Annotated in this window: 54 protein-coding genes and 3 riboswitches (2 of these 57 cut by a window edge); of the genes, 24 read left to right on the top strand and 30 right to left on the bottom strand. The window is 72.2% G+C overall.

Annotated features, from left to right (window positions below; genetic code table 11):
- On the bottom strand, positions 1-83 hold the 5' portion of the coding sequence (locus AB3M34_RS20095) for a lytic murein transglycosylase (RefSeq protein ID WP_370616608.1). 703 nt of this gene lie to the left of the window's left edge; only the first 83 of its 786 coding nucleotides appear in the window; the start codon lies at positions 81-83; its stop codon lies beyond the left edge, outside the window.
- 331 nt (positions 84-414) lie between these two features.
- Here AB3M34_RS20095 and AB3M34_RS20090 point away from each other — a divergent pair, with 331 nt between their 5' ends.
- The gene (locus AB3M34_RS20090; protein ID WP_370616607.1) at positions 415-1,233 is read left to right on the top strand and encodes an NAD-dependent protein deacetylase; all 819 of its coding nucleotides are present in this window, start codon (positions 415-417) and stop codon (positions 1,231-1,233) included.
- Positions 1,234-1,552: 319 nt separating this feature from the next.
- Positions 1,553-2,086, top strand: a complete 534-nt coding sequence (locus AB3M34_RS20085; protein ID WP_370616606.1) for a bifunctional adenosylcobinamide kinase/adenosylcobinamide-phosphate guanylyltransferase — start codon at positions 1,553-1,555, stop codon at positions 2,084-2,086.
- A gap of 10 nt (positions 2,087-2,096) precedes the next feature.
- Here AB3M34_RS20085 and AB3M34_RS20080 read toward each other — a convergent pair whose 3' ends face one another.
- The 3 genes from AB3M34_RS20080 to cobA form a co-directional block, all read right to left on the bottom strand.
- Positions 2,097-2,909, bottom strand: a complete 813-nt coding sequence (locus tag AB3M34_RS20080; RefSeq protein WP_370616605.1) for an adenosylcobinamide-GDP ribazoletransferase — start codon at positions 2,907-2,909, stop codon at positions 2,097-2,099.
- Positions 2,910-2,914: 5 nt separating this feature from the next.
- A complete protein-coding gene (cobT, locus tag AB3M34_RS20075; RefSeq protein ID WP_370616604.1) occupies positions 2,915-3,976 on the bottom strand; it encodes a nicotinate-nucleotide--dimethylbenzimidazole phosphoribosyltransferase in 1,062 nt (353 codons plus the stop codon).
- A 371-nt stretch (positions 3,977-4,347) separates the two neighbouring features.
- Positions 4,348-5,424, bottom strand: a complete 1,077-nt coding sequence (gene cobA / locus AB3M34_RS20070; RefSeq protein ID WP_370616603.1) for a uroporphyrinogen-III C-methyltransferase — start codon at positions 5,422-5,424, stop codon at positions 4,348-4,350.
- Positions 5,425-5,594: 170 nt separating this feature from the next.
- Here cobA and cbiE (AB3M34_RS20065) point away from each other — a divergent pair, with 170 nt between their 5' ends.
- Complete coding sequence (gene cbiE, locus AB3M34_RS20065; RefSeq protein WP_370616602.1) at positions 5,595-6,803, top strand: precorrin-6y C5,15-methyltransferase (decarboxylating) subunit CbiE; 1,209 nt, start codon at positions 5,595-5,597, stop codon at positions 6,801-6,803.
- Between the two features lie 18 nt (positions 6,804-6,821).
- Here cbiE (AB3M34_RS20065) and AB3M34_RS20060 read toward each other — a convergent pair whose 3' ends face one another.
- Complete coding sequence (locus AB3M34_RS20060; RefSeq protein ID WP_370616601.1) at positions 6,822-8,681, bottom strand: endonuclease/exonuclease/phosphatase family protein; 1,860 nt, start codon at positions 8,679-8,681, stop codon at positions 6,822-6,824.
- A 32-nt stretch (positions 8,682-8,713) separates the two neighbouring features.
- Complete coding sequence (locus AB3M34_RS20055; RefSeq protein WP_370616600.1) at positions 8,714-9,316, bottom strand: hypothetical protein; 603 nt, start codon at positions 9,314-9,316, stop codon at positions 8,714-8,716.
- Positions 9,317-9,372: 56 nt separating this feature from the next.
- Here AB3M34_RS20055 and AB3M34_RS20050 point away from each other — a divergent pair, with 56 nt between their 5' ends.
- Complete coding sequence (locus AB3M34_RS20050; RefSeq protein ID WP_370616599.1) at positions 9,373-9,648, top strand: pyridoxamine 5'-phosphate oxidase family protein; 276 nt, start codon at positions 9,373-9,375, stop codon at positions 9,646-9,648.
- Between the two features lie 9 nt (positions 9,649-9,657).
- Complete coding sequence (locus AB3M34_RS20045; RefSeq protein WP_370616598.1) at positions 9,658-9,972, top strand: hypothetical protein; 315 nt, start codon at positions 9,658-9,660, stop codon at positions 9,970-9,972.
- 6 nt (positions 9,973-9,978) lie between these two features.
- On the opposite strand, the gene AB3M34_RS20040 is transcribed toward AB3M34_RS20045, so the two are convergent.
- Entirely contained in the window at positions 9,979-10,851 is an 873-nt protein-coding gene (locus AB3M34_RS20040) for an alpha/beta fold hydrolase (RefSeq protein WP_370616597.1), read from the bottom strand.
- Between the two features lie 165 nt (positions 10,852-11,016).
- Here AB3M34_RS20040 and AB3M34_RS20035 point away from each other — a divergent pair, with 165 nt between their 5' ends.
- The 4 genes from AB3M34_RS20035 to AB3M34_RS20020 are packed head-to-tail and all read left to right on the top strand — an operon-like array spanning position 11,017 to position 15,319.
- Complete coding sequence (locus tag AB3M34_RS20035) at positions 11,017-11,766, top strand: hypothetical protein (RefSeq protein ID WP_370616596.1); 750 nt, start codon at positions 11,017-11,019, stop codon at positions 11,764-11,766.
- A 3-nt stretch (positions 11,767-11,769) separates the two neighbouring features.
- Positions 11,770-12,852, top strand: a complete 1,083-nt coding sequence (locus tag AB3M34_RS20030) for an energy-coupling factor transporter transmembrane component T (RefSeq protein WP_370616595.1) — start codon at positions 11,770-11,772, stop codon at positions 12,850-12,852.
- Positions 12,849-14,513 carry an ABC transporter ATP-binding protein gene (locus AB3M34_RS20025; RefSeq protein WP_370616594.1) on the top strand — a complete coding sequence of 555 codons (1,665 nt, stop codon included), beginning with the start codon at positions 12,849-12,851 and terminating at the stop codon, positions 14,511-14,513. The genes AB3M34_RS20030 and AB3M34_RS20025 overlap by 4 nt, the downstream gene beginning before the upstream one ends.
- Positions 14,510-15,319 (top strand): ECF transporter S component, encoded by an 810-nt coding sequence (locus tag AB3M34_RS20020; protein ID WP_370616593.1) that lies wholly within the window; start codon positions 14,510-14,512, stop codon positions 15,317-15,319. Before AB3M34_RS20025 ends, AB3M34_RS20020 begins: the two co-directional genes overlap by 4 nt.
- On the opposite strand, the gene AB3M34_RS20015 is transcribed toward AB3M34_RS20020, so the two are convergent.
- The gene (locus tag AB3M34_RS20015) at positions 15,316-15,672 is read right to left on the bottom strand and encodes a MerR family transcriptional regulator (RefSeq protein WP_370616592.1); all 357 of its coding nucleotides are present in this window, start codon (positions 15,670-15,672) and stop codon (positions 15,316-15,318) included. The genes AB3M34_RS20020 and AB3M34_RS20015 overlap by 4 nt on opposite strands.
- A 50-nt stretch (positions 15,673-15,722) precedes the next feature.
- On the opposite strand from AB3M34_RS20015, the gene AB3M34_RS20010 reads away from it, so the two are divergent.
- Complete coding sequence (locus AB3M34_RS20010) at positions 15,723-16,700, top strand: NAD(P)-dependent oxidoreductase (RefSeq protein WP_370616591.1); 978 nt, start codon at positions 15,723-15,725, stop codon at positions 16,698-16,700.
- Here AB3M34_RS20010 and AB3M34_RS20005 read toward each other — a convergent pair.
- The 5 genes from AB3M34_RS20005 to AB3M34_RS19985 are packed head-to-tail and all read right to left on the bottom strand — an operon-like array spanning position 16,615 to position 21,659.
- Positions 16,615-17,352 (bottom strand): FadR/GntR family transcriptional regulator, encoded by a 738-nt coding sequence (locus AB3M34_RS20005; protein ID WP_370616589.1) that lies wholly within the window; start codon positions 17,350-17,352, stop codon positions 16,615-16,617. The genes AB3M34_RS20010 and AB3M34_RS20005 overlap by 86 nt on opposite strands.
- A 24-nt stretch (positions 17,353-17,376) precedes the next feature.
- Positions 17,377-18,144 (bottom strand): 3-oxoacyl-ACP reductase, encoded by a 768-nt coding sequence (locus tag AB3M34_RS20000; RefSeq protein WP_370620082.1) that lies wholly within the window; start codon positions 18,142-18,144, stop codon positions 17,377-17,379.
- 11 nt (positions 18,145-18,155) lie between these two features.
- Positions 18,156-19,580: an aldehyde dehydrogenase family protein gene (locus tag AB3M34_RS19995; protein ID WP_370616587.1), complete on the bottom strand. Its 1,425-nt coding sequence runs from the start codon at positions 19,578-19,580 to the stop codon at positions 18,156-18,158.
- A complete protein-coding gene (locus tag AB3M34_RS19990) occupies positions 19,577-20,308 on the bottom strand; it encodes a gamma-glutamyl-gamma-aminobutyrate hydrolase family protein (protein WP_370616586.1) in 732 nt (243 codons plus the stop codon). Before AB3M34_RS19990 ends, AB3M34_RS19995 begins: the two co-directional genes overlap by 4 nt.
- The gene (locus tag AB3M34_RS19985; protein WP_370616584.1) at positions 20,295-21,659 is read right to left on the bottom strand and encodes a glutamine synthetase family protein; all 1,365 of its coding nucleotides are present in this window, start codon (positions 21,657-21,659) and stop codon (positions 20,295-20,297) included. Before AB3M34_RS19985 ends, AB3M34_RS19990 begins: the two co-directional genes overlap by 14 nt.
- 156 nt (positions 21,660-21,815) lie before the next feature.
- On the opposite strand from AB3M34_RS19985, the gene AB3M34_RS19980 reads away from it, so the two are divergent.
- On the top strand, positions 21,816-23,345 hold the full coding sequence (locus AB3M34_RS19980; RefSeq protein ID WP_370616583.1) for an amino acid permease: 1,530 nt from the start codon (positions 21,816-21,818) through the stop codon (positions 23,343-23,345).
- 74 nt (positions 23,346-23,419) lie between these two features.
- On the opposite strand, the gene AB3M34_RS19975 is transcribed toward AB3M34_RS19980, so the two are convergent.
- From AB3M34_RS19975 to AB3M34_RS19965, 3 genes are read right to left on the bottom strand one after another with little or no spacing between them, the layout of a single operon-like run.
- Entirely contained in the window at positions 23,420-24,388 is a 969-nt protein-coding gene (locus AB3M34_RS19975; RefSeq protein ID WP_370616582.1) for an NADPH:quinone oxidoreductase family protein, read from the bottom strand.
- Positions 24,389-24,433: 45 nt separating this feature from the next.
- Positions 24,434-25,723, bottom strand: coding sequence for a cytochrome P450 (locus AB3M34_RS19970; RefSeq protein WP_370616580.1), 1,290 nt, complete (start codon positions 25,721-25,723; stop codon positions 24,434-24,436).
- Between the two features lie 10 nt (positions 25,724-25,733).
- Entirely contained in the window at positions 25,734-27,224 is a 1,491-nt protein-coding gene (locus tag AB3M34_RS19965) for a flavin-containing monooxygenase (RefSeq protein ID WP_370616579.1), read from the bottom strand.
- 71 nt (positions 27,225-27,295) lie between these two features.
- Here AB3M34_RS19965 and AB3M34_RS19960 point away from each other — a divergent pair, with 71 nt between their 5' ends.
- A complete protein-coding gene (locus AB3M34_RS19960; RefSeq protein ID WP_370616577.1) occupies positions 27,296-27,883 on the top strand; it encodes a TetR/AcrR family transcriptional regulator in 588 nt (195 codons plus the stop codon).
- 183 nt (positions 27,884-28,066) lie between these two features.
- On the opposite strand, the gene AB3M34_RS19955 is transcribed toward AB3M34_RS19960, so the two are convergent.
- Entirely contained in the window at positions 28,067-28,447 is a 381-nt protein-coding gene (locus AB3M34_RS19955) for a DoxX family protein (protein WP_370616575.1), read from the bottom strand.
- A gap of 79 nt (positions 28,448-28,526) precedes the next feature.
- Between AB3M34_RS19955 and AB3M34_RS19950 the strand changes: the two genes are divergently transcribed.
- Genes AB3M34_RS19950 through AB3M34_RS19940 form a run of 3 tightly spaced genes read left to right on the top strand, consistent with a single transcriptional unit; the run spans position 28,527 to position 31,715 of the window.
- Positions 28,527-29,399, top strand: a complete 873-nt coding sequence (locus AB3M34_RS19950) for a sigma-70 family RNA polymerase sigma factor (protein WP_370616574.1) — start codon at positions 28,527-28,529, stop codon at positions 29,397-29,399.
- Between the two features lie 46 nt (positions 29,400-29,445).
- On the top strand, positions 29,446-30,975 hold the full coding sequence (locus AB3M34_RS19945) for a cobyric acid synthase (protein WP_370616572.1): 1,530 nt from the start codon (positions 29,446-29,448) through the stop codon (positions 30,973-30,975).
- On the top strand, positions 30,972-31,715 hold the full coding sequence (locus AB3M34_RS19940; protein ID WP_370616571.1) for a cobalt-precorrin-6A reductase: 744 nt from the start codon (positions 30,972-30,974) through the stop codon (positions 31,713-31,715). The genes AB3M34_RS19945 and AB3M34_RS19940 overlap by 4 nt, the downstream gene beginning before the upstream one ends.
- A 60-nt stretch (positions 31,716-31,775) precedes the next feature.
- Here the strand turns inward: AB3M34_RS19940 and AB3M34_RS19935 are convergent, their stop codons facing one another.
- From AB3M34_RS19935 to AB3M34_RS19910, 6 genes are all read right to left on the bottom strand, one after another.
- The gene (locus AB3M34_RS19935) at positions 31,776-32,717 is read right to left on the bottom strand and encodes a cobalamin biosynthesis protein (protein WP_370616569.1); all 942 of its coding nucleotides are present in this window, start codon (positions 32,715-32,717) and stop codon (positions 31,776-31,778) included.
- Entirely contained in the window at positions 32,714-33,517 is an 804-nt protein-coding gene (locus tag AB3M34_RS19930; protein ID WP_370616568.1) for a CbtA family protein, read from the bottom strand. Before AB3M34_RS19930 ends, AB3M34_RS19935 begins: the two co-directional genes overlap by 4 nt.
- 75 nt (positions 33,518-33,592) lie before the next feature.
- Positions 33,593-33,805: a CbtB domain-containing protein gene (locus AB3M34_RS19925; protein ID WP_370616566.1), complete on the bottom strand. Its 213-nt coding sequence runs from the start codon at positions 33,803-33,805 to the stop codon at positions 33,593-33,595.
- A gap of 138 nt (positions 33,806-33,943) precedes the next feature.
- On the bottom strand, positions 33,944-36,325 hold the full coding sequence (locus AB3M34_RS19920) for a cobyrinate a,c-diamide synthase (RefSeq protein ID WP_370620081.1): 2,382 nt from the start codon (positions 36,323-36,325) through the stop codon (positions 33,944-33,946).
- 17 nt (positions 36,326-36,342) lie between these two features.
- The gene (gene cobO / locus AB3M34_RS19915) at positions 36,343-36,957 is read right to left on the bottom strand and encodes a cob(I)yrinic acid a,c-diamide adenosyltransferase (protein WP_370616565.1); all 615 of its coding nucleotides are present in this window, start codon (positions 36,955-36,957) and stop codon (positions 36,343-36,345) included.
- Complete coding sequence (locus tag AB3M34_RS19910) at positions 36,957-39,038, bottom strand: VWA domain-containing protein (protein ID WP_370616564.1); 2,082 nt, start codon at positions 39,036-39,038, stop codon at positions 36,957-36,959. Before AB3M34_RS19910 ends, cobO begins: the two co-directional genes overlap by 1 nt.
- Positions 39,039-39,087: 49 nt before the next feature.
- Positions 39,088-39,221, bottom strand: a riboswitch (cobalamin riboswitch).
- Positions 39,222-39,273: 52 nt separating this feature from the next.
- On the opposite strand from AB3M34_RS19910, the gene AB3M34_RS19905 reads away from it, so the two are divergent.
- The 3 genes from AB3M34_RS19905 to cobM all read left to right on the top strand — a co-directional run bounded on the left by AB3M34_RS19905 (position 39,274) and on the right by cobM (position 41,920).
- Positions 39,274-39,768, top strand: a complete 495-nt coding sequence (locus AB3M34_RS19905; protein ID WP_370616562.1) for a GNAT family N-acetyltransferase — start codon at positions 39,274-39,276, stop codon at positions 39,766-39,768.
- Between the two features lie 62 nt (positions 39,769-39,830).
- A complete protein-coding gene (cbiE, locus tag AB3M34_RS19900) occupies positions 39,831-41,162 on the top strand; it encodes a precorrin-6y C5,15-methyltransferase (decarboxylating) subunit CbiE (RefSeq protein WP_370616560.1) in 1,332 nt (443 codons plus the stop codon).
- Positions 41,159-41,920 carry a precorrin-4 C(11)-methyltransferase gene (cobM, locus tag AB3M34_RS19895; RefSeq protein ID WP_370616558.1) on the top strand — a complete coding sequence of 254 codons (762 nt, stop codon included), beginning with the start codon at positions 41,159-41,161 and terminating at the stop codon, positions 41,918-41,920. The genes cbiE (AB3M34_RS19900) and cobM overlap by 4 nt, the downstream gene beginning before the upstream one ends.
- Here the strand turns inward: cobM and AB3M34_RS19890 are convergent, their stop codons facing one another.
- Positions 41,921-42,163 (bottom strand): hypothetical protein, encoded by a 243-nt coding sequence (locus AB3M34_RS19890; RefSeq protein WP_370616557.1) that lies wholly within the window; start codon positions 42,161-42,163, stop codon positions 41,921-41,923.
- An 87-nt stretch (positions 42,164-42,250) separates the two neighbouring features.
- On the opposite strand from AB3M34_RS19890, the gene AB3M34_RS19885 reads away from it, so the two are divergent.
- The gene (locus AB3M34_RS19885) at positions 42,251-42,841 is read left to right on the top strand and encodes a class I SAM-dependent methyltransferase (protein WP_370616555.1); all 591 of its coding nucleotides are present in this window, start codon (positions 42,251-42,253) and stop codon (positions 42,839-42,841) included.
- Positions 42,842-42,844: 3 nt separating this feature from the next.
- Here the strand turns inward: AB3M34_RS19885 and AB3M34_RS19880 are convergent, their stop codons facing one another.
- The 3 genes from AB3M34_RS19880 to AB3M34_RS19870 are packed head-to-tail and all read right to left on the bottom strand — an operon-like array spanning position 42,845 to position 45,902.
- Complete coding sequence (locus AB3M34_RS19880; protein ID WP_370616553.1) at positions 42,845-44,356, bottom strand: precorrin-2 C(20)-methyltransferase; 1,512 nt, start codon at positions 44,354-44,356, stop codon at positions 42,845-42,847.
- A complete protein-coding gene (locus tag AB3M34_RS19875; RefSeq protein WP_370616552.1) occupies positions 44,353-45,015 on the bottom strand; it encodes a precorrin-8X methylmutase in 663 nt (220 codons plus the stop codon). The genes AB3M34_RS19880 and AB3M34_RS19875 overlap by 4 nt, the downstream gene beginning before the upstream one ends.
- Positions 45,012-45,902: a nitrite reductase gene (locus AB3M34_RS19870; protein WP_370616551.1), complete on the bottom strand. Its 891-nt coding sequence runs from the start codon at positions 45,900-45,902 to the stop codon at positions 45,012-45,014. The genes AB3M34_RS19875 and AB3M34_RS19870 overlap by 4 nt, the downstream gene beginning before the upstream one ends.
- Before the next feature lie 55 nt (positions 45,903-45,957).
- Positions 45,958-46,149, bottom strand: a riboswitch (cobalamin riboswitch).
- Positions 46,150-46,159: 10 nt separating this feature from the next.
- Between AB3M34_RS19870 and AB3M34_RS19865 the strand changes: the two genes are divergently transcribed.
- Together AB3M34_RS19865 and AB3M34_RS19860 are read left to right on the top strand one after the other, a co-directional pair.
- Positions 46,160-46,564 carry a DUF2809 domain-containing protein gene (locus tag AB3M34_RS19865; protein WP_370616549.1) on the top strand — a complete coding sequence of 135 codons (405 nt, stop codon included), beginning with the start codon at positions 46,160-46,162 and terminating at the stop codon, positions 46,562-46,564.
- Entirely contained in the window at positions 46,561-47,247 is a 687-nt protein-coding gene (locus AB3M34_RS19860) for a (2Fe-2S)-binding protein (RefSeq protein ID WP_370616548.1), read from the top strand. The genes AB3M34_RS19865 and AB3M34_RS19860 overlap by 4 nt, the downstream gene beginning before the upstream one ends.
- Positions 47,248-47,319: 72 nt before the next feature.
- On the opposite strand, the gene AB3M34_RS19855 is transcribed toward AB3M34_RS19860, so the two are convergent.
- Positions 47,320-48,318 (bottom strand): type IV toxin-antitoxin system AbiEi family antitoxin domain-containing protein, encoded by a 999-nt coding sequence (locus AB3M34_RS19855; protein WP_370620079.1) that lies wholly within the window; start codon positions 48,316-48,318, stop codon positions 47,320-47,322.
- A gap of 181 nt (positions 48,319-48,499) precedes the next feature.
- A riboswitch (cobalamin riboswitch) is annotated at positions 48,500-48,613 on the top strand.
- Positions 48,614-48,644: 31 nt separating this feature from the next.
- On the opposite strand from AB3M34_RS19855, the gene cobN reads away from it, so the two are divergent.
- Together cobN and cobF are read left to right on the top strand one after the other, a co-directional pair.
- The gene (gene cobN, locus AB3M34_RS19850; protein ID WP_370616546.1) at positions 48,645-52,286 is read left to right on the top strand and encodes a cobaltochelatase subunit CobN; all 3,642 of its coding nucleotides are present in this window, start codon (positions 48,645-48,647) and stop codon (positions 52,284-52,286) included.
- Positions 52,283-53,122 carry a precorrin-6A synthase (deacetylating) gene (cobF, locus tag AB3M34_RS19845; protein ID WP_370616545.1) on the top strand — a complete coding sequence of 280 codons (840 nt, stop codon included), beginning with the start codon at positions 52,283-52,285 and terminating at the stop codon, positions 53,120-53,122. The genes cobN and cobF overlap by 4 nt, the downstream gene beginning before the upstream one ends.
- Here the strand turns inward: cobF and AB3M34_RS19840 are convergent.
- Positions 53,108-54,385, bottom strand: coding sequence for a Fic family protein (locus AB3M34_RS19840; protein WP_370616543.1), 1,278 nt, complete (start codon positions 54,383-54,385; stop codon positions 53,108-53,110). The two genes, cobF and AB3M34_RS19840, sit on opposite strands and share 15 nt — an antisense overlap.
- Positions 54,386-54,443: 58 nt before the next feature.
- Positions 54,444-55,052: a hypothetical protein gene (locus AB3M34_RS19835; protein WP_370616542.1), complete on the bottom strand. Its 609-nt coding sequence runs from the start codon at positions 55,050-55,052 to the stop codon at positions 54,444-54,446.
- 91 nt (positions 55,053-55,143) lie between these two features.
- Here AB3M34_RS19835 and AB3M34_RS19830 point away from each other — a divergent pair, with 91 nt between their 5' ends.
- Positions 55,144-55,519: the 5' end (the start) of a DUF885 domain-containing protein gene (locus AB3M34_RS19830; protein WP_370616540.1), read on the top strand. The gene runs 1,316 nt beyond the window's last position; only the first 376 of its 1,692 coding nucleotides appear in the window; its start codon is at positions 55,144-55,146; the stop codon falls past the right edge of the window.

Raw genomic sequence — 55,519 nt, 5'->3', positions numbered from 1 at the left:
AGGAGTGCAGCCGTCACGGCGAACATCCCGGCAGTGCCGACGAGGGCTGCCAGGACGGGGCCGCGGGCGAGGTGGCGGCTCACCCGAACCGGCCGCTCACGCACGGCGGCTCGAGACACGAGCCGCGTGCTGCACGATGACGGTGACGATGATGACCTCCTCGGCCGGCTCCAGCATCGCCTCCCGCGGTTCTCGTGTCGACGTCGGGTGGGGTCTCGATCGCTTCGCGCCTCGACCAGCGAAACCCTCGCTGGTCGAGGCCGGAGCGCTAGCGGAGGATCGAGACCGGGTCTCGATCGCTTCGCGCCTCGACCGGCGAGACTTCCGTTGGTCGAGGCCGGAGCGCTAGCGGAGGATCGAGACCGGGGTCGCGCCTCGAGCAGCGAGGGTGGGGCCGGAACGTAATCTTGACGAGTGGACACCGTCACCGAGCAGCCGACCGTCGCCGACGCGCGTACGCTCCTGGCCGGGCGCCGCGTCGTGGTCCTGACCGGTGCCGGGATCAGCACGGACTCGGGCATCCCGGACTACCGCGGCCCGGGGTCCGTGCCGCGCCAGCCCATGACGTACCAGGAGTTCGTGGCGACGCCGCAGGCCCGCCAGCGCTACTGGGCGCGGGCGCACGTCGGCTGGCGGCACATGTCGGGCGCCCAGCCGAACGCGGGTCACCGCGCGCTCGTCGCGCTCGAGCAGACGAGGGCCGTCTCCGCGGTGATCACGCAGAACGTCGATGGTCTGCACGAGGCCGCCGGCCAGCGCGCGCTCACGGCTCTGCACGGCCGGATCGCGGACGTCGCCTGCCTCGGCTGCGGCGGTCGTACGCCGCGCGCCGCGCTGCACGAACGGCTGGACGTGCTCAACCCTGGCTACGGCGAGGGGGCGTACGCGATCGCGCCGGACGGCGACGCGGTGCTCGAGGAGACGAGCACGTTCCGCGTGGCTCCGTGCCTGGGGTGCGGCGGGATCCTCAAGCCCGACGTCGTGTTCTTCGGTGAGAGCGTCCCGAAGCCGCGCGTGGAGCACTGCCGCTCTCTCGTCGACGCGGCCGACGCGCTGCTCGTCGTCGGATCGTCCTTGCAGGTGATGTCCGGCTTGAGGTTCGTCCGGCAGGCCGCGAAGGCGGGTACGCCGGTGGTGATCGTGAACCGTGGATCGACTCGCGGCGACGAGCTCGCGACGATCAAGCTCGACGCCGGATGCAGCGAGGTGCTGGAGGCCCTCGGCGACGGCTGAGCGGCGCCTGCGCCGCCGTGAGCCCCAACGGCCAGTGGTGAGCGCCTGTTGTGGCGCGGGCTCACCACTGGCCGTTGGGGCTCACCGAGTCAGCTGGCGCTGCGCAGGCCCGTCCGGGTCTCGATCGCTACGCGCCTCTACCAGTGGAGGGTGGGGTGCCTCGACCGCCCGAAATCCTGGCGTACGGCAAGTGAACGCGTGATTTCGGGCGGCTGTCGTACGAGTGCTGAGACCCGGGTGTGCATTACTCCCGATGTCGTGCGAGGCTGCCCGAGAGCGCACAAGCAGGACGACCTTCGCGGGGCCGAGAGGGGCGGACATGAGCCACAGGGTGCTGGTCACGGGGGGCGTACGCTCCGGCAAGTCCGCGTACGCGGAGTCCCTGTTCGGGGACGGGCAGGGCGTCACCTACATCGCACCAGGACCGCTTCCGGACGGGAGCGATCCCGAGTGGCGGGCCCGGATCCTCGCGCACCAGCAGCACCGCCCGGCCACCTGGACGACCGTGGAGACCACGGACGTCGCGAGCGCGCTCCGCGGCACGGAGTCACCGGCGATCGTCGACTGCATCGGCACCTGGGTGACCGCCATGCTCGACGAGCTCGACGCCTGGGACGCGCCCGACGCGCAGTGGCGCCCCGAGATCGGCAAGCGCATCGAGAGCCTGGCCGAGGCGTGGTGCGCGCGCGACCGGATGAGTGTCGCCGTCACGAACGAGGTCGGGTTCGGCGTCGTCCCAGAGCACCGCTCGGGCCGGATCTTCCGAGACGTCCTCGGCATCACGAACCAGCGGCTGGCCGAGGCCTCCGAGGAGGTCGCGCTCGTCGTGGCAGGGCGCGTGCTCCACCTCTGAGGCCCCACGGTCAGGACGCGGCGGAGGCGACGACGCAGAGGGCGAGGAGCCCGAGCTCGATCGACGCGCCGACGACGTCCCCGGTGATCCCGCCGATCAACGAGACCGCGCGGCGTACGAGCAGAGCGACCACGACCACGAGCGCGGCGACCGAGGCGACGCCGTACCACCAGGCGGCACCGGTGACGGCGAACGCGCCGGCCAGGACCCCCGCGTACGCGGCTCCCGCGGCGACGGCGAGGACGACCGGGACCGTCCCGGCGACCGCCGCGCCCAACCCCGTCGGGCTCGCGGCGGGTACGGGAGCGACGCACGCGACGAGCACGGCCGCGCGTGACACGCAGACGAGGACGCCGACCAGCAGCCATCCGTGCTCGCGTCCGACGACGGACCCCAGCGCCGCCGACTGGACGAGGACGACGAGCGCGAGCGCGACCGCTCCGGCAGGGCCGACGTCACCGGACTTCATGATCGCGAGCCGACGCTCACGGTCGTACGGCGCGCTGAGTCCGTCGACCGAGTCGGCGAGCCCGTCGAGGTGCAGGGCTCGCGTGCCGAGGGCCACGACGGCGACCGCCAGCGCGCCCGTCACCAGCAGCGGGAGCGAGAGCCGTTCTCCGAGCGCCGCGACGAGGCCTGCCGCAACGCCCAGGGGCGCTGCCGCGACGGGCGCGACGACCATCGCCACCCGCGCGCGCGACCGGTCGACCGTCGACGGCGCCGGGAACCGGACCGTGCTGAAGGTGCCCGCCGCGAGAAGGAGCCCGTCGGCGAACGCGCCGCGCGCGGGCGGCTGCGCCGTCCCCGGCTGCCCGTCCGTCACAGGCGTCAGGCGCCCTGGTCGCCGAGGACGTCGGCAAGCAGCGAGACGTCGGCGAGCAGAGCAGCCGCCGAGCGGACGACCGGGACGGCGGCGACCGCGCCGCTGCCCTCGCCGAGCCGCATCCCCAGGTCGAGCAACGGCTCGAGCCCGAGCTTCGACAACGCGAGCGACTGTGCGGGCTCCGGCGAACGGTGACCGGCGGAGAACCACGCGGAGGATCCGGGTGCGTAGTCCTCGGCGACGAGCGCGCACGCGACCGAGATGACGCCGTCCAGCAGCACCGGCACGCCGCGGCGGGCCGCCTCGGCGAGGAAGCCGACCTGCGCCGCCAGGTCCGCCGACCCGAGCGCGGTCAGCCGGTCGACCGGGTCGGTGACCCGCTCGCCGGCACGGACGAGCGCCTCGTCGACCACGGTCTGCTTGTGCATGAGGGCGTCACCGTCGATGCCGGACCCGCGTCCCGTGACCTCCTCGGCACCGAGGCCGAGTGTCGCCGCGATCAACGCCGCCGACGGCGTCGTGTTGCCGATCCCCATGTCGCCCGCGACCAGCAGGTCGGCGCCGGCGGCGATCTCCTCAGCCGCCACCGACGCACCCGCGGCGAGCGCCTGAAGGGTCTCCTCGGCGGTCAGGGCGTCCTCGACGTGGATCGCTCCCGAGCCACGGCGCACCTTGTAGCTGCTGACCTCGGCGGGGAACGTACCCGCCTCGACATCGACGCCAAGGTCGAGCACGCGCAGCTCGGCGCCGTGGAGACGAGCGAGCACGGCGACACCGGCGCCGCCCGAGAGGAACTGGTGCACCATCAGCGCGGTGATCTCCGACGGGTACGCGGACACGCCGTGCGCCGTCACGCCGTGGTCGCCGGCGAAGACGACAACCCGCACGTTCGACGGTGGCGACGGCGGGCACTGCCCCTGCACGGCAGCCCACCACACGGCCGCCTCACCGAGCCGCCCGAGCGCTCCGGCAGGCGTCGCGAGCCCGGCCAGGCGGTCCGCGGCCTCGCGTCGTACGGCTTCCGGTGGCGGCGCGATGCGGGATGCGGCAGCGGCGGCGTCAGACATCGAGGAGGCCTTCCGGGCAGGGTGCGAGGACTCCTCAGCCTAGCCGCGAGGCGTTCCCGACCGCCCGAGGCTCGGGACGGCGCAACCGTTCGTCGCGGCGTACGACCGTTCGCCGACCGTGCGGCCGACTCGCATGGCGGCGGGATGCGCACGCTGCGACGCTTGAGGCGTGCCGCCCGCCGCGGGCGACGCCGCGATTCCCTCCAGACTTCGCGGCCACCCACGGATCACGGTGCGGCCCATCCCGGCACGATGCCGATCGGGAACGTCGGCATCCGCCAGGGCGGAGGATCGGGGGACCTTCCGCCGGGGATGCAGATCCGCCCTCGTGCGCCAGCGGCGTGCGAGGGCGGGTTCCGTCCGGCCGGCAGTCAGCCGCGCGGGTCGAACCCGGCGACCAGCCCGATCACGGTGATCGCGGGAGCGCCGATACCTGCCTCGTCGACCCGGGCGGCGATCGACGACACGTCGCCTCGCACCACCCGTTGCGTCGGCAGGGCAGCATCGGCGACCGTGGCGGCGGGAGTCGTCGGATCGAGACCCTCGGCGATCAGCGCTTCCGTGATCGCGGGAAGGGTGGCCACCGCCATCAAAAGGACGAGATCGGTCCCCGACCGCGCCAGAGCCGCCCAGTCGAGCGTCGAGCGCGGGTCGCCCGGGGGCACGTGGCCGGAGAGCACGGTGAAACCCTGGCTGAGACCCCGGTGCGTCACGGGGATGCCGGCGAGCGCGGGCCCGGCGATCGCCGAGGTCACCCCCGGGACCACCTCCACGGGGATCCCGGCAGCCGTGCACGCCTCGACCTCCTCGCCGCCGCGGCCGAACACGAAGTTGTCGCCGCCCTTGAGGCGTACGACGCGTCGTCCGGCCTGCGCCTGCTCGACCAGGATCCGGTTGATCTCCTCCTGCGGCGTGAAGCGGCCGCGGGGGATCTTGCCGACGTCGATGACCTCGACGTCGAGGTCCTTGAGGACGCCGAGCGGCGCGAGCCTGTCGGTGACCACCACGTCGGCGGCGCGGACAGCCTCCATCCCCGCGACCGTGATCAGTCCCGGGTCCCCGGGCCCGCCTCCCACGAGGACGACGCTCCCGCCCGTCGCCTCCGCCTTCCGTGCCTGCACCTCGGGTACGACGCACCAGCGGCCGACGGCTGCCGCGTCAGCGGCGACGCGGGCGTCCAGGTCGCGCTCGCCGGTCGCGGCCACCACGAGCTCGGCCTCGAGGCCGGCGACGTCGGCGGCCTCGTACGCCCGGGAGTGCCACTGCAGCACGCCCCGCTCGGCGAGGTCGGCGATCGACTGGACGGCCTCCGGGGCCACGACGGTCACGGCTGCTCCCGCGTCGCGCAGCGCGACGACCTGCCCGAGAGCATCCGCGCCGGCACCGACCACCAGGACGCGGCGGCCGGACACGGGCAGGGTTGCTCCGAACCCGGTAGAACGTGCCATCAACAGGCGTCCTCTCCTTGGTGCGCGTCGCACGACGTCCGCGGATGCGCGTCATGATGGTAGGCATGGCCGGCTGCCGGCCGACGAAACCGCCGCATCGCGGACATGGTGTGCATCACATCCGGATCGGGGTTGGGCCTGACCCGCCGACCCGGATAACGTCTTCACCCATGCAGCGGATCACGGTCGTAGGCATCGGTGCGGACGGCTGGGACGGGCTCGCGATGGACTCGCGGCGGATCGTCCGCGAGGCCGAGGTCGTGATGGGTGGCAAGCGCCACCTCGACTCCGTCCCGTGGGCCTGGTGGCAGGTCAGGATCGAGTGGCCGGCGGAGGTCGCAGAAGCGCTGCCGCCGCTGCTCGAGGAGTACGAGGGCAAGCGGATCGTCGTCCTCTCCTCCGGTGACCCGCTCGTGGCCGGGATCGCGTCGCTGCTGGTGACGCTCGTGGATCCCGACGACGTCGAGGTCATCCCGACGGTCTCGTCGGAGTCGCTCGCCCGCGCCCGCATGCGGTGGTCCTTCGAGGAGACCGCGCTGGTCCCGCTCAGCGGCCACGACGTACGCCGGCTGCTCCCTCACCTGGCGCCCGGCCGCAAGCTCGTCCTCCTGTCGGCCGACGGCGGGACGCCCTCGTCGGTCGCGACCCTGCTCACGGCACAGGGCTACGGGGAGTCGACGATGACGGTGTTCGGCGACCTCGGTGGACTGGCCGAGTCGCGGACGGAGTCGACTGCCGCCGGGTGGCGCGAGCGCGTCTCGCCCGACCTCAACGTCATCTGCCTCAGCTGTGTCGCAGACTCGTCCCGCCGCTCGGCGATGTCACGCGTCCCAGGACTGCCGGACACGGCGTTCGGCGACGCGGTCCCCGTCGTGCCTCGGGACGTCCGTACGGCGGCGCTGGCGCGTCTCGCCCCGGCGGCCGGCGATCTCCTCTGGGGGCTCGGACCGGGAGCGGTGTCGATCGGCGTCGAGTGGCTGCGTGCGGAGCCGCTCGCCTCGGCGCTCGTGGTCGTGCCGTCCGCGGCCGACGTGTCCCGGACGAGGGAGGCGGCGACCGACCTCGGTGTTCGTGAGCTGCGTGCCGTCGAGGGCACGCTGCCCGACGCGCTGGACGACCTCGGCGCTCCGGACGCGGTCTTCCTCGGGGCGCACGGCTCGGACGCCGGCATCGTCGAGGCGGCCTGGTCGGCGCTCCGGACCGGTGGCCGCCTCGTCGTCCAGGCCGTCACGCTGGACGACGAGGCCGCCCTCGTCGACCGCTACCGCAAGCAGGGTGGCGAGCTCGTCCGTATCGGCGTCGACGTCGTGACGGCGTCGGGTGACGCGACGGCCTGGGAGTCTGCGCGGCCGGTCGTGCAGTGGAGTGCGGTGCGCTGACCTGACGTGGGCGCGCCGTCAGCGCGGCGGCCTGATGGTCACGAGGACGGGCAGGTGGTCCGAGGCCTGGCTGGTGCCGACCACGGGGTACGACGGGGCGAGGTCGGGCGTCACCAACAGGTGGTCGATCTGCCGGGCGGGGGCGTCGGCGGGCGAGGTGGGTCCCTCCCCGTCGAGAGCGTCCACCAGCCCGAGGTCGAGGAGCACCTCGTACGAGGGACTGCCGGGCACCGTGTTGAGATCACCGCCGAGCACGAGCGGGATGTTGTCGTCGAGGCGCGCACGAACGGCGGCGGCCAGGTCGTCGGTCTGCTCGCGCACACCCTCGTCGCTGTCGTTCGGCTGCAGGTGGGTCGACACGAACCACGTGGGGACGCCCTCCACGGGGATCCGAGCCGCCAACGCCTGCGCCCCCGTCACGGCGCCGTGGGACGGGAGGGGAGTGCCGACGGTCTCCTCGACCGGGATCCTCGAGAGGACGGCGTCGCCCCACACCGGGTCGGCGGCCGGTGCGAACACGGCGTCGCGCTCGAGCAGGCGCTCGAGGATCGCGAGGTGGTCCTGACCTCCGTTGAGGTACCAGCCGCGGTCCACCTCGCTGAGCAGCGCCACGTCGGTGCGGAGCAGGACCTCGGCGACGTCGGCGGGGCGGAAAGTGCCGTCCATGCCGTAACCCATCCGCACGTTGTACGCCACGACCTGGGTCGACTCCTGCACGTCGGAGATCTCGGTGACGAGCGGGCGAACCGTCAGGGTGGGGCCGGCCCAGGCCGCGGCGATCGCGAGCGCGCCCGCGACGGCAGTGGCGCGCAGCCCGACGGCGGCGACCGGGCCGTCGTCGGACCGTGATCCCACACCTGCTGCCGCGACCACGGCGACCACGGCGCCGGCGCCGACGGCCACGACGTCGGCGCGGTAGCCCAGGTCGTACCCGGCGTAGTAGACGAAAAGCAGCGCGACCCACACGAGCCCGCCCAGCGCCACGGCGACCGGCGACGCGCCCGTGCCACGGGCCGAGGCGGCCCAGACGGTCGCGAGTGCCGGCGGGCCGACGGCGTACGCGACGACGGCCCAGGGCGGGGTCACGGCGGGGATGCCGTCCAGCTCGACGGTGACGACGAGGGCGAGCGCGACCGACCCGACCAGGGCCGCAGCCCCGAGCCAGGCGACCACGGGCCGAGGGCGCGTGCCGGCGAGCGCCACCGCGACGACCGACGCCGCAGCGATCGCGACCAGGCCGAGGGTGCCGGCGACCGCGCTGGCGCGACTCGCGTTGCCGACCACGACGCCGGCGACCAGGAGACCGGGCATCAGCAGCCACGCGAACCGGCGACCCGGAGCAGGGACTGTCTCACGGCCCCTCGACTTGGAGGTCGCGGCGACGAGGACGGCGACCTGGACGACGAGCAGCGCCCACCCCCAGAAGTCGTGCCGCCAGACCGCGCCCCACGTGCCGAGCGCCGCGTGCGTCGTCACCGAGACCGCCACCCCGGTCACCGTGCCGACAGCGGCCACGTCGCCGTACCGGACGACGGCGAGCGCGAGCCACACGATCGAGGCGGCGACGCCGACGGACGCGAGGACCAGCTGAGGGCGGCCGCCGTCGCTCAGCTGCAGGCCGACCCGACACACGACCATCACGCCGACCGCGAGGCCGAGCGTCGTGCCGGGAGCACGTCGGGCTGTCAGCGCGACGACGACCACCGCGACCGCCACGCACCCCAGCGCGTACGCGCCCATCAGCTCGGGCGGGGTCGAGGCGGCCTGGCCGAAGATCGTGATCAGCGACGGGGCCCAGACGCGGACGACGTCCACGAGGACCCACACGCCGGCGGCGAGGGCGAGCAGAGCGGTCGTGCGCGTGCGGGGCAGCGGCATGGACGAGTTCTATCGGAGCCCGAGGTGCCGCGCTAGTGCCGCGGGGGATCCCAGGGAGCCGGTGGCGGAGGCTGCTGGGACTGCTGCCACTGCCACTGCTGCCACTGCCACTGGCGCTGCTGCTGCTCGACTTCGGCGGCGCGTCGTCGCCGGGCGTCACGGCCGCTGACGAGGAGCTCGACGAGCAGCCAGACCCAGGCGGCACCCGCGACGACGGCAGCGACGAGGGCGATCACCGTCGACACGTCCTGCACGGAGTCCGACGGGCCGACGAGGAGCGTCAGCACCGAGTGGGAGCTGTCCTCGGCGTCGCCGACGTCGACCACGCAGAAGCCGAACACGAACAGAGCGACCCACAGCACCACGTGCGCCCAGGCCTGCCGCGGCGTGATCCGGCCGACCGACGGAGGGCGACGCTGCGAGAAGGCGATCGCGGTGGTGAGGGCCAGCGCCCCGAAGAGGACCGGGACGACCGTCATCGCGAACAGGAGGATGAGCCAGCCTCCAGCGCCGAGGAACGCCCGTCCTATCCACACCCATCCCAGCAGGAACAGCCCGGCAGGGACGATGACGGCGTAGACGGTGTTCTCGAACGCGAACGACCGTTGCGGTGCCGTGGTCGGCGGGGGATGCATGACGCCATTCTCCCGGTCGTCCGGGTCACCGGAGCTCCTGGTCGTACGGTGGGCCGGTGAACGCCTTCGGACATGACATCGCACCGGACGTCGATGCGACCGATCCCTTCGAGCTCCTCACGCACTGGCTCGACCGCCCGACCGGAAGCGCTCCGCTGCTGATGACCCTGGCGACCGTCGGCGACGACGGCGCTCCCGCAGCGCGCACCGTGATGCTCAACGGGTTCGACGGACGTCGGCTCTCGTTCCACTCCGACGCTCGCTCGGAGAAGGTCGACCAGCTCGCGACCGACCCTCGCGCGGCGATCGTGCTGGCGTGGCCGGAGGACTAACGGCAGCTCGTGGCCGTCGGCGACGTCGTGCGCGCGAGCACCGAGGAGGAGGCGGAGCTGTACGCGGCGTGCTCACGCGACCTCCAGCTGCTGGCCTGGCTCAATGATCCCGAGGTCGCACGCCTGCCCCGGCCGGAGCGGGTCGCGCGGTGGCGCGCGTTCGATGCGGCGCACCCCGACCTGGCTCCGCCGACGACGTGGCTGTGCTTCCACCTCGTCCCTCGGCAGCTGACCTTCTGGCGCGGCGACGACGAGGCACCGAGCACGCGGGACGAGTACGCGCGCGCCGCCGAGGGATGGTCGTTCCGCCGCCTGCCCGGGTGACGTTCTCTAGCCGGTGGGGTCGCCGAAGAACGCGGCGAGCGCGTCGGTGAGCTCGTCCGGCCCTTCCTCGGCCATGTGATGGTCGCCGGGGATGACGGCCGGTCCCCGGACGTCGTCCGCCCATGCCTCCCAGACCGCCACCGGGTCCCCGCCCATGTCGTCGAGGTTCTCGCCGGCGGACCAGGCGACGAGCAGCGGACGCTCGATCCGTCGGCCGGCCGCCCGGTCCGCCTCCTCGTCGGCGAGGTCGACAGTCAGGCCCGCGCGGTAGTCCTCGAGCATCGCCCGGACGACGTCCGGGTCGCGGGTCGCGGCCCGGAACTCGGCGTGGTTCTCCTCGCCCAGCCTGTCGGGCGTTCCCGCGTACCAGGCGTCCGGATCGGCGTTGATCACCCGTTCGGGGGTGTCCGGCTGCGCGAAGAAGAACCAGTGGAACCACCGTGTCGCGAAACCGGGCGTGATCCGCCGAAGGTGCTCGCTGATCGGGATGCAGTCGAGCAGCGCCAGCCTGTCGACGTTCTCCGGATGATCCATCGCGATCCGGAACGCCACATAGCTGCCCCGGTCGTGACCGGCCAGGTGGAACCGCTCGATCCCGAGCCGCCGCAGCGCCTCGCGCACGTCGCCGGCCATCGCACGCTTGGAGTGTGCGGCATGGTCAGGACTCGGTGCGGGCCCCCGGGATCGCCCGTACCCGCGAAGGTCCGGGCAGACCACGGTGAAGCCGCGATCGACCAGCGCCGGCGCCACGCGGTACCAGGTCGAGGACGTCCTCGGATGGCCGTGGAGGAGCACCACCACGGGTCCGGAGCCGCCGTACCGTACGAAGACGTCGCTGTCGTCGAGCCGGATAGTGTCGGTCTGGAAACCGTCGAACACCGCAGCATCGTCTCGCGGATCCCCGGCGGCGGCAGGGAGCGGGGCGCACCTCGGATACCCTGAGGGCGGCACCAGGGGAAGCCGGTCCGAGTCCGGCGCTGACCCGCAACCGTAGGCCTCTTCGGAGGCGAGCCGGAGCACCTGCTGCCACTCCAGGTCCGACCCGTGACCCGGAGCCGCCTCCGTACGCTGCCGAGGACGACGGGCTGGATCCCGTCCGCAGCAGGAAGGACGTGCGCGATGCGTACGCTCGCCGCCGCCGCCGCACTTCTCATCGGTGCCGCACTCCCGATGGCCACCGCGTCGACCGCGTCGGCCCACGCGGAGGGTGAGGCCTGCACCGACACCACGGGCACGACGGTCGTGGTGGACTTCGTCGACCTCGGCGGGCACGTCCAGGTCGGGTGCGCCGAGGACTCCGACGGGATGACCGGCATGCAGGCGCTCGAGGCCGCCGGCTTCGACGTCGAGCCCGTCACCGCGAGCGGCTTGACTGGTCCGTGCCGCATCGACGACCAGCCCGCAGCGGACCAGGCGCTCGAGGTCGACGGCCGCGACTACGTCGAGGAGTGCCAGCAGTTCCCGCCCGGCGCGGCGTACTGGTCGTACTACGTCGCACCGGCCGAGGGCGCTTGGGCGTACGCGGAGGCCGGGGCGGACACCAACAAGGTCGTCCCCGGTGGGTACGAGGGCTGGCGCTTCCAGCTCAACCAGTCGATGGACTCCACGCCGATGCCCGACTTCGACCCCGCGGACCCGCCGACCCTGGAGCCCGCGTCGGCCGACTCCGACGCCAGCGACTCGGAGCCGGACGACGGCACCTCGATCGTGTGGATCGGCATCGCCGTCGCCGTGCTGCTCGCGGTCGCCGTCGCCTTCTCGCTCGTCCGTCGTCGTCGCAGCGAGGACGCCTGACCCGTGCCCGAGCGTCGTGCCCGGCGCGACCTGCACCCCGGAGCGTGGTGGGTGTGGGCGATCGGGCTCGCCGTCGCTGCCAGCCGGACGTACGAGGTCGTCCTGCTCGGCCTGATCATCGGGGTCGCGAGCCTGGTCGTGGTCGCTCGTCGTCCGGTGGCTCCGTGGGCGATGTCGTTCCGGCTCTACCTGTGGCTCGGTGCTCTCGTGATCGTGATCCGGGTGCTGTTCGGCGTGCTCCTCGGGGGGTCGTCGACCGGCACCGTGATCCTCGACCTGCCCGAGATCCCGCTGCCGTCGTGGGCCGACGGCATCCGGATCCTCGGACCGGTCACGTGGGAGACGCTGCAGCGCTCGTTCGCGGTCGGCCTGCAGCTGGCGGCGCTGATCATCTGCGTCGGAGCCGCGAACTCCCTCGCCAACCCGCGCCGGCTGCTCAAGTCGTTGCCGCCGGCCCTGTACGAGGTGGGCGCGGCCGTGGTCGTCGCGCTCACGCTGTTCCCTCAGCTGGCCGAGAGCATCGGCCGTGTCCGCCGGGCCAGGCGGCTCCGCGGTGACTCCGGACGCAACATCCGGGCGCTGCGGTCGATCGTGATCCCGGTGATGGAGGATGCGCTCGACCGCTCGATGCAGCTGGCCGCGTCGATGGACGCCCGCGGCTACGGGCGCCGCGGCGGTGTGGACCGGCGGACCCGCGCCGCGACCGGTGCGCTGCTGCTCGTCGGGCTCCTCGGGGTATGCGTCGGTGTGTACGCGACCGCCGACCTGACCGCGCCGCGTCTCCTGGCGGCCCCGATGCTCGTCGCCGGCTTCTCGGTCGCCGGCGTCGGGTTCTGGCTCTCGGGGCGCAAGGTCGGACACACCCGCTACCGACCCGACCCGTGGCTGGGGTGGGAGTGGTTCACCGCGCTCTGCGGTGTCGTCGTCGCCGCAGGGTTCTCCGTCTCGTACGTGCTCGACCCGGTGACGCTCGTCGTGCTGGTCGTGGCTGCGCTGCCGGCGCTGCTCACGCCCGAGCCTGTGTCGCCGTACGCCGCGCTGCGCACGCCCGCCCCCACCCGTACGGGGCAGGAGGTGGCCGCGTGATCGCGATCGAGGGCGTGACGTTCACCTACGACGGGGTGGCGGAGCCGGTGCTGCGCGACGTCGACCTGCACGTCGAGGAGGGTGAGCTCGTCGTCGTCACCGGCCCGACCGGCGCCGGCAAGTCGAGCCTGCTCGGCCTCGTGAACGGCCTCGTCCCGCACTTCACCGGCGGCCACCTCGACGGCACGGTGACGGTCGCCGGGCTGCGGACGCAGGACCACCCGCCGCGCGAGCTGGCGGCCACGGTCGGCTGGGTGGGCCAGGACCCGCTCGCCGGGTTCGTGACGGACACGGTCGAGGAGGAGCTCGCGTACGGGATGGAGCAGCTGGGCGTCGACCCGCAGGCGATGCGGCGACGGGTCGAGGAGACGCTCGACCTGCTCGGCATCGCCGACCTGCGGGCGCGGTCGTTGCGCTCGCTGTCGGGCGGGCAGCAGCAGCGGGTCGCGATCGGCTCGGTGCTCACGATGAACCCGCCGGTCCTCGTGCTCGACGAGCCGACGTCCGCGCTCGACCCGACGTCGGCGGAGGACGTGCTCGCGACGCTGGCGCGGCTCGTCCACGACCTCGGGACCACGGTCGTCCTCGCGGAGCACCGGCTGGAGCGCGTGGTGCCGTTCGCGGACGTGCTCGTCTACGTCGGGACGGACGGCACCGTCGCTGCCGGAGGGCCGGCGAGCATGCTGGCGACGAGCCCGGTCGCCCCGCCGATCGTGAGCCTCGGCCGGCTCGCCGGGTGGGAGCCGCTGCCGCTGACCGTCCGCGAGGCCCGCCGCGCGTCGAAGACCTTGCGCAAGTCCCTGGAGCCGTCCCGTCCGCGATTTGGGACCTTGGAGAAGGAATCCGGGTCACAGAACCTTGTCGAAGGTCCCAAATCGGGGACGGGGCAGGACGTGCTGCTGACCGCGCGCGACGTCGAGGTGCGGTACGGCCCCCTGTACGCCGTGCGTGGGGTCGACCTCGATCTCCGCGCCGGCACCGTCACGGCGTTGATGGGGCGGAACGGTTCCGGCAAGTCGACGCTGATGTGGGCCCTGCAGGGATCCGGTCCGCGGCACGGCGGCGACGTCCGGGTCGGCGGTGACGATCCGGGAGACCTTTCCCGCAAGGAGGCCCGCGCGAGGATCGGGCTCGTACCCCAGACCGCCAGCGACCTGCTCTACCTCGAGACCGTCGCGGTCGAGTGCGCCGCCGCCGACGCGGAGGCCGGCGCCGAGCCCGGCACGTGCCGCGCGCTCCTCGCCCGTCTCGCCGGCACCATCGATCCGGTCATGAACCCGCGAGACCTGTCCGAGGGGCAGAAGCTCGCCCTCGTCCTCGCGGTCCAGCTGACCGCCGCGCCGAAGGTCGTCCTGCTCGACGAACCGACGCGCGGTCTCGACTACACCGCCAAGTCCGAGCTCGCCGCGATGCTGCACGACCTCGCCCGCCACGGGAGCGCCGTCCTCGTCGCGACCCACGACGTCGAGTTCGTGGCGGAGGTCGCCGACTGCGCCGTCGTGATGGCGCAGGGCGAGGTCATCGCCGCCGGCGACGTGCACCACGTCCTGGCCGCCTCACCCGCCTTCGCCCCGCAGGTCGCCAAGGTGCTCGGCCCGGAGTGGCTCACGGTCCGCGACGTACGCCTCGCGCTGGAGCGCGCCGAGGAGGGGGAGGCGTGAGCACCCCTCGTACGGCGATCGCGCTGCGGCCACGCTCGGCGGCGGTGCTGGTGGTCGCGTCCGTCGCCGGACTGGCGATGTTCGGGTGGCCCCTGCTGTTCGAGCCGGCGTCCGGACAGCAGGACGCGCAGGCACCGATCTACTTCGTCCTGCTCCTCCCGCTCCTGCTCCTCGTCGTCCTCGCCGAGCTGTCGGAGGGCGGGATGGATGCGAAGGCGCTCGCGATGCTCGGCGTGCTGTCGGCGATCCAGTGCGGGCTGCGTGCCCTCAGTGCGGGTACGGCCGGGCTCGACCTCGTCTTCTTCCTGCTGATCCTGGGTGGGCGGGTCTTCGGTGCAGGCTTCGGCTTCCTGCTCGGGTGCACGTCGTTGTTCGCGTCGGCACTCCTGACCGCCGGCGTCGGGCCGTGGCTCCCGTTCCAGATGATGTGCGCTGCGTGGCTCGGACTGGGCGCTGGTCTGCTCCCGAAGCGGGTCACCGGGAAGAAGGAGATCGCGATGCTCGCGGCGTACGGGGTCTTCGCGGCCTACTTCTACGGTGCTCTGCTCAACCTCTGGTTCTGGCCGTTCCTCGCGGGCATCGACCCGAGCGGCGACCAGGGTCTCGCGTTCGTGCCGGGCGCGTCGCTGGCAGAGAACCTGCAACGGTTCTTCTGGTTCATCCTCCTGACCTCGCTCGGGTGGGACACCGGGCGCGCGATCACCAACGCCGTCGCGATCATCGTGCTCGGGCCGGCGGTGCTCCTCACGCTGCGGCGGGCAGCGCGCAAGGCGTCGTTCGGTCGGGCGGCCACGTTCGGCGTCTAACCTGTCCGCTCGGCCGTCTCGATGTAGTCGAGCAGGGCCTCGCGGGACCGGCCGAGCCGTGTGATCTCGCCGTCCAGCCGCTCGAGCCGCGACCGCATGGCACTGAGCAGCTCGGGACAACCGACCAGCTCGGGCGCCTCCCCGGTCGCGCAGGGCAACAGGTACGCGATGTCGTCGGACGAGAGGCCGGCACCGAGCAGATGACGGATCTGCCTCACCCGTAGCACCGCGTTCGCCCCGAACTCGCGATAGCCGTTCACGCCACGATCGGCTTCGAGCAGGCCCTGTGCCTCGTAGTACCGCAGCTGGTGGGTGTTGACCCCCGTCCGACGGCTGAGCTCTCCGATCAGCACTCCACACCTCGCTTGACCTTCACACCGGTATGAACGTTGACGATGTTGCCATGGAAGACACGAGCAGAGCACCAGTGACAGTCATCGGACTCGGGCTGATGGGCCAGGCGCTCGCGGAGGCGTTCCTGGCTGCGGGCCATCCGACGACCGTGTGGAACCGCACCGCCTCGAAGGTCGACCGCCTGGTGGCCAAGGGCGCACGACGAGCACCCTCGGAGGGGCACGCTCTCAGGGCAAGCCCACTGACGATCGTCTGCGTGACGGACTACCGGGCCGTCCGCAGCATCCTCGGAGCCGGTGAACGCGCGCTGGACGGAGCGACGCTCGTCAATGTCACGTCCGGCAGCTCGGACCAGGCGCGGGAGACCGCGCACTGGGCACAGCAGCGCGGCGCGCGCTACCTCGACGGCGCCATCATGGCGGTACCGCCGGCCATCGGCACGCCCGAGGCGGTGATCCTCCAGGCCGGGCGGGCCGAGGACCTCCAGGCCCACGAACCGACGTTGCGGGCGCTCGGCACCATCACCCACCTCGGCACGGACCACGGTCTCGCGGCGCTGTACGACGCCGCCGGCCTGGCGATGATGTGGAGCGTGCTCAACGCGTGGCTGCAGGGGACGGCTCTGCTCCGGACGGTGGGTGTCGACGCCGCGACGTACGCGCCCTTCGCGCAGCAGGTCGCGGCCGAGGTGGCCGGGTGGCTACCGGGCTATGCCGAGCAGGTCGACGCCGACCGCTTCCCAGCCGAGGTGTCGGCACTCGAGACCGACGTCCGGGCGATGGAGCACCTGATCGAGGAGAGCGAGGCCGCCGGCGTCAGCACCCAGCTGCCCAGGATGATCAAGGCGATGGCCGACCGAGCGATCGCCGCGGGGCACGGCGGCGAGCAGTATCCCGTGATGATCGAGGAGTTCAGCACACCCTCGTCGACCGGCGGCGGCCTCAGCTCAAGAACCCACGCAGCAGCGCCGCCGACCCCGCGAGATGCTCCTCCATCGCCGCCGCAGCGCGATCGGGATCGCCGGTGAGGACGGCGACGACGAGCGTCTCGTGCTGCTCGTCGGAGTGGCCGATGTTGCGCGGCAGCAGCGGGATGTCGTCCAGGAAGACGTTGAGCTTCATCCGGACGTCGGCCACCAGCGGCAGCAGCGACGGCGAACCGGCCATCTCGGCGAGCGTGAGGTGGAGCCGCGAGTCGAGCCTGCGGTAGTCGACCGGCTCGGCGGTGGTGAGCTCCTGGAGCCGCGTCCAGAGGGTGTCGCGCTCGCCGGCGGTGAGGGACCGCGCTGCCGCCATCCGGACCGCGCCGACCTCGAGGATCTCGCGGAGCCGGAGCACGTCGTCGAGGTCGAAGTCGGGTGCGCGTGCCGGACCGTGGTGCACCGGCGCGGGCAGGTCGTCGACCACGAACGTGCCGCCGTACCGCCCCCGTCGTGTCTCCACGTAGCCGGCGTCGTTCAGCGTCCGGATCGCCTCCCGCACCGTGTCGCGGCTGACCCCGAGCCGCAGCGCGAGGTCGCGCTCCGACGGCAGCGACTCGCCGGGGGCGATCACGCCGAGGCGCACCGTCTGCAGCAGACGGGAGACGGTGTCCTCGAAGGCGTTGCCGGTCCGGACGGGGCGCAGGAGCGCGTCCTCCACCCTGCCGTCCTCGATCCCGTCGGATGGTGCGGTGCTCATCGCGGTGACCCTACCTCCCGCCGTCTACAGCGGCGTGACGTACGCCGAGCTGATGCCGCCGTCGACCAGGAACGACGAGCCGGTGATGAACGACGCGTCGTCGCTGGCGAGGAAGGCGACGGCGGCGGCCATCTCCTCCGGCTCGCCGAACCGGCCGACCGGCACGTGGACCAGGCGCCTCGCGGCACGCTCGGGGTCCTTCGCGAACAGCTCTTGGAGCAGGGGGGTGTTCACCGGCCCCGGGCACAGAGCGTTGACGCGGATGCCCTGGCGGGCGTACTGGACGCCGAGCTCGCGCGACATGGCGAGCACCCCGCCCTTGGACGCCGTGTAGGAGATCTGCGACGTCGCCGACCCCATGACGGCCACGAACGACGCCGTGTTGATGATCGAGCCGCGCCCCGCGGGCACCATGTGGCGCAGTGCGGCGCGGCAGGAGAAGTAGACCGACGTGAGGTTGACGTCCTGCACGCGCTGCCACGCCTCGATGCCGGTCACCTCGATCAGGTCGTCCTCCGGCGGCGAGATGCCGGCGTTGTTGAAGGCGACGTCGACCGACCCGTACGCCTCCGCAGCGGCGTCGAACAGCGCATCGACCTGCGCCTCGACGGCGACGTCGACGGGCACGAACAGCCCACCGACGGACTCGGCGGCTCCCTTGCCGGACTCCTGGTCGACGTCGCCGACGACGATCGACGCGCCCTCGGCCGCCATCCGGCGTGCGGCGGCGAGGCCGATGCCGCTGGCCCCTCCGGTGACGACGGCGACGCGACCGGCGAGCCGCTGGGTCAGGTCGACGGGCTTCATGCGGACTCCTCCTGGGCTGCGTCTTCGACGGCCACGCTCTGCTGGTCGCTTCTTGGCCCGTCTTCGACGGCCACGAAGACGTTCTTGGTCTCGGTGAAGGCGAGCGGCGCGTCGGGCCCGAGCTCACGGCCGATACCGGACTGCTTGAACCCGCCGAACGGTGTCGCGTACCGCACCGACGAGTGCGAGTTCACGGACAGGTTCCCGGCCTCGACCGCGCGCGCGACGCGGAAGGCACGCGAGACGTCGCGGGTCCAGATCGACCCCGACAACCCGTACGCCGTGTCGTTCGCGAGCGCGATCGCGTCGGCCTCGTCACTGAACCGGAGCACCGTGACGACCGGTCCGAAGATCTCCTCGACGACCGTGCGGTCGGTGCGCGAGGACGGAGTCAGGACCGTCGGGGCGAACCAGTTGCCGGGACCGGAGGGTGCCGAGCCGCGGAAGGCGACGGGAGCGTCGTCGGGCACGTACGAGGCGACCTTCTCCCAGTGCGGGCGCGACACCAGCGGGCCCATCTCCGTCGCCTCGTCCGCCGGGTCACCGACACGGACACCGGCGACCGCGGGCTCGAGCAGCTCCATGAACCGCTCGTAGACCGACTCCTGCACGAGGATGCGGCTGCGGGCGCAGCAGTCCTGGCCGGCGTTCTCGAACACTCCGTACGGAGCAGTGGCCGCGGCGCGTTCGAGGTCGGCGTCGGCGAACACGACGTTGGCGCTCTTGCCGCCGAGCTCGAGGGTCACGTTCGTCACCGTCGGCGCGGCAGCGGCCATCACGCGTGCACCGGTGGCGGTGGATCCGGTGAAGACGACCTTGCCGACCCCGGGATGCGTGACGAGGCGCTCGCCGAGGACGGACCCGCGACCCGGCAGGACCTGCAGGAGGCCGTCCGGGAGCCCCGCCTGGACAGCGATCTCGCCGAGCCGGATCGTCGTCAGCGGGGTCCACTCCGCAGGCTTGACCAGCACGGCGTTGCCGGCGGCGAGCGCGGGGGCGAACCCCCACGACGCGATCGTCATCGGGAAGTTCCACGGGGTGATCACACCGATGACGCCGATCGGCTCCGCGAAGGTCATGTCGATGCCGCCGGCGACCGGGATCTGGCGACCGAAGAGCCGCTCGGGCGCGGCCGCGTAGTAGGTGAGCACGTCGGCGACGTGGCCCGCCTCCCAGCGCGCCTGCCCGATCGGGTGCCCGCTGTTGGCGACCTCCAGACGCGCGAGCTCCTCGACGTGGTCGCGTACGGCGTCGGCGAACGCGCGCAGGGCCTGGCCCCGCTCGACCGGAGCCAGCCGTGCCCACGCCCGCTGCGCCGTACGGGCTCGGGCGACGGCGTCGTCGACGGCATCCGCGTCCAGCAGGTCGAGGGTCATCAGCACCGAGCCGTCGGCGGGGTTGTGGAGGTCCGTCGTGGTCATACCCGCAGCTCCGAGCGGTCGGTCGCCGCTGCGACCAGCGCAGCGAACAGGCGGAGGTCGTCGAGGGTCTCCTCGGGGTGCCACTGCACCGCGACGACGAACGCCGCCGCAGGCAGCTCGACGGCCTCGACCGTGCCGTCGTCGGCCCGTCCGCTGACGACGAGTCCCTCGCCGAGCCGATCGAGGCCCTGGTGGTGGTAGCACTGGCCGTCCACCGCCTCGCCGACGATCGCCGCGGTCCGGGTGCCGGGGACCATGCGGGCGGTGGTCGTCGAGAACACCGCGTCACCGAGCTGGTGGCGGGGATGGCCGACGACGTCGGGGAGGTGCTGGTGCAGGGTCCCGCCGAGCGCGACGTTGAGGACCTGCATGCCGCGGCAGATGCCGAGCACCGGCAGATCCCGGTCGAGCGCTCCGTCGAGCAGCGCCCGCTCCCACCCGTCGCGGTCCGGGCGCGGCTCGTCGGTGCTCGGGTGCGGCTCGTGGCCGTACGAGGCAGGGTCCACGTCGCGTCCGCCGGTGAGGACGAGACCGTCGAGGCCGTCGAGCGCGTACGCCGCACCGCTCGGCGGCTGCGGCGGAAGCAGGACCGCCACGCCGCCGGCGCCGGTGATCCCGTCGATGTAGATGCGCGGCAGGAACGAGGCCGGCACGTCCCACACTCCGGTGGCGGACCGCTCGAGATAGGTCGTCAGGCCGATGACGGGCGGCCGGTCAGAGTCGTTCAAATCCGCGCACCCTCTCCCAGTCGGTCACGGCGGCGTCGAACGCTGTCTGCTCGATGCGTGCGTTGTTGAGGTAGTGGTCGACGACCTCGTCGCCGAAGGCCTCGCGAGCGATCGTCGACTCCTCGAACAGGGTCGCCGCGTCGCGCAGCGTGGACGGGAGGTGCTCGGCGTCGCTCGTGTACGCGTTGCCCTCGAGCGGGGCGTCGAGCTCGAGCTCCGCATCGATGCCGTGCAGACCACCCGCGATCAGTGCGGCAACGGCGAGGTACGGGTTGACGTCACCGCCGGGTGCGCGACACTCCACCCGCATGCCGAGGCCGTGGCCCACCACGCGCAGGGAGCAGGTGCGGTTGTCGACGCCCCAGGCGACGGCGGTCGGGGCGAAGCTGCCCTCGGTGAACCGCTTGTACGAGTTGATGTTGGGGGCGTAGAAGAGGGTCAGCTCGCGCATCGTCGCCAGCTGGCCGGCGACGAAGTGGCGGAACATCGGCGACATCGCGTGCGGCCCGTCGTCGTCGGCGAAGACCGCGCTGCCGTCGTCGCCGCGCAGGGAGAGGTGGACGTGGCACGAGTTGCCCTCGCGCTCGTCGAACTTCGCCATGAAGGTGAGGCTCTTGCCGTGACGGTCGGCGATCTCCTTGGCGCCGTTCTTGTAGATCGTGTGGTTGTCGCAGGTCGCGAGCGCGTGGGCGTACCGGAAGGCGATCTCCTGCTGTCCGAGGTTGCACTCGCCCTTGACGCCCTCGCAGTACATGCCGGCTCCGTCCATGCCCTGACGGATGTCGCGCAGCAGCGGCTCCATGCGGGTCGAGGCGAGCATCGCGTAGTCGACGTTGTAGTCCGTGGCAGGAGTCAGGTCGCGGTAGCCCTTGGCCCAGGCCTCGCGGAAGCCGGTGTCGAACACCATGAACTCGAGCTCGGTCCCCGCGTACGGCACGAGCCCGCGCTCGGCGAGCCGCGCGACCTGCCGCTGGAGGATCGAGCGGGGCGCTGCGGCGACCGCGTCGCCGTGGTGGTCCTCGAGGTCGGCGATCACCAGCGCCGTACCCGGGAGCCAGGGGATGCGCCGCAGGGTCGCGAAGTCGGGGCGCATCACCATGTCGCCGTAGCCGGTCTCCCAGCTCGACATCGTGTACCCGTCGACGGTGTTCATGTCGACGTCGACCGCCAGGAGGTAGTTGCAGCACTCTGCGCCGTGCTCGGCGACGTCCTCGACGAACAGCCGGGCCGAGACCCGTTTGCCGGTCATCCGGCCCTGCATGTCGCAGAACGCCACGATCACCGTGTCGATGTCACCGGTCGCGACGTCGTCCTTCAGCTGGTCCAGGGTCAGGTTGCCCGACGTGCTCATGCCTCAGTGAATCACGCCGAACCAACCATTGGGACGGGAGGTTGCGACAAAGATCAGCGGAGAAATCGCGAGATCGCCAGTCAAAGGTATGTCCAGGCCACCATTGACGGGTCTACTCTCGGTCCAAGCGACGCGACCGTCGATAGGAGAGTCGAGATGGCCGACAAGAGACTCACGTCCTCGGGAGCGACGTACTCCCACGCCCAGGACGGCTACTTCGAGAAGCGGCAGCTCACGCGTGCCGCCGGCTTCTGGGGGCTGTGGGGCATCGGCGTCGGCGCCGTCATCTCCGGCGACTTCTCGGGATGGAACTTCGGCCTCGACGCCGCGGGCTGGGGCGGCCTCGTCGTGGCGAGCCTCGTCATCGTCGTCATGTACTTCGGCATGCTGTTCTCCATCGGCGAGATGTCGGCCGCGATGCCGCACACCGGTGGCGCGTACTCGTTCTCCCGGGCAGCGATGGGTCCGTGGGGCGGCTTCGTGACCGGGGTCGCCGAGACGATCGAGTACGTCTTCACGACCGGCGTGATCGTGCTCTTCTCCGCGGAGTACGCCAACGCGATCACCGACGAGCTCATCGGGCTGGATCTCACCGACAACATGTGGATCTGGTGGATCGTCCTCTACGCGTTGTTCGTCGGCCTCAACACGTTGGGGGCGGCGATCTCGTTCAAGTTCGCGATCATCGTCTCGATCATCTCGATCGGCGTCCTGGTCCTCTTCGCGATCCTGGCGTTCGCCAACGGCGCCGTCGACTTCGGCAACCTCAACAACATCACCCCGGATCCGGGCAACTCCGACTTCCTCCCGTTCGGATGGGAGGGCGTCCTGTACGCGCTGCCGTTCGCGATGTGGTTCTTCCTCGGGATCGAGGAGCTCCCGCTCGCGGCGGAGGAGGCGCACGACCCTCAGAAGGACATCCCGCGGGCCGGCATCGGCGGACTGCTCACCCTGATCGCGACCGCGGCGATCGTGCTGTTCCTCAACCCGGCGGTCACGGGCTCGGACGAGATCCGGACGTCGGGCGAGCCGCTGCTCGACGGGTTCCGGTCGTTCCTCTCGGCCGACCTGGCAGCGCTGCTGTCGGCGTTCGCGCTGATCGGTCTGCTCGCGAGCCTGCAGGGCATCATGTTCGCCTACGGCCGCAACATGTACTCGCTGTCGCGGGCCGGCTACTACCCGAAGTTCCTGTCGCTCACCGGTGCGCGGCAGACCCCGTGGGTCGCGCTGGTCGCCGGTGCGGTGATCGGTCTCGTGGCGCTGTTCATCGTGGACCTCGTCGGCTCCGCAGCCGGCGACATCGTCCTGAACATCGCGGTGTGGGGCGCGGTCCTCGCGTACTTCCTGCAGATGGTCGCGTTCGTGATGCTTCGCAGGAAGTTCCCGAACGCGGTCCGGCCGTACGTCAGCCCGGTCGGCGTGGGAGGCGCGATCGTCGCCGGTGTGATCGCGGCGATCACGTTCGTCGGCATCCTGCTCAACGAGACGTACCGCCCGGCCGTGATCGCGATCGTCGTCATCTACGCCGTGATGCTGCTGCTGTTCGCGCTGTGGGGCCGTCACCGTCTGGTGCTGTCTCCCGAGGAGGAGTACGCGGTGTCCGGCGGCCTGCACGGCTACGACCCGGAGAAGGAAGGGCTCGGCGGCACGATCGAGGACGAGATCCTCAAGGGCAACACCGAGTAGCCACGAAGCCGAGGGTGCGTCACGCCGGACCACGGGGGAATCCGGCGCGACGCACCCTCTTCGTGCGTCCGGCGTCAGGGGACGAGGACGACCTTGCCGACGGCCTCGCGGTTGTCGATCGACGCGAGGGCGCTCGCCGCGTCCTCCAGCGGGAACCGGGCGCCGATCGGCGGCGTCAGCGAGCCCGCCTCGAGGTGCGGCGTGAGCTCCTGCCACTGCGAGGCGACGTAGCCGGGCCGCTTCATCACGTACGCTCCCCAGCCGACGCCGCGGACGTCGATGTTGTTGAGCAGCAGTCGGTTGACCTTCACCTCGGGGATCGCGCCGGCGGTGAACCCGATGACCAGCAGGCGACCGTCGTCGCCGAGCGCACGGAGCGAGTCGGTGAAGCGGTCACCGCCGACCGGGTCGACCACGATGTCCGCGCCGCGTCCACCGGTGAGGTCCTTGACCGCGTCCTTGAACCCGTCGACCAGCACGTACGCGTCGGCGCCGGCGGCCTTGGCCACCTCACCCTTCTCGTCGGTCGAGGTGACGGCGATGACCTGACCCGCGCCGTACGCCTTGGCGATCTGGATCGACGCCGTGCCGACGCCGCCGGCGGCTCCCTGGACCAGAACGGACTCGCCGTGGCGGAGGTAGCCGCGCTTGAGCAGCGCGAAGTGCGCCGTGAGGTAGTTGAGCGGGATCGCGGCACCCTCCTCGTACGAGAGGTTGTCCGGGAGGTGGAAGGTCATGTCGGGGTTGGCGACGACGCGCTCCGAGAACCCGCCGAGCATCGGGAACGCGGCGACGCGGTCACCGGTGGAGAAGCCCGAGCCCGAAGGCGCGGAGACCACCTCGCCGGCGATCTCGGAGCCGGGGACGAACGGGAGCGGGGGCTTCACCTGGTAGAGCCCGCGGGTCTGGAGGACCTCCGGGAACGAGACACCCGACGCCCGGACGTCGATGACGACCTGGTCAGGACCCGGCTCGGGTGCGTCGATGTCGACGACCTCGACGGCGGAGGGACCTTCCAACGATGTGATCTGGACTGCACGCATGACCCGACCCTACCTAAGCGAGCGCTTAGCGGGGAGGGGTGTCACTCACCGGGCGTGAAGGCTGACGACGGCCTTGTGCTTCGGGACGTGCGTGATGTTGCGGAGCATGTCGATCTCCTCGCCGTCCACGCTCACGCGGTAGCGGGTGAGGATCTCCTTCAGCACCGCCGTACCCTCCAGCAGCGAGAAGCCGGCGCCGATGCACCGGCGCACCCCTCCGCCGAAGGGGAGCCACGTGTTGGGCGCGATGTCGTCGTCGAGGAATCGCCGCGGCCGGAACCGACGCGGCTCGGCGAAGCTGGCGGACGACGCCTGAGCGCCGGCGATCGACGGTGAGACGACGGTGCCCGCCGGGAGCTCCCAGGGCCCGATCCGCTGCGGCGTGGTCAGGCGCCGCACGACGGAGTCGATCACGGGATGGAGCCGCATGCCCTCTTTGAGGCACGCCTCGAGGAACGCCTCGTCCCCGGTGTCCGCGGCCCGCACGGCGTCGGCCTGGACGTCGGGGTTGGCCCCGAGCTCGTACAGCGTCCACGACAGGGCGGACGCCGTCGTCTCGTGCCCGGCGAGGAGCAGCGTGACGAGCTGGTCGCGGAGCTCGGGGTCGGTCAGGGACGCGACGTCGTCCTGGGCTCGGACGCCGAGCAGCCGGGAGAGCACGTCCGTGCGGGCATCGAGGTCGGGCACCTCGCGTCGCGCGGCGATCTCGGCGTACAGGAGCCGGTCGACCTGTCGCTGGTTGTCGAAGTAGCGCTTCCACGGCCCGTACCGGCGCAGCCTGGGGAAGATCCAACCGACGAACATCACCGGGTCGATCTCCACCATCCGTCGGATGCGCGGGCGGAGCGAGTCGAGGGTCTCCTCGTCGGTCACCCCGAACACGACCTGGAGGATCACCTCCAGCGTGAGAGCGTTCATGCGGTCGTGGGTGACGAGGCGCTCGCCGTCGCGCCAGCGGTCGACCTCTGCCTTCGCGAGCGCGTCGACCAGCCCGCGGTATCCGCGCAGCGACGCCCCGTTGAACGCGGGCATCAGCAGTTTGCGCGCCCGCATGTGCTCCGCCTCGTCGGTCAGCAGCACCGAGTGGTCGCCCATCACCGGACGCAGCACCTGGTTGCCCTCGCCGGCGTGGAACTCGGTCGCGTCGCCGCCGAAGACCTGCTTGATGTGCTCCGGCTCGCTGACCGTCGCGATCGTGCGTGGGCCGGGGTGGATGCGGATCGTGTACGCGGATCCGTACCGGCGGACGAGCATGCGGGAGAACGGCCCCCGGAACGCGAGGAACGCCACCGTCTGGACGGAAGCGGGCCACCGTGGTCCTGGAGGCAGGCTCATGCTGTGCCCATCATGCTGCGACCTTATCCGTGCGCGCAGCACGCTCGAAGACGTAGTCCTCCTCGCGGACCTTGCGGGTGTCCCACCAGTACTGGAAGGTGAACTTCGGCCAGATCGTACGGTTGTTGCCCTGGCTGTCGAGGTACCACGAGGTGCAGCCGCCCTGGGTCCAGATGCCCTTCTTGACCCGCTCCTGGATGTCGGCGTTGTAGGTGTCCTGAGCGAGTCGCGTCGGCTCCATCACGTCGGCGCGCAGACGGTCCATCGTGTCGAGCGAGCGAACGATGTACTTCGCCTGCTGCTCGATCATGAAGACCACCGAGTTGTGGCCGAGCGCGGTGTTGGGGCCGAGCATCAGGAACAGGTTGGGGAAGTTGCTGACGTTGATGCCGAGGTAGGTCTCGACCCCGTCACGTCGGAACTGCTCCGCCATGGGCACGCCGCCTCGGCCGGTGATGTTGAGGTGGTCGAACGCGTCGACGACGTGGAAGCCGGTCCCGTAGACGATGACGTCGGCCTCGTGCAGCGTGCCGTCCGCATCGACGACGCCCTCGGGGACGATGCGGGCGACGCGTGTCGTCTCGAGCGTCACGTCGTCGCGGTTGAACGTGCGGTAGTAGTCGTTGGACTGCAGCACGCGCTTGCAGCCCAGGCGGTAGTCGGGCGTCAGCTTGGCGCGGATCTCGGGGTCGTCGACCTGGCGTGCAATGTGGGCGTGGACGACCTTCTCGGCGATACGGAGGAACGCGGGCACGTGGCCGTTGAAGGTGATCGCGCGCGACTCGAGCGCCCAGTAGAGGGCGTCGCGGTAGACGCGGTTGGCGCCGGGGACCTTCTCGAGGATCGTCTGCTTCGTCGCGCCGATCGGCTTGTCGCGCTTCGGGAGGACCCACGGGGGCGTCCGCTGGAAGAGCGTGAGGTGCGACGCCTGCTCGGCGATGATCGGGACGAACTGGATCGCGCTCGCCCCGGTGCCGATGACGGCGATCCGCTTGCCGGTCAGGTCGACGTCGTGGTCCCACTCGGCGGAGTGGAATCGCGCGCCGGTGAAGGACTCGGCGCCCTCGATGTGTGGGACGTTCGGGATGTGGAGGCCGCCCATGCCCGAGACCAGCACGCGTGCGTCGTACACGTCGCCGTCGGCCGTGTGGACCTCCCAGCGGCGGCGGTCGTCGTCCCAGTGGGCACCGACGACCTCCTTGCCGAAGTGGATGCGCTTGCGGATGCCGTGCTCGTCGGCGACCTTGCGCATGTAGTCCCAGATCTCGGGCTGGCCCGAGAACGAGTTGGACCAGCGCGGGTTGAGCTCGTACGAGAACGAGTACATGTGACTCGGCACGTCGCACGCGCAGCCCGGGTAGGTGTTGTCGCGCCACGTGCCCCCGACCTCGTCGGCCTTCTCGAGGATGACGAAGTCGTCGCGCCCTGCCTCGGCGAGCTTCATGGCCATGCCCATGCCGGAGAACCCGGTGCCGACGATGACGATATCTTGGGTGATCACGAGTCAGATACTAACGGTATCCGAGCGGGATGCAACACTCTTGATGTCATATTGCGGAACGAGGAGGGCCGATGTCCATCCGGGCGGCACGTCAGGCGCAGACGCGCGAGTCGCTGATCGCGACGGCCCGTGCTCTCTTCCTCCACGACGGCTACGCCGCGACCAGCCTCGAGCGCGTCGCCGTGGAGGCCGGGTTCTCGAAGGGCGCGGTCTACTCGAACTTCAAGAGCAAGGAAGAGCTCGGACTCGCCGTCCTCGACGAGATCCACGGCGAGATGGTGGTCGAGGTGCTCGAGGCGCTGACCTCGGCCACGACGTACGAGGAGTCGCTCAACGCGTTCGAGGGCTGGCTCAAGGTCCGACTAGGACAGCCGCGCTGGACCGCGCTCGAGGTCGAGTTCGCCGCCGTGGTCCGCACCAGTCCCTTCGTCGCCACGGAGCTCGCCGCCCGCCACCGGCTGATCCGCGAGTCCATCGCCGCGATGCTGCTCGACATGCAGGAGCGAACCGGCATGCGCCTCGCGGTGCCCGCCGACCAGGTCGCGCTGGTGCTGCTGAGCCTCGGCATCGGGCTGGGCGCGCAGCGGTCGCTCGACCCGAGCATCGACGTGCACGCGTTCACCGACACCATCCGCTCGCTCCTGCTGCCCCCCGCCTGACCGCTTCACTGGTCGAGCCCTTCTTCTCCGCTGGTCGAGGCGCCCTTCCCCCCGTTGGTCGAGGCGCGAAGCGATCGAGACCTGGTCTCGAGACGGGCTCGTTCCTCGCCCTCCTCGACCAGCGGGGGTGCGGTTGGTCGAGGCGCGAAGCGATCGAGACCATCGACCGGCGGGGGGACTGCCTCACCCGAATGCTTCCGGACCGAACCGGCCGACCGCCAGGAAGACGATCAGGGCGAGGTACGTCAGGTCCAGGATCGCGTGCGCGACCTCGTGCCGGCGGGACGTCACGATCGCCGCGCCGACCATGATCGTCGCCAGGCCGACGGCGGCGAGCGGGACCAGGACCGGTGCGATGCCGAGGGCGGCCGGCAGGATCAGGCCGAGCGCGCCGAGGATCTCGAGCGCGCCGAGGGTCTTGATGAAGCGTGGGCTGAAGTCGTTGACCCAACCCCCGCCAGGAGCCTTGGCCAGCGTCTCCCGCGGAACGAAGAGCTTGTTCGCCCCTGCCAGGAGGAAGACTGCTGCCAGGAGGCCGGCGATGATCCACAGTGCGAGGTCCATGAGCTTCCGCTTTCTGTTACGTCTGCCCTTGCGAGCCCGTCATCAGGTATGACGGACCTGGCTGGCAGGAGGTAACGGCATGACGGGATCGGACGTGGGGGACGACGCCCTGGCGGGAGCCTTCGAGGAGCAGCGCGGGCGCCTGGAGGCGGTGGCCTATCGCATGCTCGGATCGCGGACGGACGCCGAGGACGCGGTGCAGGAGGCGTGGCTGAGACTGATGCGCCAGGACGCGGCGACGATCGACAACCTGTCCGGATGGCTGACCACCGTCGTCGGCCGGGTCTGCATCGACATGCTGCGTGCACGCGCGGCCCACCCCGAGGCGCCGTACGGCGAGCGCCTGCCCGACTTCGTCGTCACCGAGGACGAAGGAGCGCCCGAGGACGATGCGGTGCTCGCCGACTCGGTCGCGGTGGCGCTCCTGGTCGTGCTCGACTCGCTCGGCCCCGCCGAACGCCTGGCGTTCGTGCTGCACGACATGTTCGCGGTGCCGTTCGACGAGATCGGTCAGATCCTCGGCAGGTCGACCGACGCGTCCAAGATGCTCGCCAGCCGGGCGCGCCGGAAGGTGCAGGCGGCCCCGCGTCCCTCCGACGAACGGCGCCGAGCGCGTGCCGTCGTCGACGCGTTCCTCGCAGCAGCGCGGGCCGGTGACTTCGAAGGGCTGCTGCGGGTGCTCGACCCGGAGGTCAGGTGGCGCGGCTACTCCGCGCGAGGGCTCGTCGTACGGCTGGGTGCGGCCGAGGTCGCGTCGCGGGTGCAGTTCGCGGCCGGCGCGACCGCGACGTCGCGCCCCGTGCTCGTGAACGGCGAGCCGGGGATCTTGGCGGTGGGCCAGGGTGGGCGGCCGGTGGCCGTGATGGCCTGCACCGTGGTCGACGGCCGCATCGTCGAGATCGTGTCGACGACGGATCAGGACCGCCTCGCCGCCATGGACCTTCCGGACTAGCTGCCCGGATCGGGCCGAACGCGGCAAGACTCCTACGCTGGTCCTCATGACCGCCCGCTCGTTGATGATCGCCGGGACGACCTCCGACGCGGGCAAGTCCGTCGTGACGACCGGGCTGTGCCGCCTCCTCGCGCGGCGGGGCATGAAGGTGGCGCCGTACAAGGCCCAGAACATGTCCAACAACTCGATGGTGGTCGCCGGGGCCGGCGCGATGGGTGGAGCCGGTGCGGACGGTCAGGGCGCCGAGATCGGTCGTGCGCAGTGGATCCAGGCCGTCGCCGCGGGCGCCGTTCCCGAGCCTGCGATGAACCCGGTCCTGCTCAAGCCCGGCGGTGACCGGCGCAGCCACGTCGTCGTCATGGGACACCCCGGCGGGACGCTGGACGCTCGCGACTTCACCCGCGGGCGGGAGCACCTCGCCGAGGCGGCGTTCGCCGCGTACGACGACCTGGCCGAACGCTTCGACGTGATCGTCTGCGAGGGCGCGGGCAGCCCGACCGAGATCAACCTGCGCGACAGCGACTACGTCAACATGGGACTCGCGCAGCACGCGTCGATGCCGGTGCTCGTGGTGGGCGACATCGACCGGGGAGGGGTGTACGCCGCACTGCACGGCACCGTCGCGCTGCTCTCGCCGCAGGACCAAGCGCTGATCTCGGGATTCGTGATCAACAAGTTCCGCGGCGACGAGTCGCTCCTCGCCCCGGCGAACGTCGCGATCGCTGGTACGACCGGGCGTCCCGTGCTGGGTGTGCTGCCGTGGAGCCCGCACGTCTGGCTCGACTCGGAGGACGGCATGGATGTCGCTTCTCGTGGTGCCGCCGGCGCGTCCGACAACCCGCTGCGAGTCGCCGTCGTACGGCTGCCGCGGATCAGCAACTTCACCGACGTCGACGCGCTGGGACTGGAGCCGGGCGTGGACGTGACGTTCGTGAGCGATCCGCGCCGCGTCGCGGAGGCCGATCTCGTGGTCGTCCCGGGGACCCGTGCGACCCTGGCCGATCTCGCGTGGATGCGCGACCGCGGTCTCGACGTCGCTGTCGCCGCGCACGCGCGCGCCGGACGGCCGGTGCTCGGCATCTGCGGCGGGTTCCAGATCCTGGGCCGGACGATCGCCGATCCGGACGGCGTCGAGGGCGAGGCCGGCGCGACTGCAGAGGGGCTCGGGCTGCTCGACGTCACGACGACCTTCGGCGCCGACAAGGTGCTGCGCCTGCCGTCGGGCACGGCGCTCGGCGCGGAGGCGCACGGGTACGAGATCCATCACGGCCGCATCACCCGTGGAGACGACGAGGAGTTCCTCGGCGGTGCGCGCCGGGGAGTCGTGGCCGGGACGATGTGGCACGGCAGCCTCGAGTCGGACGGTCTGCGGCGAGCTCTCCTCGCCGAGGTCGCCGCTGCGGTCGGGCGACCCTGGACACCGGGGGACGTCTCGTTCGCCGACGCCCGGTCCGCGCGGCTCGACCTCCTGGCCGACCTGATCGAGGAGAACGTCGACGTCGACGCCGTGCTGTCCTTGATCGAGGAGGGTGCTCCGGCCGACCTCCCTGTCGTGGCGCCCGGCGGTGTCGGGTGAGCGTCCTGGTGCTCGGCGGTACGGCGGAGGCGCGTGAGCTCGCCACGCTTCTCCACGCGGGCGGTGTCGCGGTCGTCTCGTCGCTGGCCGGCCGTGTCGCGCGTCCGCGGCTGCCGGTCGGCGAGGTCCGGGTCGGTGGGTTCGGGGGAGTGGACGGGCTGAGGTCGTACGTCGAGGACCACGGGATCGCCGCGGTGGTCGACGCCACCCACCCGTTCGCGGAGGGCATCTCGGTGAACGCGGTCGCGGCGTGCGCGGCCGACGGCGTACCGCTGCTCCGTCTCGAGCGTCCCGGTTGGGCCGCGGCCCCCGGTGCCGACCGCTGGACCTGGGTCGACGGCCACGACGTCGCGGCGCGGGAGGCCGCTGCTCGCGGCGAACGGCCGTTCCTCACCGTCGGCCGCCAGCCGCTCGACCGGTTCGTCGAGCCGCTGCGCGACCGTGCGGCGCTCGTCCGCGTCGTCGACCCGCCCGAGATCGCGGTCCCCGAGGGCTGGGAGGTCCTCCTCGACCGGGGGCCGTACGCCCTCGACGGCGAGCGCGCCCGCATGCGCGACCACGGTATCGACGTGCTGGTCACGAAAGACTCCGGCGGACGCTACACGTGGCCCAAGATGGCTGCCGCCGACGAGCTGGGGATCCCGGTCGTCGTCGTACGGCGCCTGACGGCGCTCGCTGCCGTCGAGACCGTCGGCGATCCTGCCGCTGCCGCTGCCTGGGTCCGCGCACTCGTGCGGTGAGCCCGCTCCGCCGGTGGTGAGCGAGTGTTGTAGCCCGGGCTCACCACCGGCAGAGAGCGCTCACCGACGCCGGGCCCGGCGAAATGCGACCGCGCACGCGATCGCGCACGCGGCGAGGTCCACCCTCCGGGCCAGGCGCGCCGCTCGCACCACGTCGCTGGGCTCGGCCGCGCGTCCGTCCCCGAGCACGTGCCTGTCCTCGACACGGTCGCCGTACCGGTTCACCCCGCCGAGCCTGATCCCGAGCGCACCCGCGAACGCCGCCTCGACCGGTCCCGCGTTCGGGCTCGGGTGTCCGCCGGCGTCACGGCGCCACGCGCGGAGGGCGTCGGCCGGACGGCCGCCGACGGTCGGGGCGAGCGCCGCGGCGAGGGCTGCCGACAGGCGAGACCCGGGGACGTTGAGAACGTCGTCCAGCCGGGCCGATGCCCACCCGAACCGTTCGTACCGCGGGCTGCGGTGCCCCACCATCGCGTCGAGCGTGTTGGCAGCGCGGTACGCGAGTAGTCCCGGGGCCCCGGCGAACGCGCCCCACACCAACGGCGCGACCACGGCGTCGCTGGTGTTCTCGGCCACGGACTCGACGACGGCTCGGCTCACCTCCGACGCGTCGAGCCGTGCGGTGTCGCGGCCGACCAGGTGCGTCAAGCGCTGGCGCGCTGCCGGCAGGTCGTCGCGGTCGAGGTGCGTGACGACGGCGAGCGCCTCGCGCTCGAGCGAGCGCCCGCCGAGGACCACCCAGGTCGCTGCCGCAGTGAGCGCCGCGCGCACGACAGGTCGCTGACGGCCCGCACTCTCGACGGCGACGCCGGCCGCGGCCGTACCTCCGACGAGCAGCGCCGTGAACGCGAGACCGGACCCGCGGCGGTCGGCGTACAGGCGACGCTCGAGCGCACCGGCCACGCGACCGAGGCCCGCGACCGGGTGCCGGCGCGCTGGGTCGCCGAGCACCCGGTCGAGCGCATAGCCGATCGCGATGCCGACGGCGCGGGCCACTGTCACAGCGCGAGGGCCGCCTCGCGCTTCTCGGCAGCAGCAGCCACCTGGTTCTGCGAGCGCAGCACCAGCCCCGTCAGGACGACGCCGAGCACCGCCCACGTCGTCGCCACCGTGAGAAGCGAGTCGCGCCGGAAGAACCAGAGGATGTCAGCCGGGAAGTCGCCGACCTCGTTGACCGTCGAGAAGAGGCCTCCAGCGACGAGCATGACGGCGACGTACGCAGCCGCGCCCGAGACGATCGCCCCGTAGCCGCCGAGCTTCGGGAACAGCTTCACCGCGAGCACGACGGCGGCGGCGGCGACCAGGACAGAGACGAGCACGAAGCCGAAGTAGAGACCGGTGCGCTCGCCGATGGTGTCGCCGTCACCGACCGCGGGCGGGGTCGCCGGGTACTTGAGGAACGGCACGAGGGCGTACGCGACGAAGGCGATCAGCGAGACCACCGCGGTGCTCCCCACGGCCGTGAGGCGCCCGAGCCGCCCCGTGGCGAAGGCGGCGATCAGGCCGAGCACGCCGCCGTAGGCGAGCGACAGCGCAAGGATCGCGGTGGCGAGCCCGAAGGTCGCCTGGTGCTCGCGCGAGACGGTGGTGCCTCCGTCGCCGTGCGAGTGGGTGTGCGCGCCGGCCTCGTCGTGGTCGTGCGCGTGGTCGTGGCCGTCGGAGGTCGTCGCCGACGCGGCCTCCTCGAGCGAGATGGCGGTGTCGATCTGGGGTTCGCCGACGGTGTAGGCGACCACGAAGGCGGCGATCGCCGCGACGAGGCCGGCCAGGAGGCCGTTGACGAGGAAGGTACGGGGAGTCATCGAAAGGTCCGTTCGGGGTAGCGCAAGCTGCCGCAACGCCGGTAGGCGCTGCGGTCAGGTGCTGAGGTCAGGCGATCAGTGGCAGGGGAAGCCCATGAGGTGGCGTCCGTCGTGGACCCACTCATGGATGGCGTTGCCCGCCGGGATCGAGACCGCTCCCTGGTCGGCGCTGACGAAGAAGATCGTCAGGACCGCGAGGAGACCGAACAGAGCTGCCCACGGTGCGAGCTCGCGTACGGAGATCGTCGTGACCGTGGGCATGGGGGTGGCAACGTGTGCCTGAGACATGTTTCCTCCTAGGGATGCGGCGTCCCTGCGTCGTATGGAATGGCCACAACGTCGGGTCTGGCTTCGCCCTGGGGGGCGTCACAGTAGCGCGACTGCGCCGGAATCACACCGGCTTCCTCGGTTGCGGGTACGTGGAGACTATCGGATCGGGCGGCGTTCGCACGCCACCGCCTCGAGGGTGGACAGCAGCCGTTCGGTGACGGCGGGCGCACGGACGGCGATCCTCACCCACGACGCGTCGAGGCCGGGGAAGGTGTCGCCGCGCCGTACGGCGAGTCCTGCCGCGCGCAGTCGTTCGCGGACCCCCTCGCCGGGACGCGCCAGCACGAACGGGCCGGCGGGTCCGGCGACGTACGGGACGCCGAGCGCATCCAGCCCGTCGGTGAGCGCCTGGCGGTGGGTCACGGTGGTGTCCGCGCGCCGCTCGGCCTCGTGCGACGCAGCCTCCGACGCGCACGCACGCATCGCGGCCGCAGCGGTCGTGGACACCGACCAGGGCGCCTGCGCGGCCCGCAGGGCGGCGACCACGTCCGGCTCCCCGAGCACGTACCCCGCGCGGACCCCCGGGATCGACCACAGCTTGGTGAGGCTCCGGATCACGAGGACACCGGGCGTACGGTCGCCGGCGAGCGACGCGGTCTCGCCCGGGACGAAGTCCATGAACGCCTCGTCGACGACCACGAGCCGGCCGGGTCGTACGAGCGCGCGCACGGCGTCGGCCGGGTGGAGGCGGCTCGTCGGGTTGGTGGGGTTGCCGACGACGACGAGGTCCGCGTCGGCCGGCACCGCGGACGGGTCCAGCGCGAATCCGTGGTCGGCGTCGAGCAGCACGTGGGCGACCGTGTGCCCGGCTTCGGCTAGGGCGACGTCGGGCTCGGTGAACTGGGGGTGGACCACGACGGGGTGACGCCACGGCTGCAGGCGCGCGACCAGCCCGAAGGCCTCCGCGGCGCCTGCCGTCGCAAGCACCTCGCCCGGCGTACGGCCGTGGCGGGCGGCGAGCGCGTCCTCCGCCGTACCGGCCTCGGGGTAGTGGTGGACGTCGTCGATGCTCGTCCGGAGGGCGTCGTCGAGCCACTCGGGACGCAGCCCGTCCCACACGTTGACGGCGAGGTCGACCAGGTCGCCGTCACGGACCTCCACGTCTCCGTGGTGGCGCAGGTCGGGTGCCGGCCTCGCCGCCTGGCCACCCCCGTGCACGGCATCGGCGAACGCCTGGGCGATCGCGGGGTGACCGGCCCAGTGGATGTGCAGGTACGAGGCGTGCAGCGTGGGACCGGCGAACCCGACCGCTCGCTCGCCGAGCTCCCACGCCGCCACGGCACCGGCACCAGGCTCGACGGTCGTGCGGTGGAACTCGTGCGCGGTGACCGTGGTGCCGGCCGGACCCAGGAGGTTGTCCGTCGGCGAGGTCGCCCTCCGGTAGCCGAGCGTGAGCCGCGGCGTCATGACGGCAGCGGCCTCGACTGCTCCCACCATCTCGGCGGCGTCGACGGACCGGCAGAGGTACAGCAGGCCGGCGCACTCGGCGACGGTCGGGACACCTTCGGCGATCGCCGTCGCCAGCGCCGACCTCAACGGCACGTTCGCTGCGAGGTCGGCGGCGTGCACCTCCGGGAAGCCGCCGCCGAGGTAGATCCCCGCGGTGCCTTCCGGGAGGACCGCGTCGCTCAGCGGGTCGAACGCCACGACGTCGCAGCCCGCCGCACGCAGCAGCTCCTCCGTCTCCGCGTAGCGGAACGTGAACGCGCGCCCACCGGCCATCGCCACCACCGGCCGATCGGCCGAGGGCGGCGACACGTCGTCCGACGGGCTCCACGGCTGCGCGTGGAGCGGCGGGGCTCCGGCGGCGATGCGGCGGACGGCCTCGAGATCGACGGCGTCGGTGATCCGCGCCGCGAGGACGTCGAGGGCGTGCGCCGCCTCCGCCCGCTCCGCGGCGGGGACGAGCCCGAGGTGGCGCGACGGTGCCTCGATCCCGGCGTCGCGGTGCAGCACGCCGAGGACGGGGACGTCGCGGATCGCGCGGCGTACCTCGTCGGCGTGCCGCGGCGATCCCGCCTTGTTGAGGATCACGCCTGCGACCTCGACGCGGGGGTCGTACGAGACGAGACCGTGGACGACCGCTCCGATCGTGCGGGAGGCGTGCGAGACGTCGACGACGAGCACCACCGGCGTACGGGTGAGTGCGGCGACGTGGGCGGTCGATGCGAACCCGTCGGTCTCCAGCTGCCCGTCGTACAGGCCCATCACGCCCTCGACCACAGCGATCTCGGCAGCAGGACGGCTGCCGAGCGGACCCGCGCCGTGGAGCAGCAGCGGAACGATGCGCTCCTCGCCGACGAGGTAGGGGTCGAGGTTGCGACCAGGCCGTCCGGTGGCGAGCGCGTGGTAGCCGGGATCGATGTAGTCGGGCCCGACCTTGTGCCCGCTGACCTCGGTGCCCGCGCGAGACAGCGCGGCCATCAGCCCGGTCGCGACGGTCGTCTTGCCGTGACCCGAGGCCGGTGCCGCGATCATCACCCGCGGCAGCACGGTCACCACTCGATCCCCCGCTGCCCCTTCTGGCCGGCGTCCATCGGGTGCTTCACCTTCGCCATCTCCGTGACGAGGTCCGCGGCGTCGAGCAGGCGCGGGTCGGCGCGCCGACCGGTGATCACGACGTGCTGTCGACCCGGACGGGCCGTCAGCGTCTCGACGACGTCGTCGACGTCGACCCAGCCCCAGGCCATCGGGTACGTGAACTCGTCGAGCACGTACAGGTCGTGACGCTCCTCGGACAGGCGACGCTTGATCTCCGCCCAGCCGTCGGCGGCGGCCAGCGCGTGGTCGTCCTCGCTGCCCGCCTTGCGCGTCCACGACCATCCGGCGCCCATCTTGTGCCACTCGACGGGCCCGCCCTTGCCCGTCGACGCGTGCAGCTCGCCGAGCGTCTCGAGGACGGTCTGCTCGCCGATGCGCCACTTCGCGGACTTCACGAACTGGAACACCCCGATGTCCCAGCCCTGGTTCCAGCCACGCATCGCGAGGCCGAAGGCAGCCGTCGACTTGCCCTTGCCGTCGCCCGTGTGGACGGCGAGGACGGGGCGGTTGCGGCGCTGGCGCGTGGTGAGGCCGTCCTCGGGCACGGCGGCCGGCTGGCCCTGAGGCATCAGGCCACCGCCGTACGGGGTGCGCGCACGACGGCGGTGAGGCCGTCCGCGGTGATCTCGCCCAGCGGCACGTACTCCGCCCCGAGGTCAGCGGCCAGCTCCCGGGCGAGGCCCATGGTGAAGCGTCCCGTCTCGCAGTCGACGACGATGCTGGTGACGCCGGAACCTGCCAGGGAGGCAGCCGCCTGAGCGGCGCGGCTTCGCGCGGAGGCACCGGCGGTGGCGCGCCCGTCGGTGACCACGACCAGCAGGGCTCGCCGCCGCGGGTCGCGTAGGCGCTCGACGCGCAGCACCTCCGCCGCCTGGAGCAGGCCTTCGGCGAGCGGCGTGCGCCCGCCGGCCGGCAGCTCCTCGAGCCGACGCGCGGCGACCTCGACCGAGGACGTGGGAGGCAGCGCGACGGTCGCCGCGTGGCCGCGGAACGTGACGAGTCCGACCTTGTCCCGGCGCTGGTAGGCGTCGAGCAGCAGCGAGAGCACCGCCGTCTTCACCTGCTCCATGCGACGCCTCGCCGCCATCGACCCCGACGCGTCGACGCACAGGAGCACGAGGTTGGACTCGCGTCCCTCCTTCACCGCGAGGCGGAGGTCGGCCGGCGCGAGCGCGAGCGCGGCGCCCCGGCGTGCGCGCCCGCCCTGGCGCGGCGCAGCGGCACGGATCGTGTCGGGCAGGTGGATGCTGCCGGGTTCGCCGTCGGGGGTGCGGGACCCGATCTGGCGGCCGGTTCGCGTGATCGCGCGTGAGCGGCGGCCGGCGTCACCGGTGCCGGTGCCGGCGACGGAGAAGAGCCGGGCACGGTACGGGGTGCCCGCGCCGACGGTGGTCGGGGCGGGGACGCCGGGTGCGGGCGGGGCGCCGTCGGTCGAGTCGTCCGATTCGTGGCCGTCTCGGGCGGCCGAGTCGACCGAGTTGCGCGCCTCCTCGCTGGGCGAGGGCGTATCGAGACCCCCGCCACCGCCCGGGCCGTCCCCGTCCCCGTCCGGCCCCGGGTCCTCCGGCTCTGCATCTCGCAGCACCTCGTCCAGCACGTCCTCGTCGATCCCGGGGGCGTCGAACGGGTTGCGTCGCCGCCGGTGCGGCAGCGCGAGCCGGGCGGCGACGCGGATGTCGGCGGAGGTCACGCGGTCGCGCCCCTCCCACGCGGCGTGCGCCACCGCCGTACGGGCTGTGACGATGTCGGCGCGCATCCCGTCCACGTCGAACGCGGCGCACACCTCGGCGATGGTGAGCAGTGCGGCGTCGTCGAGGGCGACGTCGTCGACCCGTCCCTGTGCGGCGCGGATCCGTGCGGTCAGGGCGGCCTCGGCGTCGGCGTACGAGGCGGCGAAGCCGGCGGGATCCGCGTCGAACGCCAGCCGACGCCGTACGACCTCGACGCGGACCGCGGGATCGCGCGGCGCGCTCACCTCGACGGTCAGACCGAACCGGTCGAGCAGCTGCGGGCGGAGCTCGCCCTCCTCGGGATTCATGGTGCCGACGAGGACGAACCGCGCGGCGTGCTCGACCGAGATGCCGTCCCGCTCGACGGTCACTCGGCCCATCGCGGCGGCGTCGAGGAGCACGTCGACCAGGTGGTCGTGCAGGAGGTTGACCTCGTCGACGTAGAGGATGCCTCGGTGCGCACGGGCGAGCAGCCCCGGCTCGTACGCGGCGGTGCTCTCACCGAGCGCCTTCTGGAGGTCGATCGAGCCGAGCACCCGGTCCTCGGTCGCGCCGACCGGCAGCTCGACGAGGCGTACGGGGCGGGTCTCGACCGCGGCGTCCGGGCCGAACGGCCCGTCCGGCGAGAGGGGATCGGCCTCGGCGGGGTCCGACGAGAACCGGTCACCGGCGATCACGTCGATGGGAGGCAGGACGGCGGCGAGGGCGCGTACGGCCGTCGACTTCGCCGTGCCCTTCTCGCCGCGGACGAGCACGCCGCCCACGCCGGGGGAGATGGTGGTGAGGACCAGGGCGAGGGCCATGTCGTCGAAGTCGGGCGCAGCGTCGAAGTCGGGCGCAGCGTCGAAGTCGGGCGCAGCGTCGAAGTCGGACGTGGTGTCGGAACCGACGACGGCACTGAAAGGGAACTGCTGTGGCATTCGGGGCTCCCGCGCTCTTTGCCAACGTCTCGGCGACCACGGGATTGCGGCCACCGCTAGGCGCGAGGCCGGTCTTCGGACTTCCGAGGTCGTACGCCTCGGTCACCGCAGCGGGCCCTGTGCCGGATTCTCACCGGCTTCCCGATTCTCCCCGTGAGGGGCACCTCGAGCCTGGGTTCGTCAGCCTAACCGAGGACGGTGGGCCTGCCGTCACGGGTGACTTAGCCTGACGTGCATGAGCAGCCCTGCACGTCCGGACCTGCGCCCTGCCCACCCGGACGACGCGGCGGTGGTCGCGGCGATCTGGCACGAGGGCTGGGGAGACGGCCACCTCGGTCAGGTCCCGGATGCGCTCGTGGCCGCGCGTTCGCGCCCGTCCTTCGAGGAACGGGCGCTGGCGCGCGTCGCGGACACGACCGTGGCGGAGGTCGACGGCGCCGTGGCGGGCTTCGTCATCGTCCTCGACGACGAGGTCGAGCAGGTGTACGTCGAGCGGGGATTCCGCGGTGGAGCTGTCGCGCCGATGCTGCTCGCGGAGGCCGAGCGGCGGGTCGCTGCGGGCGGTCACGCGCAGGCGTGGCTCGCGGTCGCGCCGGGGAACGGACGTGCACGCCGCTTCTACGAGCGGTCCGGGTGGGTCGACGGTGGCGGCTTCGTCTACGAGGCGGAGGTGGCCGGAGGACGGTTCGGAGTGCCGTGCCGGAGGTACGTCAAGGACGTCGCTCCCTGACCTCGGTCCACAGGCCGAGTCACCGGTGGTGGAGTGCCGGCCGTGACGTAGCGTGGCCAGCCATGACCAGGGTGTGCGTGGTCGGCATCGGCGCCGACGGGTGGGCCGGCTTGTCGGAGCCCGTCCGCGAGCGGGTGCACGCCGCCGACGTGGTGCTGGGTGGCTCGCGACACCTGGCGCTGCTGCCGGAGGTCGAGGGCCAGGTACGACGGACGTGGCCGTCACCGATGCGTGACGGGCTCGTACCGCTGCTGGACGAGCTCGCGGGCGGGTCTGTCGTCGCGCTGGCGTCGGGCGACCCGATGGTGTCGGGGATCGGGACGACGCTGGTGGCGCTGCTCGGTGCCGACGCGGTCGAGGTGCTCCCTGCCGTGTCGTCGGTCGCTCTCGCCCGCGCGCGCATGCACTGGGCGGCCGAGAGTGTCGACGTCGTCTCCCTCGTCGGGCGGGACCCTCACCTGGTGCTGCGCTGGCTCGCGCCCGGACGCCGCCTCCTCGTGCTGTCGTCGGACGAGACGACGCCCGGTGTGGTCGCGTCGTTGCTGGTCGACGCCGGCTACAGCGCGTCGGCGATGACGGTGCTCGGCGACCTCGGTGGCGCGGAGGAGACCCGGATCGACGGCGCCGCCGAGACGTGGGGCGGGCAGCAGTCGCCGCGGCTGAACGTCGTCGCGATCACCTGCGCCGCGCCGTACGAGCTCGCGCCGCTCCCTCTCGTCGGAGGGCTGCCCGACGACGCGTTCGAGCACGACGGCCAGCTCACCAAGCGCGACCTGCGCGCCTCGGCGCTGGCTCGACTGGTGCCGCTCCCGGGCGCGCTGCTGTGGGACGTCGGTGCCGGTGCCGGCTCGGTCGGCATCGAGTGGCTGCGGGTGCACCCCTCCGCGCGGGCCGTCGCGGTCGAGCGGGACCCCGACCGGGCCGCGCGGGTCCGGCGCAACGCGGCGCGGCTCGGCGTACCCGGGCTCGACGTCGTCGAAGGCTCCGCACCCGAGGTCCTCGGTGAGCTGCTGCGACCGGATGCGGTGTTCGTGGGCGGGGGCGCGGCGCGGCTCGGCGTACCCGGGCTCGACGTCGTCGAAGGCTCCGCACCCGAGGTCCTCGGTGAGCTGCTGCGACCGGATGCGGTGTTCGTGGGCGGGGGCGCGACGCGTCCCGGCGTGCTGGAGGCGTGCTGGGACGCGCTGCGGATCGGCGGCCGGCTCGTCGCGCACGGGGTGACGCTCGAGACGGAGAACGTGCTCACGCGCTGGTACGCCGAGCGCGGCGGCGAGCTCACGCGCCTGCAGGTCGAGCACGCCGAGCCGATCGGCGGATTCACCGGGTGGACGCCCTCCCGCGCCGTCGTGCAGTGGGCCGTGACCAAGGGACTGCAGATCGAGGAGGGGTCGTGACCGTCCACTTCGTCGGCGCCGGACCGGGCGCTGCGGACCTGCTCACGGTGCGCGCGGTCCGGCTGCTCGAGCGGGCCGACGTGTGCGTGTACGCAGGCACGTACCTCGACGCGGAGGTGCTGTCGTGCTGCCGCGACGGCGCTCGGCTCGTCGACACCCAGGACCTGGACCTCGACCGGATCACCGCCGAGCTCGTCGACGCGCACACGGCCGGGCTGGAGGTCGTACGCCTCTGCTCCGGCGACCCGTCGCTCTTCTCCGCGGTCCACGAGCAGACGCGCCGTCTCGACGCGCACGGGGTGCCGTGGGACGTGACGCCGGGCGTGCCCGCGTACGCCGCCGCGGCCGCGGTCCTCGGCGCGGAGCTGACCGTGCCGGAGGTGGTGCAGTCGGTGGTCCTCACGCGGACGCGGGCGCGGTCGACGGCGATGCCTGCGGGCGAGTCGCTCGGAGCGTTCGCCGCGACGGGAGCCACGCTCGCGCTGCACCTCGCGATCACGCGGACGCGCGAGCTGGCCGCCGAGCTCGCCGCCTCGTACGGGGACGACTGCCCGGTCGCGGTCGTCGCGAACGCGTCGCAGCCCCGCGAGGTCGTGCTGCGCGGGACGCTCGGCGACATCGCCGACCAGGTCGAGGCCGCCGGGTTGCGCCAGGCCGCGATCATCCTCGTCGGACGTGCGCTCGCGGAGGGCGTGCGGGGGAGCGAGTCGTACCTGTACGACGCCGCGCGCGACCGCAGCGCGAAGCTTCGTGGGTGATCAGCGCCTCTGCGTGTCGGAAGGACGGTCCGCCGGGCGTCGCCGCGGGCGGACGATCGCGTACCCCCCGAGATAGACGAGCCCGATCCAGAACCCGCCGAGAACCACGACGATCATCAGGAGCACGCGCACTGCGGTGACGCGGTCGACCAGCAGACGCGCGGCGAGCACGATCGCGAGGAACCACGGCGCGAGCACACCCAGGATCAACGTCGCCTCCGACTGCCCCATCTGTTCGAGCACAGCGACCCTCGTCGTACGGCGTCGCCCTGGTGGTGACGTGTGCCGGCAGCGTACCGGTGCCCGGCGCGGGCGAGGCAGGATGGACGCATGACCTCCACGCCGCGCTGGTTCACCGACACCTCCGACGGGCACTCGCAGTGGTACGTCGAGCGCTTCCGGACGATGGAGCGCGAGGGCGCCGACCTCGGGGGTGAGGCCCGGCTCGTGGACGCGTTGGTCCCGCCGGGCTCACGGATCCTCGACGCCGGTTGCGGTCCCGGTCGGGTGGGCGCGCGCCTGCACGCTGCTGGGCACGAGGTGGTCGGCGTCGACGTCGATCCGGAGCTGATCGCCGCCGCCGAGGAGGATCACCCTGGCCCGTCGTGGACGGTGGGTGATCTCGCCGCACTCGACCTCCCAGGCGAGCCGTTCGACCTCGCCGTCTCCGCCGGGAACGTCATGGTGTTCCTCGCGCCCGGGTCCGAGCGAGCCGTGCTGGAGCGCCTCCGTGTGCACGTGCGGCCCGGTGGGCGGATCGTGCTCGGCTTCCGCACCGACTGGGCGTACAGGGTGGCTGCCCTCGACGCGGACGTGGCCGCGGTCGGACTCGTGCTCGAACAGCGCTTCGCGACGTGGGACCTGGTGCCGTACGACGACTCGGCCGACTTCGCGGTCACGCTGCTGCGCGTGCCCGAGTGACGCTCAGCCCTCGACGTACCGCGGTGTCCACGCGCGCCCGCGGGTGACCCGGGTCGAGGTCGCGCCGACGATCAGCAGGCACTTCATGTCGATCGTGCCCGGGTCGAGCGCGCCGAGCGTGGTGACGGTCAGCGACTCCTCGGAACGGCCGACGTCGCGCCCGACGACGACCACGGTCGCGGCGTCCTTGTGCTCCAGCAGCACCTCGCGCATCCGTGCCACCTGCTCGCGCCGTGACCGCGACGCCGGGTTGTAGACGGCGAGCACCAGATCCGCCTGTGCGACGGCGCGCAGCCGTTGCTCGACCACGGACCAGGGCTTGAGCCGGTCGGACAGGCTCATCACCGCGAAGTCGGCACCCACCGGCGCACCCGCGCGGGCAGCCACGGCCTGGACCGCGCTCACGCCGGGCAGGACTCGGACCCGCACCTCGTCGTACACGGGGTCCTCGGCCGCCTCGAACACCGCCGACGCCATCCCGAACACGCCCGCATCGCCGCCCGAGACGACCGCCACCCGCTCACCCTTCACCGCGAGGTCGAGCGCGAACCGGGCGCGGTCCACCTCGACGGTGTTGCCGGATGCGTGTCTCCGCAGGCCCTCGCGCTGCGGGACGCGGTTGACGTACGGCGCGTACCCGACGACGTGGTCGACCTCGGCCAGCGCCGCCGACACCTCGGAGGTCAGCCACGCGTCGGGTCCGGGTCCGAGCCCGATGACGAGCAGCTCCGCCGCGCCCGCGGCAGGTGGCTCCGGGGTGGTTGACGCTTCGTAGCGCCGCACACCGTCGCGCGTGTCACCGGGCACCACGATCAGCGAGAAGTACGGGACGGTGGTCGCGTCGACGTCAGCGACCGGCAGCCACCGCTGCTCGGTCATCGACGCCCGCTCGACGTACACGGCACCGTCGAGCCGCCCCGCCTGCGCGAGCGCCGAGCGCACCGCAGGGAACCGGCGCCCGAGCTTCATGATGATCGCGCCGTCGGTGTCGGCGAGGCGTCGCGCGAGCTCGGCCTCGGGGAGCGTGCCGGGCAGGACGGTGAGCACGTCGGTCTGGCGTACGAGAGGGGTCGCCGCCGCCGCGCTCGCCGCCGCGAACGCCGGCACCCCTGGGACGATCTCGGTCTCGTACGCGCCGGACAGCCGGTCGTGCAGGTACATGAAGGAGCCGTAGAAGAGCGGGTCGCCCTCGGCCAGCACGACGACGTCCCGCCCCGCGTCGAGGTGCGTGGCGACCCGCGCGGCGCAGTCGGCGTAGAAGTCGGCCATCGCGCCCGCGTACCCGCCGGGATGGTCTGTCGTGCCGGTCGTCACCGGATACTGAAGGACCTCCTCGACCGTGCCGGGCGTGATGAGCCCGTCGGCGATCCGGCGCGCGTTCGAGCGCTTCCCGACGCCCTGGTGGTAGGCGACCACGTCCGCGGCGCCGACGAGACGCGCTGCCTTGAGCGTCACCAGCTCCGGGTCGCCTGGTCCGAGCCCGACGCCGTACAGCCGACCGCCTGGCGCGCTCACTCGCGCTCCTGGGCCAGGGCGTTGATCGCCGACGCGGCCATCGCGGAGCCGCCGCGGCGCCCACGCACGACGAGGTACGGCACGTCGATGCCGTGGTCCTCCGCGAACGCGACCAGCGCCTCCTTCGACTCGGCCGCTCCCACGAACCCGACCGGGACGCCGACGATCGCGGCGGGGCGCGGCGCGCCGTCGACGAGCATCTCGAGCAGGTGGAACAGCGCGGTGGGCGCGTTGCCGATCGCGACGACGGCGCCCTCGAGCCGGTCGCCCCACAGCGACACCGCCGCTGCCGACCGCGTCGTACCCCACGCAGCCGCGAGCTCCGGCACCCCCGGATCGCGCAGCGTGCAGAGCACGTCGTTGTCGCATCGCAGCCGCGCACGCGTGACGCCCGACGCGACCATGTGGGCGTCGACGAGGATCGGCGCTCCGGACTCCAACGCGGTACGGGCTGCCGCCACGAGGTCGGGATGGATCGCGAGGTCGCGCGCGAGATCGGTCTGGCCGCACGCGTGGATCATGCGCACGGCCACCTTCTCCGCGTCCGCCGTCAGGTGCGTGAGGTCGCTCTCGCTGCGGATCGTCGCGAACGAGTCGGCGTAGATCGCGGCGCCGGTGCCCTCGTACGGGTAGCGGCGGGTCGGTGGGGAGACAGTCATCGTTCCTCCAGGTCGACGGCGAGGATGCTGCGCCACGGGGTGACCACGAGCGAGTGCGCACCGGTGGCTCCGAGCGTCCGGAGCAGGTCGCGGGACAGCAGTCCGTCCGGGACCTCCACGTGCTGCGCGGACCGTCCGTCGTCCTGTGCGAGGAGCCCGTGCGGAGGTGGTTTGGTCGTCCCGTGCGCCGCCTCGCGCGGCCACGGTTCGAGGAGCTGCCCTCCGGCGCGGTGCAGCTCGTCGACGTGCCACCACGCGGAGTCACCCTCGCCGCGGCGCTCGAGGAAGGTGTGCGCGAGGGCGGCGATCGCGTCGGCGGCCTCGTCCAGCTCGACGAGCGGGCCCCAGACGTCGGAGCCGGCCCTGAGCTGCCCGCGGTCCGCGTCGACCGCGCGCAGACCGAGGTCGAGCGGGCGGTCGTCGACGTCCCCGCGCCCGTCGTCGAGCACGAAGAGGAACCTGCCGGGCAGCGCAGCGAGCGCGGGATCGCCGAGGAGCGCGGCGTCGAGGGCACGGACCACCGGCCGTAGGTCGGCCAGCCCACCGAGCCGACCCGTCAACGGCGACGCCACCACGTTGCGGACGCGCTCGTGGGTCCAGCTCGGCAGCAGACCGGCGGCTTCGATCGCCGCCACGACCTCGGCGGCGACTTCTCCGTCGCGGGACGGCAGCCCGCGCAGCTGGAGGTTGGCGCGCGAGGTCAGGAGGACCGTTCCATCACCCCATCGCTCGGCCACGTCGAGCAGGGCGTTCAGCGACGCCGTACGGACCGTGCCGCCGGGCACCCGGACCCGGACGATCGCGCCGTCGTCGGCGAGCCACGGCCGGAGGACGCCGGGGCACCGGTCGCCGTACGAACGAGGGCCTGTGGAGCGGGAGGTCGTCACGGGTGTCTCTCGAGGTCAGGGACCCATGGCGCGGGATCCGGCGGTGACCTCTCGGCGATCGCCGGGAGGGCCAGCAGGTCTTCGGACTCGGGATCCTCCGGACGCGGCGCCTTCCCAGGACCCATCCGCAGGAGGGGCCCCAGTGGCAACGTGCCGCGCCCGTCACCCTCACCGCTGCGCGTCAGCTCCGGATTCACACCGGATTCCCTGACCCAAGGTGGGTACGACTGGCACGGAGAACCTAACATCTCGTCTCGATGAGCCCTCGAACCCTGACTGTCCTCGGCGCTGCCGGTGTGGTCGTCGCGGGCCTTGGGGCACGGGCCGCTCTCCCCGCCCCGGTCGCCGGGCCGGTCGGGGATGCGCTCTACGCGACGCTCGTCGTCCTGCTCGTCGTGGCCGTCCGCCCGCGTACGTCCCCTCCTGCCGCCGGCGTCGTCGGCTTTGCGGTGTGCGTGGTCATCGAGCTGTTCCAGCTCACTGGAGTTCCGGTTGCGCTGGCGGAACGTGTGCCGGCCGTACGCCTCGTGCTGGGGACGACGTTCTGGGCGCCCGACCTGCTGCGCTACGCGATCGGGGCGGCGCTCGGAGGCTTGCTGTGCGCAATCGTCGCGCGGGCAGGCACCGCTGATGCCGAGGCGAGCGTGGAGGCGTTCGGGTGAGCGGTCCGTACGATGCGTTGTCCGTCCTCGGGCCGTACTTCGCGCTCGACACACTGCCCGACGGCGCCGCTGGTGCAGGGTGGCGTCCGCTCGCGGACCTGGTGGAGCCGGGGCCGCTGGAGGAGCGCGTCGCATACACGCGGGATTTCCTGTCCCGGCTCGCCGGTGCTGACGTCGAAGAACGGGTCGCGGCCTCGACGGTGTCGTTGGGACTGTTCGCGCGGCTGCTCTCGCCGGTCGTCGGGGCGGCGTCGCTCGGCGTACGGTTGCCGCCGCTGACGCTCGACACGACGTGGTGGCACCCGTTCGAGACGGGACCCTGGCCGCTCGCGGTCGACGGCGGAGCCTCGATCGCTCGTCCTGGACCCGAGCGAGAGTCGTCCTTCCAGACGCTCACCGCGCTCGTCGACCGGTTCGCCGCTGGTTTCGCTCTCTCGGAGACCGTCCTGTGGGGAAACGCGACGTCGGCGCTGTTCGGTGCGGTCGCTGCCCTTCGTACGACGCGCCCCGACCTCGTGCCGGCCGCCGCCTCGTACGCCGTCGCCGCGCTCGCCCGCGCGCCGTTCGACGGCACTGGCGACGTCGTACGAGGTCGGTTCGTACGGCGGTCGTGCTGCCTCTACTACCGCGTGCCGGGCGGCGGCTACTGCGGTGACTGCGTACTCGAGCCCGCGACCCGCTGACCCGACAGGTGAGCCCCGTACGCCGGTGGTGAGCGCGTGTTGTGGAGCGGGCTCACCACCGGTGGTGCGCGCTCACCGTTGTCGCGCCCGCATCTTCGCCGCCCGCTCGAGCTCGCGGCGCAGGTATGCGGCGGTCCGCTCACGATTCGCCGGAGCGAGGTCCGCCCACGTCACCCGCACCACGTGCCAGCCGAGTTCGCGCAGGGCTCGCTCGCGCCGCTTCTCGGCGATGACATTGTCCTTGGCCTTGCGACCCTCCGGCCCGGTGTCGTCCTCGTACTTCAGCATCCCGTCGAACTCGACGATCATGCCGACGTTGCGCCACATGAAGTCCACCTCCGCGCGCCCACCCGGGATCGCGACCTCGATCTGCGTCTCCGGGCGCGGCAGGCCGTGCTCCCAGCACAGGACGAGGAACCGGACCTCGCCGACGCTCTCGCATCGAGCGTCCGCGACGTCGATGGCATCCCGCGCGACGCGCGTGCCCGGTCGTGCGCCGCCGTCGTCGAGCAACGCTCGCAGACGTGCCCGCGCGTCCTCCTCGTCGAACTCCTCCGACCGCCCGGACTCGCGTGCTGTGCGACGTTGCCGGGCAAGCCAGGTCGATGCGAGGACCGTTGCAGCGTCGAGGGAGAGCTTCGTCATGGTTGCCACAACCGCACGGGCGGCCTCGACAGATGGCAGCCCTGCAGCGTTTGTCGTCGTAGCAGGATCAACGGCGGCGCGGTGGGTCTGGAACGACGCGGTGCGGCGGCTCGTGGCGCCGCCGGTGCGAGCGACGTGGGCGACGGTGAGGTCGAGCTCGTACGTCCCGAGCCCGTAGTCGCCGAGCTCGTGCGCGACGACAGCAGAGTCATGCGTAGCGAACCAGCCTGGCCCCTTCTCGGCGAGGACCGTACGCAAGAGCAGCAGATGTCGTTCGCGCGGTGTCAAACGGGCGTACGTCTCGCGGGGTGCGTAGACCCCGCGGCGGACCGACACCCAGCTGCCGGACCTGAGCGCGTCGCGCAGGTCGTGGTCGCCATAGCCGCACTCGAGGGCGTCCACACGCGTGACGAAGCCCCCTTTGATCCGTGCACGTCTCTCTCACCGATGCATGAGCGACAACCTTGCCCGGTTCGGGAGACAGGCGTCGGAAGGGTTGTGGACAACCCCCGTGAGCCCCGTACCCGGTGGTGAGCCCGCCGTACGACATGCGCTCACCACTGGCACGGCGCGCTTGGTGGACGCGGCCGGCCGTCCCGTACGCTCGTGCCACACATCCTGCTGCGGCTCCAGGAACCCGGTGCGAATCCGGGGCGGTTCCGCCACTGTGACGCCGACGTGCTCGGCACAGCCAGACACTGACCGCGGCAGGTCCGACCCGACGGGGCGAGAACCCCGAGGAGGAGCCTCCGATGCCGCGCATCGTCCTGCTGTCCACCTCAGACACCGACCTCCTGTCCGCGCGCGCCAGCGGAGCCGACTACGCGTACGCCAACCCGACGCGGCTCAGCTATCCGCTGCCGCTCGACGGCGCCGACCTCGTCGTCGTGAGGTTCCTCGGATCGCCTCTGGAGCTCGACACGTGGCTCGCGCCGTACCGTGCCAGCGACCTGCCGCTCATCGTCCTCGGTGGCGAGCAGCAGCCGAGCGCCGAGCTGATGGAGCTCTCGACCGTGCCGATGGGTACGGCGGCGGAGGCGCACCGCTACCTCGCCGAGGGCGGCCCGGTGAACCTCGCGCAGCTGCACGCGTTCCTCTCGGACACGGTGCTGCTGACGGGGGAGGGGTTCGACGCGCCGGTGGAGGTGCCGGCGTGGGGGTTCGCCGAGCGCGGATCGAGAGGCCCCCGCCAAGCCAGAGCCGAAGGCAGCCACCTCAAGGTGGGCGTGTTGTTCTACCGCGCGCACGAGGCGAGCGGCAACAGCGGCTTCGCGCACGCGCTCGCCGACGCGATCGACGCCACCGGCGAGGCCGTCGGGGTCCCGATCTTCAGCAGCTCGCTGCGCTCGGCGCCGGACACCCTGTACGAGGCCCTCGGCACCCTCGACGCGCTGATCGTCACCGTCCTCGCGGCAGGCGGCACGAAGCCGGGTACGGCGAGCGCGGGCGGCGACGACGAGGCGTGGGACGTGGCGCGCATGTCCGCCCTCGACATCCCGATCCTGCAGGGCCTCTGCCTGACCTCCAGCCGTGAGGACTGGGAGGCGAGCGACGACGGCGTCACTCCGCTCGACTCGGCGAACCAGATCGCGATCCCCGAGTTCGACGGCCGGATCATCACGGTCCCGTTCTCGTTCAAGGAGATCGACCGGGACGGCCTGCCGAGGTACGCCGCCGACCCCGAGCGGTGCGCCCGGGTCGCCGGCATCGCGGTCGCCCACGCACGCCTGCGGCGGATCCCGAACGCGCAGAAGAAGGTCGCGCTGATGCTCTCCGCGTACCCGACCAAGCACAGCCGCGTCGGCAACGCCGTCGGCCTCGACACCCCGGTCTCGACGATCCGGCTTCTGCGCCGGATGCGGGACGCGGGGTACGACCTGGGCGCGCCGGGTGCCATCCCGGGGCTCGACCTCGCTGACGCTGATCAACCTGACGCTGATCAACCTGATGACACCGCCGCCGGCAACGCCCTCATCCACGCCCTCATCGCCGCGGGCGGCCAGGACGAGGAGTGGCTCACCGAGGCGCAGCTCACCGAGAGCCACGTCCGGATCCCGGCAGCGCGGTACGCGGAGTGGTTCGCCGCTCTCGACCCCGCGCTGCGTGCCGGCGTGACCGAGGCGTGGGGCCCGGCGCCAGGGACGCTGTTCGTCAACGGTGACGACGAGATCGTGCTCGCGACGCTCCAGGCCGGCAACGTCGTCCTCCTCATCCAGCCGCCGCGCGGCTTCGGCGAGAACCCGGTCGCGATCTACCACGACCCCGACCTCGCGCCGTCGCACCACTACCTCGCCGCCTACCGGTGGCTCGAGGCTCAGCAGGACGTCGGCGGGTTCGGTGCCCATGCGGTCGTCCACCTCGGCAAGCACGGCTCGATGGAGTGGCTGCCCGGCAAGAACGCCGCTCTCTCCGCGGCCTGCGGCAGCGACGCCGCGATCGGGAGCATGCCGCTGATCTACCCGTTCCTCGTGAACGACCCCGGCGAGGGTGCGCAGGCGAAGCGGCGGGCGCACGCGACGATCGTCGACCACCTGATCCCGCCGATGGCGCGCGCCGAGTCGTACGGCGACATCGCCCGGCTCGAGCAGCTCCTCGACGAGCACGCCAACATCGCAGCGATGGACCCGGCGAAGCTGCCCGCAGTCCGCGCCGAGATCTGGACGCTGATGCACGCCGCCGAGATGCACCGCGACCTCGGGCTTGACGACCGGCCCGACGACGAGGAGTTCGACGACTTCCTCCTGCACGTCGACGGGTGGCTCTGCGAGATCAAGGACGTGCAGATCCGTGACGGGCTGCACGTCCTCGGTCAGGCGCCGGAGGGCCAGGTGCGGGTGGACCTCGTGCTCGCGATCCTGCGGGCGAGCCAGGTGTGGGGCGGCGAGGCCGCATCGGTGCCCGGACTGCGGGCGGCGCTCGGGTTGAAGGAGGACGCGTCCGACCTCGCGGCCGTCGACGAGATCGAGCAGCAGGCACGGTCGCTGGTCGAGGCGATGGAGGCGGCGGGCTGGGACCCGGCAGCGGCTGCGCGGCTCCACCTTGAGCCCGACGTCGTCCGCGTCCTGGAGTTCGCGGCGACGCAGGTCGTGCCCCGGCTCGCCCGCACCACCGACGAGCTCGGCGCGATCCTGCACGCGCTCGACGGCGGGTACGTCCCGGCCGGACCGTCGGGCTCGCCGCTGCGCGGCCTCGTCAACGTCCTCCCGACCGGACGCAACTTCTACACCGTCGACCCCAAGGCGGTTCCGAGCCGGTTCGCGTACGACACGGGGCTGGCCATGGCGGACTCCCTGCTGGCCCGCTACCTGGACGACACCGGCGCCTACCCGCAGTCCGTCGGTCTGTCGGTCTGGGGCACGTCGGCGATGCGCACGTCCGGCGACGACGTCGCGGAAGTGCTCGCGCTGCTCGGCGTCCGCCCCGAGTGGGACGAGGCGTCGCGCCGCGTGCGCGAGCTGGCGGTCGTCCCGCTCGAGGAGCTCGGCCGCCCGCGCATCGACGTGACCGTACGCATCTCGGGCTTCTTCCGTGACGCCTTCCCGCACGTGGTGGCGATGCTCGACGACGCCGTACGGATGGTGGCCGCGCTCGACGAGCCCGCCGACCGCAACTACGTCCGGGCCCACGCGCAGGCGGATCTCGCCGAGCACGGCGACGAGCGGCGCGCCACGACTCGCATCTTCGGCAGCAAGCCGGGGTCGTACGGCGCAGGGATCCTCCAGGTCGTGGAGTCCGGGACGTGGCGCGACGACGCCGACCTCGCCGAGGTCTACACGGCGTGGGGCGGCTTCGCGTACGGGCGAGGGCTCGACGGCGTCTCGGCGGCGGACGACATGCGTACGAACTACCGGCGCATCAAGGTCGCCGCCAAGAACGTCGACACCCGCGAGCACGACATCGCGGACTCCGACGACTACTTCCAGTACCACGGCGGCATGGTCGCGACGGTCCGTGCGCTGACCGGCGCCGCCCCGTTGGCGTACGTCGGCGACTCCACCAGTCCCGACGCCGTGCGCACCCGCACGCTGCAGGAGGAGACGAACCGCGTGTTCCGCTCCCGCGTGGTCAACCCGCGCTGGATCGGGGCGATGCAGCGCCACGGCTACAAGGGCGCGTTCGAGCTCGCGGCGACCGTCGACTACCTGTTCGGCTTCGACGCCACCACGGGTGTGGTGCACGACTGGATGTACGACCGGTTGGCCAAGGAGTACGTCCTCGACGAGCAGAACCAGGCGTTCATGCGCGAGGCGAACCCGTGGGCGCTGCGCGGGATCGTCGAGCGTCTCCACGAGGCCGTCGAGCGCGGGCTGTGGACCGAGCCGGACGCGGAGGTCCTGGACGCGATGCGGGACGTCTACCTCGAGGTCGAGGGAGACCTGGAGGACGACGCATGAGCGAACCCTCGGTGGTTGAGCGAGCGCAGCGAGTCGAAACCCGGCAGGTCGTCCTCATCGGCGTCGGGCCGGGCGATCCTGACCAGGTGACGATCGAGGCGGTCCGGGCGATGAACGCCGTGGACTACTTCGTCGTCTCCGAGAAGAGCAGCGGCGGCGAGGACGACCCGCTCGTCCGCACTCGAGAGGCGATCCTCGCGCAGCACGTCGACGGCGAGCCGCGGCTGGTGCTCGTGGAGGACCCCGAGCGCGACCGGTCGCCCGACAGAACGGCGACGACCGCCGGGTACGAGGGCGTCGTCGCCGACTGGCACGAGGCGCGCGCGGGGGCGTACGCCGACGTCCTCCGCGAGAACCCTGGCGACGTCGGGTTCCTCGTGTGGGGCGACCCGGCGTTCTACGACTCGTTGGTCCGGATCCTGCGTCGAGTCGGGGAGATCCTCCGGTTCGAGCTCCGGGTGGTCCCGGGCGTCTCGAGCATCCAGCTCCTCGCCGCCCGGCACGCGATCGTGCTCCACGAGGTCGGGCAGCCGATCCACGTCACGACCGGACGCCGCCTGCGCGAGGCAGTCGCGCAGGGTCAGAAGAATGTCGTGGTCATGCTCAACCGCTCGCTCGACGACCTGCGCGAGCTCGACGGCGACGCGTGGCACATCTGGTGGGGTGCGAACCTCGGCACGCCCTACGAGGCGCTGGTCGAGGGCAGGCTCGGCGCGGTGCTGTCCGCGATCGAGCACGCCCGCGCGTCGGCACGCACTGCGGCCGGCTGGGTCATGGACGTCTACCTCCTGCGCCGTGGCGACGCGCAGGCCACAGACGCGTCACCGCCAGCGTGACGACGGCCTGGCCCGTGAGCCGATCCGTCCCTCAAGCGCGCTGAGCTCGTCCATCACGTCGCTCACGACCCAGATCCGGTTGCGGCCGTGCCCGGTGATCTCGTGGACGACGTCGGCGTCCGTCAGCGCGGCGATCGCGTCGTATGCCCGGGGCCGCGAGACTCCGGTGACAGCCTCGATGGCAGCGATGTCGAGGATCGGCTGGTCGAGCAGTCCAGCGAGCAGCGTACGAGCCGCGGACCCTCGCCGCGCCGACACCTGCGCGTCCCAACGCGCCGAGAGCTCCGCGAGACGCGTCGCCGACTCCTCGGCTGCTTCGGCGGCGGTGATCGCGGACCGTGCGACGTAGTCGACCAGCGCGTCCGCGTCTCCGGCCCGGTAGTCGGCGAGGCGGCCGAAGTAGGTGTCGACGTCGGCGAGCATCACGGCTGCCACCGGGATCACGACCCTCCGCGTCGTGCCCCGGCGACGGAGCACGGCGCTGATCAGCCCGCGGCCGATCCTGCCGTTGCCGTCGTTGAACGGGTGGATCGCCTCGAACTGGCCGTGGACGATCGCGGCGAGGGCGACCGCCGGGACGTCCTCGCGGTTCGCGAGGCGGACGAGGTCGCCCATGAGTGCGCCGACCAGACCCGGCGGTGGCGGGACGTGCACGGCGTCACGCGGCGAGAAGTCGCTGCCGCCGATCCAGTTCTGCTGGGTCCGGTACGACCCCGCCGAGCGTCCCTCGAGCAGGTCTCCGGCGAGCAGCACCGAGTGGGCCTCCAGGATCGCTGCCTCGGTGAGCGGGGCGCCACCGTCGGACCCGTCGGTCAGCTCCCGCAGCGCTCGGGTCGCGGCGATCGTACGGACGGCGGCGTCGGAGGCGTCGTCGCCGACGCTGGCTCGAGCGAGGTCGTCCATGTCGGCGTAGACGCGCTCGATCCGTGACGAGGCGACCGACTCGCTGCGTGTGAGGAACTCGGCCAGCGAGGAGAGGTAGCGGCCGGGGCCGGCGTCGAGGGCGATGATCTGCTGGGCGGCCTCCTCGCAGACTGCCCGGGTGTCGGCCGACAGACGGACGGCGTGGTCGGCGATGTGCGGAGGGACCTCGACCGTGATCTCGGTGAGGACACGGTCGGCGTGCCCGGGCCGCCGGCCCGAGGGGCCGTGCAGATCGGGGTTCGTCGTCCAGGCTCGTTGCTCGTGGCGAGCGCCGGGCCACGTCGACTCGCCGGCGTCGCGCTGGACCGTCACGTCGACTCCTTCATCCGAAACCAGCATCTCCCCATGCTATCGGATAGTGCAATAAGTGAAACTATGGATCGCATAGTTTCGGTTGTCAGGGCGCCGGCTGCCACGGCACCGCGACCTCGTCCAGCCTCCAGCCGTCGAACGCCGACCCGTCGCCTTCGACCCGCCGGAGCGTGACCTCGTACTGCGCGTCCCGGTCGTACGCCCACTCGCCGTTGACGCCCTCGTAGCCGGCGTGGCCCCAGAAGAGCGCGGTCGCCCGGTCGCCACGGACGTGGACGCCCTGCCAACGCGTGACCGTGAACGCGTTGTCGGTGTACGGGTTGTCGTCCGGCATGCCGACGAAGGTGCGGAGGCCGTCCTCCCACCCTTCGACGTTCTCGTCGACCGCGGACGCGATCCAGATGTCGGCGAGTTCCTCACGCAGGGCGCCCGACTCGATCCGCGTCAGGGCAAGCGCACGGCGCTGTGCGGGGGAGACGTCGGGGAACCGCCCCTGGGAGGCGTCGGCTGCCTGGAGCGCAGGGATCGCCGTCTTGACCGACGCCACCGCACTGACAGGTCCGGAGTCCGCCCGGGGCCCGCGCGGTCGCTCCACAGCAGGGTCGCCGACGGCGATCAGCGTCAGGACAGCGATCAGCACCACGCCGCCGACGGCCCAGAGCCGGCCCGCGTGGTCCATCCGCCACTCCTCCATGGGCGGGATCGTCCCACATCCCCGGCGCTTCTGAGGGGGTCTGCGGACATCGGTCCACGAGCTCGTGATCACCGGTCGTAAGGTCGTGCGCATGATCGATGCCTCTCGGACCCCGACCCCGCTCGACGCCCTGGCCGAGGAGTGGCTCGGCGAGCTCATGGACCTCAACCCCGAGCTGCACGTCTCACGAGGGATCCCCGGACGCGAGGGCGACTACACCGACTTCTCGCCCGACGGGGCGCAGGCCCATGCCGACGCCGTACGACGGATGCTGGCGCGGGTGCGTACGGCGGACGTGGCGGACGCGACCGACATGATCACCCGCGACGAGCTCGTCCGCACCCTCGAGCTGGAGGTGGAGCGGTACGACGCCGGCGAGTGGACGCGCGACCTCAACGTCATCGCGTCCCCCGCGCAGAGCATCCGCGACGTCTTCGACCTCATGCCGAACGAGTCCGAGACCGACT

The sequence above is a fragment of the Mumia sp. Pv4-285 genome (assembly GCF_041320275.1).
Classification (GTDB): Bacteria; Actinomycetota; Actinomycetes; order Propionibacteriales; family Nocardioidaceae; genus Mumia; species Mumia qirimensis.
This window is presented reverse-complemented; position numbering and strand designations above follow the sequence as displayed.

Bases quoted from the DNA above. Each gene is read 5' to 3' on its own strand.
- AB3M34_RS19840 (WP_370616543.1), bottom strand. From the start codon at position 54,385: ATGCTGGTTTCGGATGAAGGAGTCGACGTGACGGTCCAGCGCGACGCC.
- AB3M34_RS19835 (WP_370616542.1), bottom strand. From the start codon at position 55,052: ATGGAGGAGTGGCGGATGGACCACGCGGGCCGGCTCTGGGCCGTCGGC.
- cobO (WP_370616565.1), bottom strand. From the start codon at position 36,957: ATGCCTCAGGGCCAGCCGGCCGCCGTGCCCGAGGACGGCCTCACCACG.
- AB3M34_RS19910 (WP_370616564.1), bottom strand. From the start codon at position 39,038: ATGCCACAGCAGTTCCCTTTCAGTGCCGTCGTCGGTTCCGACACCACG.
- AB3M34_RS20010 (WP_370616591.1), top strand. From the start codon at position 15,723: ATGGAAGACACGAGCAGAGCACCAGTGACAGTCATCGGACTCGGGCTG.
- AB3M34_RS19970 (WP_370616580.1), bottom strand. From the start codon at position 25,723: ATGAGCCTGCCTCCAGGACCACGGTGGCCCGCTTCCGTCCAGACGGTG.
- AB3M34_RS20005 (WP_370616589.1), bottom strand. From the start codon at position 17,352: ATGAGCACCGCACCATCCGACGGGATCGAGGACGGCAGGGTGGAGGAC.
- AB3M34_RS19980 (WP_370616583.1), top strand. From the start codon at position 21,816: ATGGCCGACAAGAGACTCACGTCCTCGGGAGCGACGTACTCCCACGCC.
- AB3M34_RS19960 (WP_370616577.1), top strand. From the start codon at position 27,296: ATGTCCATCCGGGCGGCACGTCAGGCGCAGACGCGCGAGTCGCTGATC.
- cobT (WP_370616604.1), bottom strand. From the start codon at position 3,976: ATGTCTGACGCCGCCGCTGCCGCATCCCGCATCGCGCCGCCACCGGAA.
- AB3M34_RS20085 (WP_370616606.1), top strand. From the start codon at position 1,553: ATGAGCCACAGGGTGCTGGTCACGGGGGGCGTACGCTCCGGCAAGTCC.
- AB3M34_RS19885 (WP_370616555.1), top strand. From the start codon at position 42,251: ATGACCTCCACGCCGCGCTGGTTCACCGACACCTCCGACGGGCACTCG.
- AB3M34_RS19875 (WP_370616552.1), bottom strand. From the start codon at position 45,015: ATGACTGTCTCCCCACCGACCCGCCGCTACCCGTACGAGGGCACCGGC.
- AB3M34_RS19905 (WP_370616562.1), top strand. From the start codon at position 39,274: ATGAGCAGCCCTGCACGTCCGGACCTGCGCCCTGCCCACCCGGACGAC.
- AB3M34_RS19925 (WP_370616566.1), bottom strand. From the start codon at position 33,805: ATGTCTCAGGCACACGTTGCCACCCCCATGCCCACGGTCACGACGATC.
- AB3M34_RS19865 (WP_370616549.1), top strand. From the start codon at position 46,160: ATGAGCCCTCGAACCCTGACTGTCCTCGGCGCTGCCGGTGTGGTCGTC.
- AB3M34_RS19950 (WP_370616574.1), top strand. From the start codon at position 28,527: ATGACGGGATCGGACGTGGGGGACGACGCCCTGGCGGGAGCCTTCGAG.
- AB3M34_RS19945 (WP_370616572.1), top strand. From the start codon at position 29,446: ATGACCGCCCGCTCGTTGATGATCGCCGGGACGACCTCCGACGCGGGC.
- AB3M34_RS19955 (WP_370616575.1), bottom strand. From the start codon at position 28,447: ATGGACCTCGCACTGTGGATCATCGCCGGCCTCCTGGCAGCAGTCTTC.
- cbiE (WP_370616602.1), top strand. From the start codon at position 5,595: ATGCAGCGGATCACGGTCGTAGGCATCGGTGCGGACGGCTGGGACGGG.
- AB3M34_RS20060 (WP_370616601.1), bottom strand. From the start codon at position 8,681: ATGCCGCTGCCCCGCACGCGCACGACCGCTCTGCTCGCCCTCGCCGCC.
- AB3M34_RS19920 (WP_370620081.1), bottom strand. From the start codon at position 36,325: ATGATCGCGGCACCGGCCTCGGGTCACGGCAAGACGACCGTCGCGACC.
- AB3M34_RS19995 (WP_370616587.1), bottom strand. From the start codon at position 19,580: ATGACCACGACGGACCTCCACAACCCCGCCGACGGCTCGGTGCTGATG.
- cobA (WP_370616603.1), bottom strand. From the start codon at position 5,424: ATGGCACGTTCTACCGGGTTCGGAGCAACCCTGCCCGTGTCCGGCCGC.
- AB3M34_RS19975 (WP_370616582.1), bottom strand. From the start codon at position 24,388: ATGCGTGCAGTCCAGATCACATCGTTGGAAGGTCCCTCCGCCGTCGAG.
- AB3M34_RS20055 (WP_370616600.1), bottom strand. From the start codon at position 9,316: ATGCATCCCCCGCCGACCACGGCACCGCAACGGTCGTTCGCGTTCGAG.
- AB3M34_RS19985 (WP_370616584.1), bottom strand. From the start codon at position 21,659: ATGAGCACGTCGGGCAACCTGACCCTGGACCAGCTGAAGGACGACGTC.
- AB3M34_RS19930 (WP_370616568.1), bottom strand. From the start codon at position 33,517: ATGACTCCCCGTACCTTCCTCGTCAACGGCCTCCTGGCCGGCCTCGTC.
- cobN (WP_370616546.1), top strand. From the start codon at position 48,645: ATGCCGCGCATCGTCCTGCTGTCCACCTCAGACACCGACCTCCTGTCC.
- cobF (WP_370616545.1), top strand. From the start codon at position 52,283: ATGAGCGAACCCTCGGTGGTTGAGCGAGCGCAGCGAGTCGAAACCCGG.
- cbiE (WP_370616560.1), top strand. From the start codon at position 39,831: ATGACCAGGGTGTGCGTGGTCGGCATCGGCGCCGACGGGTGGGCCGGC.